The organism is Streptomyces sp. SolWspMP-5a-2 (assembly GCF_900091845.1).
GTDB classification, from domain to species: domain Bacteria; phylum Actinomycetota; class Actinomycetes; order Streptomycetales; family Streptomycetaceae; genus Streptomyces; species Streptomyces doudnae.
In genome coordinates this window covers 1-41,703 of record NZ_FMCI01000160.1, presented here as the reverse complement: position 1 = coordinate 41,703, position 41,703 = coordinate 1, and the positions used below count along the sequence as shown (strand labels likewise).

The window sequence follows — 41,703 nt, the reverse complement described above, 5'->3', positions numbered from 1 at the left end:
TCGGTGAACGGAGCGAGCGCGGCAGCACACTCGGCGATCCGGGACGCGAACTCCGGCGAGGTGGCGAGGAGTTCGACTGCCATACCGGTCCACTGGGAGCCCTGGCCCGGGAAGACGAAGACGGTTCCCGCGGTGCCCTCCCCCACGGTGGCGGTCACCGTGGCGGGTGAGGACTCGCCCGCGGCGAGCGCGTCGAGGCCGGTGAGCAGGTCGGCGGTGGCTCGTCCGACGACGACCGCGCGGTGGTCCATGGCGACCCGGGTGGCGGCCAGGGCGTGGGCCACGTCGAGCGCGCCCGCGTCCGAGGAGCGGACGGCGTCGGCGAGGCGGGCGGCCTGCTCGCGGACCGCGGTGCGGGTCTTGCCGGAGATCACCCAGGGCAGCCAGCGGCCGTCGGCGTCGGCGGGCTCCGCCTTCTCCTCCGCGCGGTCCTCGGCGGGCGCCTGCTCCAGGACCAGGTGCGCGTTGGTGCCGCTGACGCCGAACGACGACACGGCGGCCCGGCGCGGACGGCCGGTCTCGGGCCAGACGGTGTGGTCGGTGAGGAGTTCGACACCGCCGTCCGCCCAGTCGGCGTGCGGGGTCGGCGCGTCGATGTGGAGGCTCTTGGGGAGGATGCCGTGCCGCATGGCCTGCACCATCTTGATGACGCCCGCGACACCCGAAGCGGCCTGCGTGTGGCCGGTGTTGGACTTGAGGGAGCCGAGCAGCAGCGGCTGGGAGTCGCCCCGGTCCTGGCCGTAGGTGGCGAGGAGCGCCTGCGCCTCGATGGGGTCGCCGAGGGTGGTGCCGGTGCCGTGCGCCTCGACGACGTCGACCTCGCCCGCGGTGAGCCCCGAGTCGATGAGGGCCTGGCGGATCAGACGCTGCTGGGAGGGGCCGTTGGGGGCGGTGAGGCCGTTGGAGGCGCCGTCCTGGTTGATGGCCGAGCCGCGGACCACGGCGAGGACCTGGTGGCCGTTGCGGCGGGCGTCGGAGAGGCGCTCCAGGAGGATCAGGCCGACGCCCTCGGACCAGGCGGTGCCGTCGGCGCCCTCGGCGAACGCCTTGCAGCGGCCGTCGGCGGCGAGGCCGCGCTGCCGGGAGAACTCGGTGAACATCTTCGGCGTCGACATCACGGTGGCGCCGCCCGCGAGGGCGAGGGAGCACTCGCCCTGGCGCAGGGACCTGACCGCGAGGTGGAGCGCGACCAGGGAGGAGGAGCAGGCGGTGTCGACGGTGACCGCGGGGCCCTCGAAGCCGTACGTGTAGGAGAGGCGGCCGGAGGCGACGGCGACGGTGTTGCCGGTCAGCAGGTGTCCCGCGACCTCTTCCTGACGGCCCCGGGAGGCGCCGTCGTAGTCGCCGTGGCCGGTGCCGACGAAGACGCCGGTGCTGCTGCCGGTGAGGGTGTCGGGGACGATCCCGGCGCGCTCCAGGGCCTCCCAGGACGTCTCCAGGAGCAGGCGCTGCTGGGGGTCCATGGCGAGGGCCTCGCGCGGCGAGATACCGAAGAAGGCCGGGTCGAACTCGCCCGCGGTGTGCAGGAATCCGCCCTCGCGCGCGTAGGTGGTGCCGTGGTGCGCGGGGTCCGGGTGGAACAGCCGGTCCAGGTCCCAGCCGCGGTTGGCGGGGAAGGGGGAGATGGCGTCGACGCCGTCGGCGGCCAGGTCCCACAGGTCGTCGGGGGTGCGGACGCCGCCGGGGTAGCGGCAGGCCATGCCGACGACGGCGATGGGCTCGCGGTCGCGGTCCTCGGCCTCGCTGAGCTGCTGCCTGGCCTCCTGAAGGTCGGCGACGGCCCGCTTGAGGTACGCGCGGAGCTTGTCCTCGTTCGACATCAGGTAGCCCACCTCTCCATGAGATTCCGGAAAACGCGAAGTTCGGTGAACGGCGATTTCCGAATTCCACGACCCGACCGTTCCGAAGGCCAGTTTGGCGATCTCGGACTGCGTGTTTCCCTAGAGCATGGGGACGTCGCGGGCGTGCGGGAGCTCGGCGGCGGCGGGGCGGGGCGCGAAGGACTGGTGGATTCCCTCGACTGTCTTCGCTATTCACGGACGCGTTCGGGGGCGGCCCCGGGAATATTTCCGCGCACGCGTCCGGGGGTACTCCGAAGTCCCGGGACCGGTGGCGGTGCGACCGGTCCTGGGCCTTCGGAGGGGTACGGGGTGCTCAGCCCGCGGGCACCGCCTCCGGCTCCGCCGCGGCCCGATCCTCCAGGGCGGTGAGCCACTCGTGGACGAGGTCGGCGGCGGGTCCCGAGTCCTCACGGATGAGGGACAGGTGGTCGGAGTCGAGGGGCAGCACGTCGGCGCCGGGCACGACCGGGATGTGCAGCCGCTCCGGGTCGGGCGCGGGGACGCCCTCGATGAGCGCCCGGGTGCACTTGATCTCCAGGACGGGCGCGGTGGTGGGGGTCACGTCCAGGGCGTTGAGGAGCACCATCCAGCGGCCCATCGCGGAGAGGCGCGAGTTGGTGAGGCGCACCGGGGAGTCGTCGACGGCGGTGAAGTTGAACTTCATCATGCCGTTGTAGTCGACGCCCTCGTCGCTGTTGTGCTGGATGCTGAGGGTGTCGAGGAGGACGACGGCGGTCGGGCGGATGCCCCAGGTGCTCTCCAGGACCCCGGCCGCCGCGTAGGCGAGGGAGCCGCCGGAGGAGTGGCCGACGAGGACGAAGGGCTTGCCGTCGGCGGCCTGGAGGGCGCTCTCGGCGATGACCCGGGCGGCCGCGGCGGGGTGGGCGGGCAGCGCCTCACCGGTGTTGAAGCCGACCAGGGGCAGGGCGGAGACGTCGCGGCGGCCCCTGAAGTGCCCGGAGAGGGTGGCGTACTGGTGGACGCCGCCGTTGGCGGTGGGCGCGCTGACGCAGACCAGCCGGGTGGCGGCGGGTCCCTCGGCGAGCGTCACCGGCCAGGGCAGGTCCTCCAGTTCGGCGGTGACCTCGAAGGACGGGCGGAGCGCGGCGACGGTGGCGAGCATCCGCTGGGCCTCGCGCAGCTTGCCCTGGGCGAGTCCGTCGAGGAAGAGGCGCTCCATGGAGTCGTTCTCGGTGGGGCCGCCGGCCGCGCCGGTCTGCGGGGCGGCGCCGCCCTGGGCGCCGAGTTCGGTGCGCAGCCAGGCGGTGAGGCCGTTCGGGGAGCCGCTGTCGTAGACGATGCTGGCGGGCAGCTGGAGGCCGGTGACCTCGCTGAGCTTGCGGCGCAGCTCGATGCCGATCAGGGAGTCGAAGCCGAGTTCGAGGAAGTCGCGCTCGGGGTCGATCTCGGTCGGGTCGGTGTGGCCGAGGAGTTCGGCGGAACAGGCGGTGACCAGGTCCCGCAGGGCGCTCTCCTGGTCGGCGGCGGAGAGGGAGGCGAAGCTCTCGCGGAAGGAGGCCGCGTCGAGGACCCGGGCCGGGCCCGCGGCCGCGGCGGTCCTGCGGGGTGCGGTGACCAGGCCGCGCATCAGCGGCGGCACCTCGTCGGCGTGGACGGCGGCCGGGGGCGTGCCCAGGGTGGTGGCCACGACGAACGGGAGCCTGCGGGCCAGGGCCGCGTCGAGCAGGTCGAGGGCGCGGTCGCTGGGCAGGGTGTCGATGCCGCGGGAGCGGATGCGCTGGCGTCCGGCGTCGGTGAGCAGGTCGCCCGCCATGCCGTCGTCGAGGTCCCAGGCGCCCCAGGCGACGGACAGGGCGGGCAGGCCCTGGGCGGCGCGGTGCTGCGCGAGGGTGTCGAGGACGAGGTTGGCGGCGACGTAGTTGGCCTGTCCGGCGCGCGCGGTGACACCGGAGATGGAGGAGTAGAGGACGAACGCGTCGAGGTCGAGGTGGCGGGTGAGGTCGTGCAGGTGCCAGGCGGCGTCGGCCTTGGGGCGCAGCACTCCGGCGAGGCGCTCGGGGGTGAGGGAGGTGACGACGGCATCGTCGAGGATGCCGGCGGCGTGGACGACGCCGGTGAGCGGGTGGGCGTCGTCCAGGCCGTCCAGGAGGGCGGCCAGGGCGTCCCGGTCGGTGACGTCGCAGGCGGCGACGGTGACGTCGGCGCCCGACTCACGCAGTTCGGCGGCGAGTTCGGCGGCGCCGGGGGCGTCGGGTCCGCGCCGTCCGACCAGCAGCAGCCGGGTGACGTCGTGGTGGGCGACGAGGTGGCGGGCCGTGAGCGCGCCGAGGGTGCCGGTGCCGCCGGTGATGAGGACGGTGCCGCCGCGGGCGCCGCCGAAGAGGTCGGGGCGCTCGGGTCCGTCCTGGTCCCCCGCGGGCGGGGGGAGCTGGGCGAGGCGGCCGACGAGGAGCTGTCCGGAGCGGACGGCGTTCTGCGGTTCGTCGGCGGCGAGGATCTCGTCCAGGGGCAGCGGGGTGCCGGGTTCGAGGTCGACGAGGGTGAGGCTGCCGGGGTGTTCGCCCTGGGCGGTGCGGACCATGCCCCAGACGGCGGCGCCAGCGAGGTTCTCCGCCGGGTCGCCGGGGACGGCGCCGACGACGCCGCGGGCGACGAAGACGAGGCGGGCGCCCGCGGGCCGGGGCGCGGCCAGCCACTCCTGGAGCAGGGCGAGGGTGGCGCGGGTCGCCTCGTGGGTGGCGGCGACCGGGTCGTCGCCGTTGTCGGGGACGGGCACGAGGACGACGGTGCCGTCCTCGGTGACCTCGTCGAGGGAGGTGAGGGTGGTGCCGGTGCCGAAGGGGTCGGTGCCCAGGCCCGCGCGGGGGCCGGGGGCGGTCGTGCCGCCGGGGTCGGCGGGCACCCAGTCCAGGCGCAGCAGGCAGGCCCGGTCGGTGGCGCCGGGGCCGAGCAGCCGGGCGGCGGACGAGGGGCGCAGGGCGAGCGCGGCGACGGACAGCACGGGGCGTCCGGCGGTGTCGACGGCGGCGAGGGAGACGGTGTCCTCGCCGCCCTTGCCGATGCGTACCCGCAGCCGGGTGGCGCCGGAGGCGTGCAGGGTGACGTCGGACCAGGAGAACGGCAGCAGGCCCTGGTCGGCGTCCTTGAGGTCGACGTACTCCACCGCGTGGAGGGCGGCGGTGAGCAGGGCGGGGTGCATGCCGAAGAGGGCGGCGTCGTCGGCGCGGGCGGGCAGTTCCAGCTCGGCGAAGACGTCGTCGCCGCGGGTCCAGGCGGCGCGCAGGCCCTGGAAGACGGGGCCGTACTCGGTGCGCTCGTAGAAGCCGGTGAGGTCGACGGGGGTGGCGTCGACGGGCGGCCAGGCGGTCTCCTCGAAGGGCACCCGGTGCTCGCCGGGGACGAGGACGCCGTCGGCGTGCTGGGTCCACGGCTCGTCGGCGGGCGCGTCGGCGGGCCTGGAGTGGATGCCCAGGGGGCGTCCGCCGGAGGCGTCGGGGGTGCCGACGGTGACCTGGACGGCGACGGCGGCCTTCGGGTCGAGGGCGAGGGGGGTGGTGAGGACGAGTTCCTGGACCCGGCCGCAGCCGACCTGGTCACCGGCGCGGACGGCCAGTTCGAGGAAGCCGGTGGCGGGGAAGAGGATGTGGCCGCCCATGGTGTGGTCGGCGAGCCAGGGGTGGGTGCGCAGTCCGACCCGTCCGGTGAGCAGGACGCCCTCGGACCCGGCGAGGGAGACGGCGGCGCCGAGCAGCGGGTGCTGGGCCGGGGTGAGTCCCGCGCCGGGGATGTCGGCCGCGTGGGCGAGCGGGCGGGGCCAGTAGCGGCGGTGCTGCCAGGCGTAGGTGGGCAGCTCGGTGCGGTGGGCGCCGGTGCCCTCGAACCAGGCGGGCCAGTCGATCCGGACGCCGGACACGTGCAGCTGGGCGAGGCCGGTGAGGAGGGCGTCCTGTTCGGGCCGCTGGGCGCGCAGCGCGGGGACGGCCACGCTGTCGGCGGCGTCGGTGGCGTCGAGGGTCTGCCGGGTGAGGGCGGTCAGGACACCGCCGGGGCCGACCTCCAGGTAGGCGTCGGCGCCCGCTTCGGCGAGGGCGCGGACGCCGTCGGCGAACCGGACGGTGGAGCGGACGTGCTCCACCCAGTAATCAGCGGTGGAGAGTTGGCCGGGGGTGGCGAGCGCGCCGGTGACGTTGGACACGACCGGGATCGTCGGCTCGGCGTAGGTGAGGCCCTCGGCGACGACGCGGAAGGCGTCCAGCATCGGGTCCATGAGGGCCGAGTGGAAGGCGTGGCTGACCGAGAGCCGGGAGGTCTTGCGGCCCTCGGCGGTGAACTCGGCCGCGAGCGCCAGGACTTCGGCCTCGTCACCGGCGACGACCACGGAGTCGGGCCCGTTGACGGCGGCGAGCGCGACCCCGCCGGTGAGCCGGTCGGCGATCTCCGCCTCGGTCGCCTGGACGGCCACCATGGCACCGCCGGACGGCAGTTCCTGCATCAGACGGGCACGGGCCGAGACCAGCGCGCACGCGTCCTCCAGGGAGAACACCCCGGCGACGTGCGCGGCCGCGATCTCACCGATCGAGTGACCGGCCACGAACTCCGGGCGCACACCCCACGATTCGACCAGGCGGTAGAGGGCGACCTCGACGGCGAACAGCGCGGGCTGCGTGTACCCGGTCGTGTGCAGACGGTCGTCGGCCTCCGCGAACAGCACCTCCCGCAGCTCCGGGACGTCAAGAGCGGCCAGGACCGCGTCCAGCGTCTGGGCGAACACCGGGAAGCGGCCGTGCAGTTCACGGCCCATCCCGGCCCGCTGCGAACCCTGACCGGAGAACAGCACCGCGAGGGAGCGCTCCGCGGCACGGCCCCTGGCCGCCTCCACGGGAGCGCCCTCCGCACCGGCCAGCAGCACCGCGCGGTGCTCGAAGGAGGACCGTCCGGTGGCCAGCGAGTACCCGAGGTCCAGCGGCGAGGCGCCGGTGACGGACGTGATCCTGGCGAGCTGGGCGTCCAGGGCGTCCCGCGTCTTGGCGGAGACCGTCCAGGGGACGACGGTGGGGGTGGCGGTCGGCTTCCCGGGCTCGTCGTCGGCGGGTTCCGCGTCCGGCGCCTGCTCGATGAGGACGTGCGCGTTGGTGCCGCTGATGCCGAAGGACGACACACCGGCCCGGCGCGGGCGGCCCGTCTCGGGCCAGGCGCGGCGCTCGGTGAGCAGCGCGACGTTGCCCGCGCTCCAGTCGACGTGCGTGGACGCCTCGCCGATGTGCAGCGACTTGGGCAGGACGCCGTGCCGGATGGCGAGGATCGTCTTGATGACCCCGGCGACACCGGCGGCGGCCTGCGAGTGGCCGATGTTGGACTTCACCGAGCCGAGCAGCAGCGGCCGGTCCTCCGGGCGGTCCTGGCCGTAGGTGGCCAGCAGCGCCTGCGCCTCGATCGGGTCGCCGAGCGGGGTGCCGGTGCCGTGCGCCTCGACGGCGTCGACGTCGGCGGAGGAGAGTCCGGCACCGGCCAGCGCCTGCCGGATCACCCGCTGCTGCGAGGGGCCGTTGGGGGCGGTGAGGCCGTTGGAGGCGCCGTCCTGGTTGATGGCGGAGCCGCGCAGCACCGCGAGGACCTGGTGGCCGTTGCGGCGGGCGTCGGAGAGCCGCTCCAGGACGAGGACGCCCGCGCCCTCCGACCAGCCGGTGCCGTCGGCGTCGTCGGCGAAGGCCTTGCAGCGGCCGCTGGTGGAGATGCCGCCCTGGCGGGTGAAGCCGGAGAAGCCCATGGGCGTCGACATGACGGTGACGCCGCCCGCGAGGGCGAGGCCGCACTCGCCGTTGCGCAGGGCCTGCGCGGCCAGGTGGATGGCGACCAGGGACGCCGAGCAGGCGGTGTCGACGGTGACCGCAGGGCCCGCGAGGTCGAAGGCGTAGGAGAGGCGCCCGGAGACGACGCTCGCGGTGAGGCCGGTGGTGGCGTGCCCCTCGGCGTCCTCGCGGGAGTTCATGACGACGCCGACGTAGTCGACGCCCGCGGTGCCGACGAAGACGCCGGTGCGGCTGCCGCGCAGCGAGACCGGGTCGATACCGGCCCGCTCCACGGCCTCCCAGGACGTCTCCAGCAGGATGCGCTGCTGCGGGTCCATCGCGACGGCCTCGCGGGGCGAGATCCCGAAGAAGCCAGCATCGAAGGCGGCCGCGTCGACGAACCCGCCCTCGCCCGCGGCGCTGCTCCCGGGGCCCTCGCCGTTGAGGGCGTCGAGGTCCCAGCCGCGGTCGGCGGGGAAGGGCGTGATGCCGTCGCGGCCCTCGTCGAGGAGGTTCCAGTACTCCTCGGGCGAGTTCACCCCGCCGGGCAGCCGACAGGCCATGCCGACGACGGCGATGGGTTCGCGCCGGTGGGCCTCGGCCTCCTCCAGCCGCCTGCGGGTCTTGTGCAGATCGGCCGTGACCCACTTGAGGTAGTCGACGAGCTTCTTGTCATCGGGCATGACGGGGGGAACCTTCCTGTGGTGGATCAAGCTCGTCTCAGCGGTCGCCCAGCCGGCCCAGCTCGTTGTCGATGAACGCGAAGACGTCGTCGGCGCTGGCCGATTCGAAGTCGTCGTCGACGGACGAGTGGGTCGGTTCCGGGGCGGCGCCGCGTACCTTGTCCAGCATCTGGCCGAGGCGCAGGGCGAGGCCCGCGCGGGTGATCTCGTCCGGGTCGCCCGCCGCGAACAGCGCTTCGAGCCGGTCGAGTTCGGTGAGGAGCGACGGCCCCTGCGGGGTGTCGTCGCCCACCAGCTCGGAGACGAAGTGCTCGGCGAGCGACGTCGGGGTCGGGTAGTCGAAGACCAGCGTCGCCGGCAGGCGCAGTCCGGTCGCGGTGGAGAGGTGGTTGCGCAGTTCCAGCGCGGTCAGGGAGTCGAAGCCGAGGTCGCGGAACTCCTGGGTGATGTCGACGGACTTCGGGGAGGCGTGGCCGAGGACCCGGGCGGCCTGCTCGCGGACCAGGTCGGTGACGTGCCGGACGCGGTCGGCCGCGCCGAGTTCGGCGAGCCGGGCGCCGAGCGCGGCGGAGGCTCCGGCCGCGTCGGTGGCGGCGGCGGTGCGCCGGCCGCTGCGGACCATGGAGCGGAACAGCGGCGGCAGGTCCTCGATGGCGGCGCCGCGCATGGCGCCCGCGGCGAGACCGACCAGGACGAGGAACGTCTCGTCGGAGCCGCGCGCGATGTCGAACAGTTCGAGACCCTGCTCGACGGGCAGCGGCGGGAGGCCGCCCGACTGCATGCGGCGCATGTCGGTGTCGGAGAGGGTGCTGGTCATGCCGCCGTCGTGGGCCCACGGTCCCCAGGCCAGCGAGGTGCCGGTGAGGCCGAGTTCGCGGCGGTGGCGGGTGAGGGCGTCCAGGAAGGAGTTGGCGGCGGCGTAGTTGCCCTGGCCGGGGCTGCCCATGACGCCCGCGATGGACGAGAAGGGCAGGAACGCGGCGAGGTCCAGGTCCCGGGTCAGCTCGTGCAGGTGCCAGGCGGCGTCCACCTTGGGCCGCAGGACGTCGGCGAGCCGCTCCGGGGAGAGCGAGGCGATGATGCCGTCGTCCAGGATGCCCGCGGTGTGCACGATCGCGGTGAGCGGGTGGGCCCCGGGCACCGCGGCGATCATGGCGGCGGTGGCGTCCCGGTCGCTGGTGTCGCAGGCGACGACGGTGGCCTCGGCGCCCAGCTCCCGCAGTTCGGCGGTGAGTTCGGCGGCGCCGGGGGCGTCGGCGCCGCGCCTGCTGGTGAGCAGCAGGTGGCGCATCCCGGCGGCGGCGAAGCGGCGGGCGAGGTGTCCGCCGAGCGCGCCGGTGCCGCCGGTGATGAGGACGGTGCCGTCCGGGTTCCAGCGCGGCGGCATGGTCAGGACGATCTTGCCGATGTGCTTGGCCTGGCTCATGAAGCGGAACGCCTCACGGGCCCGCCGCACGTCCCACACCTTCACCGGCAGCGGCGACAGCGCGCCCTCGGCGAAGAGTTCGAGGAGTTCCCCGAGGAGTGCCTTGTTGCGCTCGGGTCCGGCCTCGCCGAGGTCGAAGGCGCGGTAGCGGACGTCGCCCGTGGAGCGCGGGTCGCGGATGTCGGTCTTGCCCATCTCCAGGAACCGGCCGCCGGGGGCGGTGATCCGCAGGGAGGCGTCCACGAACTCGCCCGCGAGGGCGTTCAGGACCACGTCCATGGCCGGGAACTTGTCCGCGAAGCCGAGGTCGCGGGAGGACGCGATGTGGTCGTCGTCCAGGCCCATGGACCGCAGGGCGTCCCACTTGCCCTCGCTGGCCGTCGCGTACACCTCGGCGCCCAGGTGGCGGGCGAGCTGGATGGCGGCCATGCCGACACCACCCGCACCGGCGTGGATCAGCACCTTCTCCCCCGCCGACAGACCGGCCAGGTCGCGGAAGGCGTACAGGGCGGTGAGGAACACCAGCGGCACGGAGGCCGCCTCGCGCTGGGTCCAGCCGTCGGGCACGCGGGCCAGGTAGTGCTGGTCGGCGACGACGACGGGGCCGAAGCCGCCGCCGACGGTGCCCAGGACGCGGTCGCCGACGGCGAGCCCGGTGACGGCCTCGCCGATCCCGGTGACCACGCCCGCGGCCTCGGTGCCCATCGGGCCCGACTCGCCCGGGTACATGCCGAGCGCGTTGAGGACGTCGCGGAAGTTGACGCCGGTGGCGTCCACGGCGACCCGGACCTCGTCCGCGCCGAGCGGTGCGAGGACCTCGGGGCACGGGGCGAGGACCAGGTTGTCGAGGCTGCCCTTGCCCGTGGTGTCCAGGCGCCACGGCACATGGGCCGGGGCGAGCAGGCCGGGCGCGGTGGTGAGCCGTTCCAGGCGGCCGACGAGCGGGGCGCCGTCCCGGACGGCGAACTGGGCGTCCCCGGTGGCGAGGAGTCCCGGCAGGTCGGGCAGCAGGGCGCGCAGCGCGTCCTGGGTGTCCGGGGTGCCGGTGGTGTCCAGGTCGAGCAGGACGAACCGGTCGGGGTTCTCGGACTGCGCGGAGCGCACCAGGCCCCAGGCAGCGGCAGCGGCGAGGTCGCGGACGGTCTCGGTGTCGGTGGCGGCGATCGCGCCGCGGGTGACGAAGACCATCCGGGCGTGGTCGATCCGGTCGGTCGCCAGCCACCCCTGGAGCAGGTCCAGGGTGCGGGTGGTCAGCGCGTGGACCGCGCCCGGGACGTCCTGGCCGGGCCCGTACAGGTCGTCGGCGCCCGCTCCGGTGAGCGGGACGAGGACGAAGTCGGGGGCGCCGGAGGTGTCCCCGTCGGGGCCGGTGAGGTCGGCGAGGGAGGCCAGGGTGGTGCCGAGGAGGTCGCCGCCGAGGGTGCCGGCGGTCAGGCCCTCGGTGGGCTTGACCTCGGGCACGGCCGTCCAGTCGAGGCGGAAGACCGGCTCCTGGCCGCCGGTGGCGACCGGGGCGCTGGGCACGGTGGGCGCGCGCAGCACCAGCGACTCGGCGGAGAGCACCGGGGCGCCCTCTGCGTCGGCCGCGGTCACCCGCACCGACTCGTCGCCGAGCCGCTGGATGCGCACCCGGAGCGTGGTGGCGCCCCGGGCGTGCAGGGAGACGCCGTTCCAGGCGAACGGCAGCAGCGGGTTCTCGGCGCTGCCGACGCCGAGGTAGCCGTTGGCGTGCTGGACGGCGTCGAGGAGCGCCGGGTGCATCCCGAAGTACTGGGCGTCACCGGCGACGTCGTCGGGCAGGGAGACCTCGGCGAAGGCTTCCTCGCCGCGGATCCACACCTGGCGCAGGCCGTGGAAGGAGGGCCCGTACTCGGTGCGGCTGTAGTCGCCGTCGAACTGGACGGAGACGGCGTCGGCGGGCGGCCAGACGGGCGCCTCGAAGGTGTCGGTGCGCTCCTCGACGGCGAGGAGGCCGTCGGCGTGCCGGGACCAGGGGCCTTCGACGACGTCGGAGGGCCGGGAGTAGAAGGTGATGGTGCGGGAGCCGTCGTCGCCGGGGGCGCCGATGACGACCTGGACGGAGGTGGGGACCTTCGCGTCGAGGACCATCGGGGCGGCGAGGACCAGTTCCTCGACCCGGCCGCAGCCGACCTGGTCGGCGGCGCGGACCGCCATCTCCAGGTAGCCGGTGCCGGGCATGATGACCGTGCCGCCGACCTTGTGGTCGAGCAGCCAGGGGTGCACCTGGAGGGAGATCTGGCTGGTGAAGAGGGCGGCCTCGGAGTCGGCGAGCGGTACGGCCGCGCCGAGCAGCGGGTGTTCGGCGGAGATCAGTCCTGCCGTGCTGATGTCGCCGGTGAGGGCGGCCGGGCGGGGCCAGTACCGCTCGCGCTGGAAGGCGTAGGTGGGCAGGTCGGTGCGGTGGGCGCCGGTGCCCTCGAACCAGTCGCTCCAGCGGACGCGGACGCCGCTGACGTGGAGTCCGGCGAGCGCGGTGAGCAGCGCGGTCTCCTCGTCGCGGTCCTTGCGCAGGGCCGGGAGGACGACGGCCTCGTCGTGTCCCCCGTCGTCCAGGACGCGCTGGGTGAGGGCGGTGAGGACACCGCCGGGACCGATCTCCAGGAAGGCGTTGGCGCCGGTCCCGGTGAGGGCGCGGACGCCGTCGGCGAAGCGGACGGTGGAGCGGACGTGGCCGACCCAGTACCCGGGGTCGGTGAGCTGCCCGGCTTCGGCGAGGGCGCCGGTGACGTTGGAGACGACCGGGATCTTCGGCTCGGCGTAGGTGAGGCTCTCGGCGACGGCGCGGAAGGCGTCGAGCATCGGGTCCATCAGCGGCGAGTGGAAGGCGTGGCTGACCGAGAGGCGCTGCGTCTTGCGGCCCTCGGCCGTGAACTCGGCCGCGAGCGCGAGGACTTCGGCCTCGTCACCGGCGACGACCACGGAGTCGGGCCCGTTGACGGCGGCGAGCGCGATCCCGTCGGTCAGGCGACCGGCGATCTCCGCCTCGGTCGCCTGGACGGCCACCATGGCACCGCCGGACGGCAGTTCCTGCATGAGGCGGGCACGGGCCGAGACCAGCGCGCACGCGTCGTCGAGGGAGAACACCCCGGCGACGTGCGCGGCCGCGATCTCGCCGATGGAGTGTCCGGCCACGAACTCCGGGCGCACGCCCCACGATTCGACCAGGCGGTAGAGGGCGACCTCGACGGCGAACAGCGCGGGCTGCGTGTACCCGGTCGTGTCCAGCCGCTCGTCGGCCTCGGCGAACAGCACCTCCCGCAGCTCGGGGACGTCCAGACGGGCCAGCGCCGCGTCCAGCGCCTCCGCGAACACCGGGAAGCGGGCGTGCAGTTCACGGCCCATCCCGGCCCGCTGCGAACCCTGGCCGGAGAAGAGGACGGCGAGGGAGCGGATGGCTGCGCGGCCCCGGGCGGCCTCGACGGGCGCGCCGCCGGGTCCGGCGAGGAGCACCGCGCGGTGGTCGAACAGGGCCCGTCCGGTGGCGAGCGAGAAGCCCAGGTCGAGCGGGTCCGCGGTGGTGAGGGCGGTGACGGCCGACGCCTGCGCGTCCAGGGCCTGTTCCGACTTGGCGGAGACCGGCCACGGCACGACGGTCGGGGTGACCGTGGGGGCGGCGGGCGTCGCGGGCTCCTCCGGTGCCTCGGGCGCCTGCTCGATGATGGTGTGCGCGTTGGTGCCGCTGATGCCGAAGGACGAGATGCCCGCGCGCCAGGGGCGCCCGGTCTCGGGCCACGCGGACTCCTCGGTGAGCAGCCGGATCGCCCCGGCCTCCCAGTCGACGTGCGTGGAGGGCCGGTCGACGTGCAGGGTGCGCGGCAGGACGCCGTTGCGCATCGCCATGACCGTCTTGATGATGCCGGCGACACCGGCGGCGGCCTGGGTGTGGCCGATGTTGGACTTGATGGAGCCCAGCAGCAGCGGCCGGTCCTCCGGGCGGTCCTGGCCGTAGGTGGCCAGCAGCGCCTGCGCCTCGATCGGGTCACCGAGCGGGGTGCCGGTGCCGTGGCCCTCGACGGCGTCGATGTCGGAGGTGGTGAGTCCGGCGCTGGCCAGGGCCTGGCGGATCACCCGCTGCTGGGACGGGCCGTTGGGGGCGGTGAGGCCGTTGGAGGCGCCGTCCTGGTTGATGGCCGAGCCGCGGACCACGGCGAGGACCTCGTGGCCGTTGCGGCGCGCGTCGGAGAGCCGTTCGACGACGATCAGGCCGACGCCCTCGGACCAGCCGGTGCCGTCGGCGGCGTCGGCGTACGCCTTGCAGCGGCCGTCGGTGGACAGGCCGTTCTGGAGGGTGAAGCCGGAGAAGCTGGACGGCGTGCTCATCATCGTGATGCCGCCCGCGACGGCGAGGTCGCACTCGCCCGCGCGCAGCGCCTGCATCGCCCAGTGCAGGGCGACCAGCGAGGACGAGCAGGCGGTGTCGACGGTGACCGCCGGGCCTTCGAGCCCGAAGGTGTAGGCGAGCCGCCCGGAGACGACGCTCGCGGCGAGGCCGGTACCGGCGTGGCCCTCCAGGTCCTCGCGGGAGTTCATGACGAGGGTGGAGTAGTCCTGGCCGTTGGTGCCGACGAAGACACCGGTGCGGCTGCCGCGCAGCCCGTCGGCGTCGATGCCGGAGCGCTCGAACGCCTCCCAGGTGGTCTCCAGGAGGAGGCGCTGCTGCGGGTCCATGGCGAGCGCCTCGCGCGGGGAGATCCCGAAGAACGCGGCGTCGAAGTCGGCGGCGCCCGAGAGGAATCCACCGCGCAGGGTGGCGCTGCGGCCGCGGCCGTCGGCGCCGCCGCTGGTCAGGGTCGCGAGGTCCCAGCCGCGGTCCTCGGGGAACGCCTCGACGCCGTCGCGGCCCTCGCTGAGCATCGCCCACAGGTCCTGCGGGGAGCGGACCCCGCCGGGCAGCCGGCAGGCCATCCCGACGATGACGACCGGGTCCTCGGCCAGCGCCGCGGCGGTCGCCGGGTCGGCGCCCCGGGTGTCGGGTTCGCCGAGCAGCGCGGTGACGAGGTGCTGGGCGAGCGCCTTGGCGGTCGGGTAGTCGTAGACCGTGGTGGCGGGCATCCGCAGGCCGGTGGCGAGGGCGAGCCTGTTGGGCAGTTCGATCGCGGTGAGCGAGTCGAAGCCGAGGTCGCGGAAGTTCCTGTCGGGGGCGACGGCCTCCGGTCCCGGGTGGCCGAGGACGGCCGCCGCGTGGGTGCGCACCAGGTCCGTGAGGAGTCCGGCGCGCTCGTCGGCGGGCAGCGGGCGCAGCCGTTCGGCGAGCCCGGACGCGGCGGTCCTGGTCCGGTCACGGGTGTTCTCGGCGTCGGCCAGGGCCTGCCTGGCCTCCGGCAGGTCGCGCAGCAGGGCGTTGCCGCGCATCCCGATCAGCCCGTCCAGGACCTGCGGCTGGCGCGGGTCGAAGAGGACCGGGGCCGCCTCGGGCCTGGTGACGGCCTGGCGGAGCGCGGCGAGCGCCAGATCGGGGTGGACGGCGGGGTGTCCCGCGCCCGTCTGCTGGGGGCGCTGTGCCGGGGCGTCGTCGCCGATCCAGGCGCCCCAGCCGATGGCGGTGGCGGGCAGTCCGGCGGCGCGGCGGCGCCGGGCGAGCGCGTCGAGGACGGCGGTGGCGGCGGCGAGGTTGGCGCGGCCGGCCGTGCCGATGGTCCCGGCGACGGACGAGCAGAGGACGAACGCGTCCAGGTCGAGGTCGCGGGTCAGCTCGTCCAGGTGGAGGGCGGGCGCGGTCCTGGCGTGGTGCAGGGCGGCGAACCGGTCGGGGGTGAGGTCGTCCAGGACGCCGTCGTCGACGACACCGGCCGCGTGCACGACCGCGGTGAGCGGGGTGGTGTCCGGGACGGCGGCGAGGACGGCGGCGAGGGCGTCGCGGTCGGCGGCGTCGCAGGCGACCAGGGTGACGTGGGCGCCCAGGTCGGTGAGTTCGGCGCGCAGGGCGTCGGCGCCGGGGGCGTCAGGGCCGCGGCGGCCGAGGAGCACCAGGCGTTCGGCGCCCGCTCCGGCCAGCCAGCGCGCCACGTGGGCGCCCCGGCCGCCGGTGCCGCCGGTGACGAGGACGGTGCCGCGCGGCTGCCAGCCCGCGTCGGGCGCGGTCTCGGTCGCCGGGACGAGCCTGCGGCCGAAGACGGCGGAGGCGCGGACGGCGACCTGGTCCTCGCCGTCGTGTCCGGCGAGGACGGCGGCGAACCGGCGGGCGGCCCGCTCGTCCAGGTCGGCGGGGAGGTCGACGAGACCGCCCCACACGGCGGGGTGTTCGAGCGCGGCGACCCGGCCGAGGCCCCAGACGGCGGCCTGTGCGGGGGCGGTGACGGCCTCGGTGCCCGCGACCGTGACGGCGCCCCTGGTCAGGGCCCAGAGCGGGGCGCCGACCTCGGCGTCCAGCAGTGCCTGCACCAGTACGGCGGTCGGGACCGCGGCGGTGTCGGGGTTCTCGGTGGAGTCGGCGACGGCGAGCAGGGAGACCACGCCGGCGAGAGCGGTGCCGTCGGCGGCGAGGGCGCGCAGCCTGGCCGCGAGGGCGTCGCGTTCGACGGTGTCCACGGTGAGGCGGACGAGGTCGGCGCCGCCGGTGCCGACGGCGTCGAGGACGGCGGACGTCCACGGGTCGTCGGCGTGCGCGGCGGGCACCACGGCGAGCCAGGTGCCGGTGGGCGCGGGCGCGGTGGCGGGCAGGGAGAGCGGCTTCCACGTCTCGTGGTGCCGGTTGGAGTCGACCATGGCCTGGTCGCGGCGCCTGCGCCGCCAGGTGGAGAGGGCGGGCAGGACGGCGCCGAGGGCGTCGGTGTCCACGGCCAGGTCGGCGGCGAGGCTGGTGAGGTCCTCGCCCTCGACGGCGGTCCAGAAGGCGCCGTCGAGGGGGTCGGCGGTGCCGCCGGTGGCGTGGCGCCGGGTGTCGGGCCAGTAGCGGGAGCGCTGGAAGGCGTACGTGGGCAGTTCCACGCGGCGGGCGCCGGTGCCGTCGAGGGCGGCGGCCCAGTCGACGCGGACGCCGGTGACGTGGAGTCCGGCGAGCGCGGTGAGCAGCGCGGCCTCCTCGCCGCGGTCCTTGCGCAGCGCGGGCACGGCGACCGGGGCGTCAGTGTCGGCGGGGTCGAGGGCGTCGAGGGTCTGCCGGGTGAGGGCGGTGAGGACGCCGCCGGGGCCGACCTCCAGGAAGGCGTTGGCACCCGCGTCGGCGAGGGCGCGGACGCCGTCGGCGAACCGGACGGTGGAGCGGACGTGCTCCACCCAGTAGGCGGCGGTGCTCAGTTGGCCGGGGGTGGCGAGAGCGCCGGTGACGTTGGAGACGACCGGGATCGTCGGCTCGCCGTAGGTCAGACCCTCGGCGACCTCACGGAACGCGTCCAGCATCGGGTCCATGAGCGCCGAGTGGAAGGCGTGGCTGACCGAGAGGCGCTGCGTCTTGCGGCCCTCGGCGACGAACTCGGCCGCGAGCGCGGTGACGTCGTTCTCCGGACCGGCGACGACCACGGACTCCGGGCCGTTGACGGCGGCCACGGACAGCCCGCCCGTCAGCCGCTCCGCGACCTCGGCCTCGGTCGCCTGCACGGCCACCATGGCACCACCGGACGGCAGTTCCTGCATCAGACGGGCACGGGCCGAGACCAACGCGCACGCGTCCTCCAGCGAGAACACCCCGGCGACATGCGCGGCCGCGATCTCACCGATCGAGTGACCGGCCACGAACTCCGGCGTCACACCCAGGGATTCGAGGAGCCGGTAGAGGGCGACCTCGACGGCGAAGAGAGCGGGCTGCGTGTACCCGGTGGTGTCGAGGAGGGCGGCCTGCTCGGAGCCCTCCTCGGCGAACAGCACCTCGCGCAGTCCGGTGACGTCCAGACCGTCGAGGACGGCGTCCAGCGCCTGGGCGAACACCGGGTAGCGGGCGTGCAGTTCACGGCCCATCCCGGCCCGCTGCGAACCCTGACCGGAGAAGAGGACGGCGAGGGAGCGCTCGACGGCGCGGCCCCTGGCCACCTCGGCGGGCTCCGCGTCGGCCGTCGCGAGCAGCACCGCGCGGTACTCGAAGGAGGACCGGCCGGTGGCGAGCGAGAGGCCGATGTCCAGCGGGGTGACCCCGGTGACGGACGTGACCCGGGCGAGCTGGGCGTCCAGGGCCTCGGGGGACTTCGCCGAGACCGGCCACGCGGCGGCCGGGGCCGTGCCGGGCGCGGTGGCGGGAGCGGGCTCCTGGGGTGCGTCGGGTGCCTGCTCGATGATGGTGTGCGCGTTGGTGCCGCTGATGCCGAAGGAGGACACGGCGGCCCGGCGCGGGCGCCCGGTCTCGGGCCACTCGGTGGTCTCGGTCAGCAGGCGCACCTCGCCCTCGGTCCAGTCGACGTGGGTCGAGGGCCGGTCGATGTGCAGGGACTTGGGCAGGACGCCGTGCCGGATCGCCATGACGGTCTTGATGACGCCCGCGACACCGGCGGCGGCCTGCGCGTGGCCGATGTTGGACTTGATGGAGCCCAGCAGCAGCGGCCGGTCCTCGGGCCGGTCCTGGCCGTAGGTGGCCAGGAGCGCCTGCGCCTCGATCGGGTCACCCAGGGTGGTGCCCGTGCCGTGCGCCTCGACGGCGTCGACGTCGGCCGTGGTGAGCCCGGCACTGGCCAGCGCCTGCCGGATCACCCGCTGCTGGGACGGGCCGTTGGGGGCGGTGAGCCCGTTGGAGGCGCCGTCCTGGTTGACGGCGGAGCCGCGCAGCACCGCGAGCACCGGGTGCCCCTTGCGGCGGGCGTCGGAGAGCCGCTCGACGACCAGCATGCCGACGCCCTCGGACCAGCCGGTGCCGTCGGCCGCGTCGGCGAACGCCTTGCAGCGGCCGTCGCCCGCGAGACCGCCCTGCCGGGTGAATCCGGCGTAGCCCATGGCGGTGGACATCACGGTGACGCCGCCCGCGAGCGCCAGGTCGGCCTCGCCGGAGCGCAGCGCGTGCGCGGCCCAGTGCAGGGCGACCAGCGAGGAGGAGCAGGCGGTGTCGATGGTGACCGCCGGGCCCTCCAGGCCGAACGTGTAGGAGAGGCGCCCGGAGATGACGCTGGTGGCGAGGCCGGTGGGGGCGTGGCCCTCGGCGTCCTCGCGGGAGTTCATGACCAGGGTGGTGTAGTCCTGGCCGCTGGTGCCGACGAAGACACCGGTCCGGCTGCCGCGCATGGTGGCCGGGTCGATCCCGGCCCGCTCGAACGCCTCCCAGGACGTCTCCAGGAGCAGCCGCTGCTGCGGGTCCATGGCGAGCGCCTCGCGGGGCGAGATGCCGAAGAACCCGGCGTCGAAGTCGGCGACGTCGTAGAGGAATCCGCCCTCGGAGGTGGCGCTGCGGCCGTGGCCGCTCTCGCCGCCGCGCTGGAGGGTGTCGAGGTCCCAGCCGCGGTCGGTCGGGAAGGCGGATATGCCCTCCTCGCCGTCCAGGACGAGCTGCCACAGCTCCTCGGGAGAGCTGACGCCGCCGGGCATCCGGCAGGCCATGCCGACGATGACGATCGGGTCCTCGGCGACGGCCGTGGCGACCACGGCGGGCCCGGCCGCGCCGGTCTTGCGCTCCTCGTCGAGGAGCGCGGAGACCAGGTGTTCGGCGAGGACCGTGGGGGTCGGGTAGTCGAAGACGAGGGTGGCGGGCAGCCGCAGTCCGGTGGCGGCGGTGAGCCGGTTGCGCAGTTCGACGGCGGTGAGCGAGTCGAAGCCGAGGTCGTGGAAGTCGCGGTCGGCGTCGATGGCCTTGGTCGAGGAGTGGCCGAGGACCGGTGCGGCCTCGCCGCGGACCAGGTTGACGGCGAAGCGCAGCCGCTCCTCCTCGCGCAGGTCGAGGAGTTGGCGGGTGACGGCGGCGGCGGTGCTCGCGCCGCCGACGGCGGTCGCGGCGGCGCGGCGGGTGCCGCGCACCAGGTTGCGCAGCAGCGGCGGGACCTCGCCGGGCATCCGGCTGTCGCCCGAGGCGCCGATCGGCACCAGGTACGGCTCGGCGGAGACGGTGGCCGCGTCCCACAGGGCGAGGCCCTGCGCGACGGTGAGGGGCGGCGCGGCGGAGGCCGTCATGCGGCGCATCCCGGCGTCGGAGAGGGTGCCGGTCATGCCGGCGGTCTGCTCCCAGGCGCCCCAGCCCAGCGAGAGGCCGGGCAGGCCCTCGTCGGCGCGGTGCTGGGCGAGGGTGTCGAGGACGACGTTGGCGGCCGCGTAGTTGGCCTGCCCGGCGCTGCCCATGACGCCGGAGACGGAGGAGAACATCACGAACGCGGCGAGGTCGAGACCCCGGGTCAGCTCGTGCAGGTGCCAGGCGGCGTCGACCTTCGGACGCAGCACCGTCGCCAGCCGCTCGGGGGTGAGCGCGGTGACCACACCGTCGTCCAGAACACCCGCGGTGTGCACCACGGCCGTCAGCGGGTGCTCAGCGGGCACGGACGCCAGCAGCTCGACGACGTCCTGACGGTTCGTCACATCACACGCGGTGACGTCGACATGGGCGCCGAGTCCGGCCAGTTCGGCGCGGAACTCGTCGACACCCGCGGCGGCCGGACCGCTGCGCGAGACCAGCAGCAGACGGCGGGCACCGCGCTCCTGGACCAGGTGGCGGGCCAGCTCACGGCCGAGACCACCGGTACCGCCGGTGATCAGGACCGTGCCGTCGGGGTTCCAGCGGGTCGGGAGCCGCAGCACGATCTTGCCGATGTGCTTGGCCTGGCTCATGAAGCGGAACGCCTCACGCGCCCGCCGCACGTCCCACACCTTCACCGGCAGCGGCGACAGCGCACCGGAGTCGAACAACTCGACCAGTTCGGCCAGGAGTTCGCGCGTCCGGTCGGGTCCTGCCTCTCCGAGGTCGAAGGCGCGGTAGCGGACGTCACCGACCGATCGGGGGTCGCGGATGTCGGTCTTGCCCATCTCCAGGAACCGGCCGCCGGGCGCGGTGATCCGCAGGGAGGCGTCCACGAACTCGCCCGCGAGGGCGTTCAGGACGACGTCCATGGCCGGGAACCTGTCCGCGAAGGACACGTCACGCGAGGAGGCGATGTGGTCGTCGTCCAGGCCGAGCCCGCGCAGGGTGTCCCACTTGGGCTCGCTGGCCGTCGCGTACACCTCGGCGCCCAGGTGGCGGGCGAGCTGGATGGCGGCCATGCCGACACCACCCGCACCGGCGTGGATCAGCACCTTCTCCCCCGCCGACAGACCGGCGAGTTCGGTGAGGCCGTAGAGGGCGGTGAGGAACACCAGCGGCACGGAGGCCGCCTCCTCGTCCGTCCAGGATCCGGGGACACGGGTCAGGAAGCGCTCGTCGATGAGGGTGTCGGTGGCGAGGCCGCCCGGCACCATGCCCATCACACGGTCGCCGACGGCGAGTTCCGTGACGCCGGGGCCGACCGCGGTGACGACACCGGCGGCCTCGGCGCCGAGCAGCCCCGCCTCGCCCGGGTACATGCCGAGCGCGTTGAGGACGTCGCGGAAGTTGAGACCGGCGGCGCGGACCTCGACGCGGACCTCGCGGTCGGCGGGGTCCTCGGACACCTCGGGGCTCGGGCGCAGGGTGAGCGCGTCCAGGCTGCCCCGGGAGGTGCTGTCCAGGCGCCACGGCCCGTCGGCGGGCGGCAGCAGGGTCGGCGCGGTCACCGCGCGGTCCAGCCGTCCGACGAGGAGCGCGCCGTCACGGACGACGAACTGGGCGTCGCCGCCCGCCAGCAGGGCGGGGAGCTGCGGCAGGACGTCCTCGGCGCGGGCGTCGGCGTCCAGGTCGAGCAGGGCGAAGCGGGTGGGGTTCTCGGACTGGGCGGCGCGGACCAGGCCCCAGACCACGGCGGCGGCCAGATCACCGATCCGGTCGTCCGCACCGGCCCGCACGGCCCGGCGGGTGACGAACACCAGGCGGGAGTCGGCGAACCGCTCCCCGGCCAGCCACTCCTGGACCAGGCCGAGGGCGTGCGCGGCGAGGTGCTGGGTGGCGGCGGGCAGGTCGGTGTCGTCGAGGTCACCGGAGACCGGCACGCAGACCAGCGTCTCGTCGCCGGTGAGCCCGGCGAGGGCGGTGACGGGAGCGGACCCGGCGGGGGCGGCGACGGTGGCGTACCGGGCGGCCTCGGTGGCCTGGCCGGCCGGGGTCTCCGGGGCGGCCGTCCAGTCGAGGCGCAGCAGCGAGTCCAGTTCGGTGCGGCGGGCCGCGGGCGCCGCGATCCCGGCGGGCACCCGCAGGACCAGCGACTCCGCCGACAGGACGGGGGCGCCCTCGACGTCGACGGCGGCGATGGACACCGAGTCCTCGCCGGTGCGGGCGACGCGGAAGCGGACCACGGAGGCGCCGCCCGCGTGCAGCGACACCCCGGCCCACAGGAACGGCAGCAGCTTGTGCTCGTCGTCGAGTCCGGCGAAGCCGACGGACTGGACGGCGGCGTCGAGCAGCGCCGGGTGCATGCCGTAGTAGCCGGCGTCGTCGGCCTGGGACGGCAGGGCCGCCTCCACGAACGCCTCGTCGCCGCGCTTCCAGACGGCGCGGATGGTGCGGAAGACGGGACCGTACTCGGTGCGGTCGTAGAAGCCCTCCAGGTCGACGGCGACCGCGCCCTTCGGCGGCCAGACCGACGCGTCGAGGACGGCGGTGACGGCACCGCCGGTCAGGACGCCCGCCGCGTGCTCGGTCCAGGGGGCGTCGGGGGCGTCGGCGGGCCGGGAGTACAGGCTGACGGTGCGGGCGCCGCTCTCGTCGGGGGCACCGGCCCACACCTGGACGACCACGGCGGCGTCCTCGGGCAGCAGCAGCGGGGTGGCGAGGGTGAACTCCTCCACCCGGTCGCAGCCGACCTCGTCGGCGGCGCGGACGGCCAGTTCGAGGAAGCCGGTGGCGGGGAAGAGGACGAGGCCGCCGCCGACGGTGTGGTCGGCGAGCCACGGGTGGGTGGTGAGGGAGAGGCGGCCGGTGAACAGGACGCCCTCGGAGGTGGCGAGCGCGGTGGCGGCGCCGAGCAGCGGGTGCTCGGCGGGGCGGAGTCCGGCGCCGGTGACGTCACCGGTGTGGGTGGCCGGGCGCGGCCAGTAGCGCTCGTGGTGGAAGGCGTAGGTGGGCAGGGCGACGCGGCGGGCGCCGGTGCCGTCGAAGCAGCGCGCCCAGTCGATGTCGACGCCGGAGGTGTGGAGCTGGGCCAGCGCGGTGAGCAGCGCGGTCTCCTCCGCCCGGTCCTTGCGCAGCAGCGGCACGGAGAGGCCCGTGTCGAGGGTCTGCTGGGCGAGGGCGGTGAGGACGCCGCCGGGGCCGACCTCCAGGTAGGCGTTGGCACCGGCGTCGGCGAGGGCGCGGACACCGTCGGCGAACCGGACGGTGGAGCGGACGTGCTCCACCCAGTAGGCGGCGGTGGAGAGTTGGCCGGGAGTGGCGAGAGCGCCGGTGACGTTGGAGACGACCGGGATCGTCGGCTCGCCGTAGGTCAGACCCTCGGCGACCTCACGGAACGCGTCCAGCATCGGGTCCATGAGGGCCGAGTGGAAGGCGTGACTGACCGAGAGGCGCTGCGTCTTACGGCCCTCGGCGACGAACTCGGCCGCGAGCGCGGTGACGTCGTTCTCCGGACCGGCGACCACGACGGAGTCGGGACCGTTGACGGCGGCCACGGACAGCCCGTCCGTCAGCCGCTCCGCGACCTCGGCCTCGGTCGCCTGCACGGCCACCATCGCACCACCGGACGGCAGTTCCTGCATCAGACGGGCACGGGCCGAGACCAGCGCGCACGCGTCCTCCAGCGAGAACACCCCCGCGACATGCGCGGCGGCGATCTCACCGATCGAGTGACCGGCCACGAACTCCGGTGTCACACCCAGGGATTCGACCAGGCGGTACAGCGCGACCTCGACGGCGAACAGCGCAGGCTGCGTGTACCCGGTCGTGTCCAGCCGCTCGTCGTCCTCCGCGAACAGCACCTCCCGCAGCTCCGGGACGTCAAGACCGGCCAGGACCGCGTCCAGCGCCTGGGCGAACACCGGGAAACGGCCGTACAGTTCACGGCCCATCCCGGCCCGCTGCGAACCCTGGCCCGAGAACAGCACCGCGAGCGAGCGCTCGACGGCGCGGCCCGTGGCCACCTCGGCGGGCTCCGCGTCGGCCGTCGCCAGGAGCACCGTGCGGTGCTCGAAGGAGGTGCGGCCGGTGGCCAGCGAGTACCCGAGGTCGAGCGGGGAGGCGTCGAGCGCGGTGAGGCGCTCCAGCTGACCCGGCAGGGCCTCCTCGGTGCGGGCGGAGACCGGCCACGGCACGACGGCCGGGGTGATGTCCGGCTCGGCCTCGGCCGGGGCCTCGGCGGTGTCCGGCTCCGGCTGCTCCAGGATCACGTGGGCGTTGGTGCCGCTGAGGCCGAAGGAGGAGACACCGGCCCGCCAGGGGCGCCCGGTGTCGGGCCAGTCGGTGTGCTCGGCGAGCAGCCTGACCGCCCCGGCCTCCCAGTCGACGTGGGTGGAGGGCCGGTCGATGTGCAGGGACTTGGGCAGCGTGCCGTGGCGCATGGCGAGGACCATCTTGATGACGCCCGCGACACCGGCGGCGGCCTGGGTGTGCCCGATGTTCGACTTGATGGAGCCCAGCAGCAGAGGCTGCTCCGGGTTCCGGTCCCGGCCGTAGGTGGCCAGCAGCGCCTGCGCCTCGATCGGGTCACCCAGGGTGGTGCCCGTGCCGTGCGCCTCGACGGCGTCGACGTCGGCCGTGGTGAGCCCGGCGCCGGCCAGGGCCTGCCGGATCACCCGCTGCTGGGACGGGCCGTTGGGGGCGGTGAGCCCGTTGGAGGCACCGTCCTGGTTGATGGCCGAGCCGCGGACCACGGCGAGGACCTCGTGGCCGTTGCGGCGCGCGTCGGAGAGGCGCTCCAGGACGAGCATGCCGACGCCCTCGGACCAGCCGGTGCCGTCGGCGGCGTCCGCGAACGCCTTGCAGAGTCCGTCGCCCGCGAGGCCGCCCTGCCGGGTGAAGCCGGAGAAGTTCATCGGCGTCGACAGGACGGTGACACCGCCCGCGAGCGCGAGGGAGCTCTCCCCGCTGCGCAGGGACTGGGCGGCGAGGTGGAGCGCGACGAGGGAGGAGGAGCAGGCGGTGTCGACCGTCAGGGCGGGGCCTTCGAGACCGAGGGCGTAGCTGACGCGGCCGGAGATGACACTGGTGGCAAGCCCCGTGCTCGCGTGCCCCTCGACGTCCTCGCGTGAGGTCATGACGAGGTTGGCGTAGTCCTGCCCGGTGGTGCCGACGAAGACGCCGGTCGCGGAGCCGCGCAGGCCCGCCGGGTCGATCCCGGACCGCTCGAACGCCTCCCAGGACGTCTCCAGGAGCAGGCGCTGCTGCGGGTCCATGGCGAGCGCCTCGCGGGGCGAGATGCCGAAGAACCCGGCGTCGAAGCCGCCGACGTCGTGCAGGAAGCCGCCGCGCCGGGTGGCGCTGACGCCCCGGTTGTCGTGGCCGCCGCCGAAGAGGGCGTCGAGGTCCCAGCCGCGGTCGGTCGGGAAGCCGGTGATGCGGTCCTCGCCGTCGGCGAGCATCTGCCAGAGCGCGTCGGGGGTGTCGACGCCGCCGGGCATCCGGCAGGACATGCCGACGATGACGACCGGGTCGTCGGCGATGTCGGCGGCCACCAGCGGGGCGCCCGACTCGCCGTGCTCGTCGAGGAGTTCGGCCACCAGGTGCTCGGCGAGGCCGTGCGGGGTGGGGTAGTCGAAGACCAGGGTGGCGGTGAGGCGCAGCCCGGTGACGGTGGTCAGGCGGTTGCGCAGTTCGACGGCGGTGAGCGAGTCGAAGCCGAGTTCGCGGAACTCGCGGCCGGGCTCGACGGACTTGGCCGAGGAGTGGCCGAGGACGGCGGCGGCCTCGGCGCGCACCAGCTCGACGGCGTGCCTGACCCGGTCGTCGGCGGGGAGTTCGAGGAGGCGGCGGGCGAGGTCGGCGGCGGTGCTCGCGCCGCCGACGGCGGTCGCGGCGGCGCGGCGGGTGCCGCGCACCAGGTTGCGCAGCAGCGGCGGGACGAAGCCGAGGACGCGGCTGTCGCCCGAGGTGGAGCCGATGGGGACGACGAGGGGTTCGTCGGAGCCGGTGGCGGTGTCGAAGAGGGCGAGGCCGCGTTCGACGGGCAGGGGGGCGGCGCCGGACGCGGCGATGCGCTGCATGTCGGCGTCGGAGAGGGTGCCGGTCATGCCGGCGCTCTGCGCCCAGGCGCCCCAGGCCAGCGACTGGCCGGGCAGGCCCTCTGCGGCGCGGTGCTGGGCGAGCGCGTCCATGAAGGTGTTGGCGGCCGCGTAGTTGGCCTGTCCCGGGCTGCCCATGACGCCGGAGACGGAGGAGAACATCACGAACGCGGCGAGGTCGAGGTCGCGCGTCAGCTCATGGAGGTGCCAGGCGGCGTCGACCTTCGGACGCAGCACCGTCGCCAGCCGCTCGGGGGTGAGCGCGGTGACCACACCGTCGTCGAGGACACCCGCGGTGTGCACGACGGCCGTCAGCGGGTGCTCAGCGGGCACGGAGGCGAGCAGCTCGACAACGTCCTGACGGTTCGTCACATCGTATGCGGAGACGTCGACATGGGCGCCGAGTCCGGCCAGTTCGGCGCGGAACTCGTCGACACCCGCGGCGGCCGGACCGCTGCGCGAGACCAGCACCAGACGACGGGCACCGCGCTCCTGGACCAGGTGGCGGGCCAGCTCACGGCCGAGACCACCGGTACCGCCGGTGATCAGGACCGTGCCGTCCGGGTTCCACCGGGTCGGCATGGTCAGCACGATCTTGCCGATGTGCTTGGCCTGGCTCATGAAGCGGAACGCCTCACGGGCCCGCCGCACGTCCCACACCTTCACCGGCAGCGGCTTCAGGGCCCCCGCGGCGAACAACGCCGTCAGCTCGGACAGGAGTTCACCCGTCCGGTCGGGTCCGGCCTCGCCCAGGTCGAAGGCGCGGTAGCGGACGTCACCGACGGACGCCGGGTCGCGGACGTCGGTCTTGCCCATCTCCAGGAACCGGCCGCCGGGCGCGGTGATCCGCAGGGAGGCGTCCACGAACTCGCCCGCGAGCGCGTTCAGGACCACGTCCATCGCCGGGAACTTGTCCGCGAAGCCGAGGTCGCGCGAGGACGCGATGTGGTCGTCGTCCAGGCCCATGGACCGCAGCGTGTCCCACTTGGACTCGCCGGCCGTCGCGTACACCTCGGCGCCCACGTGGCGGGCGAGCTGGATCGCGGCCATGCCGACACCACCCGCACCGGCGTGGATCAGCACCTTCTCCCCCGCCGACAGACCGGCCAGGTCACGGAAGGCGTACAGGGCGGTCAGGAAGACCAGCGGCATCGAGGCCGCCTCGTCGTCGGACCAGGACGCGGGGACGTGCGTGAGGTAGCGCTCGTCGATCAGGACGGTGTCGGCGAGGCCGCCGGGCACCATGCCGAGGACGCGGTCGCCGACGGCGAGGCCGGTGACGTCGGGGCCGACCGCGGTGACGACACCGGTGGCCTCCGAGCCGAGGAGTCCCGCCTCGCCCGGGTACATGCCGAGGGCGCTGAGGACGTCGCGGAAGTTGAGACCGGCGGCGCGGACCTCGACGCGGACGCTGCGGCCCTCCGGCTCGTCGAGCGCCTCGGGGGCGGGGACGAGGGCGAGGGCGTCGATGCTGCCGGGGGCGGTGCTGTCCAGGCGCCACGGGAGTCCGGGCACCGGGAGCAGTCCCGCGCCGGTGGTGAGCCGGGCCAGGCGGGCGACCAGCAGGGTCTCGTCGCGTACCGCGAACTGGGCGTCGCCGCCCGCCAGCAGGGCGTTGAGCTGCGGCAGGACGTCCTGGGGGCGCGCGTCGGCGTCCAGGTCGAGGAGGGCGAAGCGGCCGGGGTTCTCGGCCTCGGCGCTGCGGACGAGGCCGTGCGCGGCGGCGGCCGGGAGGTCCCGGACGGTGGTGTCGGACCCGGCGGCGACGGCTCCCCGGGTCACGAACACCAGGCGGGCGGTGCCGGACGGGTCGTGCTCCAGCCACTCCCTGACCAGGTCGAGGGTGCGGGCGGTGAGGGCGTGGACGGCGGCCGGGGTGTCGCCCTCGGGGGCGGTGAGGGGGACGAGGACCAGGTCGGGGGTGTGGGTCGCGGCCTCGGTGAGGTCGGCCACCGGGGCGGGCCAGGCGAAGTCGCCCGCGCCCAGGGTGACCGCGCGGACGTCGGCGGCGGGGCCGTCGGGGGCGGGGACCCACTCCAGGCGCAGCAGCCCGTCCTGCTCGCTGCTGTGCAGGGTGGGGGCCTGGAGGGCGGAGGGGACGCGCAGGATCAGCGACTCGGCGGAGAGCACCGGGGCACCCTCGACGTCGACGGCGGCGATGGAGACGGTGTCCTCGCCGGTGCGGGCGACCCGGACGCGGACCACGGAGGCGCCGCCCGCGTGCAGGGAGACCCCGGACCAGGAGAACGGGACGAGCTTCTTGCCGTCGCCGAGCCCGGCGAAGCCGACGGACTGGACGGCGGCGTCGAGCAGCGCCGGGTGCATGCCGTAGTACTCGGCGTCGTCGACCTGGGCGGGCAGGGCGACCTCGACGAAGGCCTCGTCGCCGCGGGTCCAGACGGCGCGCAGGCCCTGGAAGACGGGCCCGTACTCGGTGCGCTCGTAGAAGCCCTCCAGGTCGGCGGCGACCGCGCCGCGCGGCGGCCAGACCAGGGCGTCGAACCCGGCGGTGCGCTCCCCGGTGGTGAGGAGGCCGGTGGCGTGCTCGGTCCAGCGCTGCTCGGGGTCGTCGACGGTCTGCGAGTAGACGGTGACGGGGCGGGCGCCGGACTTGTCGGGGGCGCCGACCCAGACCTGGACGAGGGCGGCGGAGGTGTCGGTGAGGATGAGGGGCTTGGCGAGGGTGAGTTCCTCGACCCGGTCGCAGCCGACCTGGTCGCCCGCGCGGACGGCGAGTTCGAGGAAGCCGGTGGCGGGGAAGGCCGCCATCCCGCCGACCGTGTGGTCCATCAGCCAGGGGTGGGTCTGCGCGGAGAGGCGTCCGGTGAACAGCACGCCGTCGGTCCCGGCGAGGGAGACGGCGGCACCGAGCAGCGGGTGTTCGGCGGAGACCAGGCCCGCGGCGCTGACGTCCCCGGCGGCGGCCATCAGGACGGGCCAGTACCGCTCGTGCTGCCAGCTGTAGGTGGGCAGGTCGGTGCGGCGGGCGCCGGTGCCGTCGAAGCAGGTCGCCCAGTCCACGGAGACCCCGGCGACGTGCAGCCGGGCGAGGCCGGTGAGCAGGGCGCGCTCCTCGGCGCGGTCCTTGCGCAGCACCGGCACCACGACGGTGTCGGCGCTCTCCAGGGTCTGCTGGGCGAGCGCGGTGAGGACACCGTCGGGGCCCAGCTCGACGAAGGCGTTCGCACCGGCGTCGGCGAGGGCGCGGACGCCGTCGGCGAAGCGGACGGTGGCGCGGACGTGCTCGACCCAGTAGTCGGGGCTCGCGAGGAGGCGCTCGTCGGCGAGGGCGCCGGTGACGTTGGAGACGATCGGCAGGAGCGGCTCGTGGTAGGTGAGGCTCTCGGCGACGCGGCGGAACTCCGCGAGCATCGGGTCCATCAGCGGCGAGTGGAAGGCGTGGCTGACGGCCAGGCGCTGCGTCTTGCGGCCGGCGGCGGCGAACTCGGCGGCGAGGGCGAGGACTTCGCCCTCCTCACCGGCGAGGACGACGGAGTCGGGTCCGTTGACGGCGGCCAGCGAGACGCCCGCGGTGAGGCGCGGCGCGGTCTCGGCCTCGGTCGCCTGGACGGCCACCATGGCGCCGCCGGACGGCAGTTGCTGCATCAGGCGGGCGCGGGCGGCGACCAGGGTGCAGGCGTCGGCGAGGGAGAGGACCCCGGCGACGTGCGCGGCGACGATCTCGCCGATGGAGTGTCCGGCCACCGACTCCGGTGCGACGCCCAGGGATTCGAGGAGCCGGTACAGGGCGACCTCGACGGCGAACAGGGCGGGCTGGGTGTAGCCGGTGGAGTCGAGGAGGGCGGCCTCGGGGGTGCGCCGGTCGGCGAACATGATGTCGCGCAGCGGGCGGTCGAGGTGCGGGTCGAGGAGGGCGAGGACCTCGTCGAGGGCGGCGGCGAAGACCGGGAAGCGGGCGTACAGCTCGCGTCCCATGCCGGGGCGCTGGGAGCCCTGGCCGGAGAACAGCACGGCGAGGGAGCGCTCGGTGGCGTGGCCGCGGGCCGCCTCGGCGGGGACGCCGTCGAGCCCGGCGAGCAGGACGGCGCGGTGCTCGAAGAGGGAGCGTCCGGTGGCCAGGGAGTGGCCGACGTCGAGGGGGGTGCCGGAGACGGCGGCGAGGCGGGTCAGCTGGTCGGCGAGGGCGGCCTCGGTGCGGGCGGAGACCGGCCACGGGATGACGGCGGGCTTGGTCACCGGCTCCGCGGGGGTCTCGGTGACCGCGGCGGGCTCGGCCTGTTCGAGCAGGACGTGGGCGTTGGTGCCGCTGATGCCGAAGGAGGAGACACCGGCGCGGCGCGGGCGGCCGGTCTCCGGCCAGTCCTGGGCGTCGGTGAGCAGGCGCACGGCGCCCGCGGTCCAGTCGACGTGCCGGGAGGGCGTGTCGGCGTGCAGGGTCCTGGGCAGGACGCCGTGGCGCATCGCCATGACCATCTTGATGACGCCCGCGACGCCCGCGGCGGCCTGGGCGTGCCCGATGTTCGACTTGATGGAGCCGAGCAGCAGCGGCTGGTCGCCCGGCCGGTCCTGGCCGTAGGTGGCGAGCAGGGCCTGCGCCTCGATGGGGTCGCCGAGGGGCGTGCCGGTGCCGTGCGCCTCGACGGCGTCGACGTCGGAGGTGGTGAGTCCGGCGGCGCCGAGGGCCTGCCGGATGACGCGCTGCTGGGCGGGCCCGTTGGGCGCGGTGAAGCCGTTGGATGCGCCGTCCTGGTTGACGGCGGAGCCGCGGATCACGGCGAGGACGGGGTGGCCGTTGCGGCGCGCGTCGGAGAGGCGCTCCAGGAGGAGCACGCCGACGCCCTCGGACCAGCCGGTGCCGTCGGCCTCGTCGGCGAACGCCTTGCAGCGGCCGTCGCCCGCGAGGCCGCCCTGGCGGGAGAACTCCATGAGCGAGCCGGGCGCGGACATCACGTTGACGCCGCCCGCGAGGGCGAGGGTGCACTCGCCCGCGCGCAGGGCGTGGGTGGCGGCGTGCAGGGCGACGAGGGAGGAGGAGCAGGCGGTGTCGACGGTGACGGCGGGGCCTTCGAGGCCCAGGGTGTAGGAGAGGCGCCCGGAGGTGGCGCTGGCGGCGATGCCGGTGCCGATGTCGCCGGTGGCGTCGGACAGGGACCTGATCATCAGGTAGGCGTAGTCCTGGCCGTTGGTGCCGACGAAGACACCGGTGCGGCTGCCGCGCAGGGCGCGCGGGTCGATGCCCGCGCGCTCGACGACCTCCCAGGACGTCTCCAGGAGGAGGCGCTGCTGCGGGTCCATGGAGACGGCCTCGCGGGGCGACACCCCGAAGAAGGCGGCGTCGAAGTCGGCGACCCCGTCGAGGAACCCGCCCTGCTGGCTGACGGCGTGGCCGCGGGCGTCGACGCCCGCGTCACGCAGCGCGTCCAGGTCCCAGCCGCGGTCGGTGGGGAAGCCGGAGACGGCGTCGGTGCCGGTGGCGACGAGGTTCCAGAGGTCTTCCGGGGAGTTGACGCCCCCGGGGTAGCGGCAGCTCATCGCGACGACGGCGATGGGCTCCGAGGCCGCGGCGGCGAGTTCGCGGTTCTGCCGCCGCAGGCGCTCGGTCTCCTTGAGCGAGGCCCGGAGAGCTTCGACAACTTTTTCGCTGGGCGTGGTCATGTTGGCTCCGTCAGTCCCGCTCATGGTCAGGGTTGCCGTTGAGTGCCGCTTGCACCAGGTCGTCGATCTCCATGGCGTCGATCGACGCGTCGGACGCGTCGTCGTCGCCGTCGGTGGCCGCGGTGTCCTGGTCGCCGGAGGCCGGGTGCTGCCCGGCGAGTTCCAGCAGTCGGTCCAGGAGCCCGCTCTCCCGCAGCCGGTCCATCGGGACGGCTGCGAGGGCGGCGCGCACGGCCCGCTCCTCGTCGCCGCCGGCGGGGGCGCCGGCGCCGTCGGGGAGGAGCTGTCCGAGGATGTGCCCGGCGAGCGCGGCGGGGGTGGGGTGGTCGAAGACGAGGGTCGCGGACAGGGTGAGTCCGGTGGCGGCGCCGAGCTGGTTGCGCAGCTCGACGGCGCCGAGTGAGTCGAATCCGAGGTCGCGGAAGGCCTTGTCGGGGCCGACCTGGTCGGTTCCGGTGTGGCCGAGGACCTCGGCGGCGCGTTCGCGCACCAGGGTGAGGACGCTGGGGGCGCGGCGGCCCTCGGGGAGGCGGGCGAGCCGCTCCCGCAGGCCGGTCGCCGACGGCCCGGTGTCGCCGGTGGGGGCGGCGGTGAGGGCGGCGTGGGCGGGCATCTCGGCGAGCAGGCTGCTGGGCCGGACGCTGGTGAAGGCGCGGACGAACCGCTCGGGGTCGACGTCGGCGACGACGGCGACCGGGTCGGTGCCGGTGACGACCTGGCGCAGGGCCAGGACGGCGAGGTCCGGGTCGAGCGGCCGGATGCCGGTGCGGCGGGCGAGCGCGGCGGCGCGGACGCCGTCGGCCATGCCCTCCCCGCCCCAGGCGCCGTAGGCGACGGAGGTCGCCGGGAGGCCCTCGGCGCGGCGCCGTTCGGCGAGCGCGTCCAGGACCGCGTTGGCGGCGGCGTAGGTGCCCTGGCCGGGGTTGCCGACGGCGGCCGACGCGGACGAGAAGAGGGCGAAGACCTCCAGGTCGTGGCCGCGGGTCAGTTCGTCGAGGAGCAGCGCCGAGGCGACCTTGGCGCGGAACACGGTGGCGAACCGGTCGGGGGTGAGGCCGTCGACGACGCCGTCGTCGAGGACGCCCGCGGTGTGGATGACACCGGTGAGGGGAGCGTCGTCGGGGATCGCGGCGAGGACGGCGGCGAGCTGGTCGCGGTCCGCGGTGTCGCAGGCGGCGACGACGGGTTCGGCGCCCAGCGCGCGCAGGTCGGCGGCGAGTTCGGCGGCGCCCTCGGCGTCGGGTCCGCTGCGGCTGAGGAGCAGCAGGCGGCGGGCGCCCGCTCCGGCGAGCCTGCGGGCGGTGCGGGCGCCGAGGGCGCCGGTGCCGCCGGTGATCAGGACGGTGCCGGTGGGCTGCCAGTCCTGCGGGGTGCCGGGCCGGACGGCGGCGAGGCGGCGGCCGAAGACCGCGCCGGGCCGGACGGCGAGCTGGTCCTCGCCCTCGGGGTCGGCGAGGACGGCGGCGAGGCGCTCCGCGGTCCGCTCGTCGAGGGCGCGGGGCAGGTCGATGGTGCCGCCCCAGCGCTGCGGGTACTCCAGCGCGGCGACCCGGCCGAGTCCGTGGACGGCGGCCTGCAGGGGCGCGTCGACGGTGTCGGCGGGCGACACGGCGGCCGCGGCGCGGGTGAGGCACCACAGCGGGGCGTCGGTGCGGGCGTCGCCGAGCGCCTGGAGCAGGGTGGCGGTGAGGGCGGCGCCGGTGGGCACTCCCCCGGTGAGCCCGGCGGCGGCTCCCGCGGTGGGCCCGTCCTGTCCGGCGAGGGCGAGCAGGGAGACCACGCCGGTCAGCGGGCCCGCCTGGGCGAGGTGTTCGCGGATCTCGGCGGCGAGCGCCGCGCGGTCCTGCCCGGTCACGGTGAGGACGCGGGCGCCGGTGCCGAGGGCGCTCAGCACGGAGCCGGTCCAGGGGTGGTCGGCGTGGTCGGCGGGGACCACGGCGAGCCAACTGCCAGCGGGGGTGCCGGTGGTGGCCCGGTTCAGCGGCCGCCAGGCGATGCGCTGGCGCCAGCCGTCGACGGTGGACTGGTCGCCGTGCTTGCGCCGCCAGTCCCGCAGGGCGGGCAGGACCCGCTCCAACGCGTCGCCGTCGACGCCGAGTTCACCGGCGAGCGAGTCGAACTTCTCGTCCTGGACGGCGGCCCAGAAGGCGGCGTCGCCCGCGTCGGACGTGGTCTGCGCCGCCGACGCGGCGGGTGCCTCGTCGGGCCAGAACCGCTGGGTGCGGAAGGGGTAGGTGGGCAGGTCGACGCGGCGGGCGCCGGTGCCGTCCAGGAGCGCGGGCCAGTCGACGGACTGTCCGGCCGCGTGCAGCCGGGCGACGGCGGCGATCAGGGAGCGCTCCTCGTCGCGTCCGGTGCGCAGGGCCGGGACGACGGCGGGGGCGGGCCGGTTCTCGTCGGCGAGGACGTCCAGGGTGTCCTGGGCGAGGCTGCACAGGACGCCGTCGGGGCCGAGTTCGAGGTAGCGCGTCGCGCCGCGGCCCGCGAGGGTGCGGACCCCGTCGCCGAAGCGGACCGCCCGGCGGACGTGCTCGACCCAGTACCCGGGGTCGCACACCTGGTCGTCGGTGGCCGGTTCCCCGGTGAGGTTCGACACCAGGGGCAGCTTCGGCGAGGTGTACGACACGCTCCGGGTGACCTGTTCGAAGTCCTTGAGCATGGCGTCCATGTGCAGTGAGTGAAACGCATGGCTCACCCGCAAACGCCTAGTCTTCCTGCCGAGTGCGGCGAACTCGTCGGCGAGCGCGGTCACCGCGTCCTCGTCCCCGGAGACCACGACGGCCTCGGGGCCGTTGACGGCGGCCAGCGAGACGCGGTCGGTGAGGCGCGGGGCGACCTCGTCCTCGGCGGCGCGGACGGCGAGCATGGCGCCGCCGGCCGGGAGTGCCTGCATGAGGCGGGCGCGGGCGGCGACGATCCGGCAGGCGTCCTCCAGGGTGAACACCCCGGCGACGTGGGCCGCGGCGATCTCGCCGACCGAGTGTCCGGCGAGCAGGTCGGGCCGCACACCCCAGGACTCGACGAGCCGGTGCAGGGCCACGCCGAGCGCGAACAGGGCGGGCTGGGTCCAGCCGGTGGAGTCGAGGAGGTCGGCCTCGGGGGTGCCCTCGGACGCGAACATGACGTCGCGCAGCGGGCGTTCGAGGTGCCGGTCGAAGTGGGCGAGCACCTCGTCGAGGGCGGTGGCGAAGACCGGGAAGCGGGCGTAGAGGGCGCGGCCCGCACCGGCCCGCTGGGAGCCCTGGCCGGGGAAGAGGAACGCGGTCCGGCCGCCGGGCGCGCTGCGGCCGCGCAGGACGTTCGCGTCGGAGCGGCCCTCGGCGAGCGCGGTGAGCGCGTCGAGGAGTTCGTCGCGTCCCTGGACGGCGAGGACCGCGCGGTGTTCGAACGCGGAGCGCGTGGTGCCCAGGGAGAGCGCCAGGTCGGCGGGGTCGGCTGGTCCGCGGGGGCGGCGGCGACCCGGTCGCGGAGCCGGGCGGCCTGGTCGGCGAGGGCGTCGGCGGTCGCGGCGGAGAGCGGTACGGGCAGCGGCCGGTCGGCGCCGCCGGTGGCGTCCGGCGCGGGCGCGGCGGACGGGGCGGGGGCCTGTTCGAGGATGACGTGGGCGTTGGTGCCGCTGGCGCCGAAGGAGGAGACGGCGGCCCGGCGCGGGCGGCCGGTCTCGGGCCAGTCGGCGGTCTCGGTCAGCAGCCGCACCGCGTCCGGGTCCCACGCGATGTGCCGGGAGGGCGTGTCGGCGTGCAGGGTGCGGGGCAGGGTGCCGTGGCGCATGGCGAGGACCATCTTGATGATCCCGGCGACGCCCGAAGCGGCCTGCGTGTGGCCGATGTTGGACTTCACCGAGCCGAGCAGCAGCGGCCGTTCGGCGGGCCGGTCCTGGCCGTAGGTGGCGAGCAGGGCCTGTGCCTCGATCGGGTCGCCGAGGGTGGTGCCGGTGCCGTGCGCCTCGACGGCGTCGACGTCGCGGGCGGTGAGCCCGGCGGCGGCCAGCGCCTTGCGGATGACGCGCTGCTGGGAGGGGCCGTTGGGGGCGGTGAGCCCGTTGGAGGCGCCGTCCTGGTTGATGGCGGAACCGCGCAGCACCGCGAGGACCTCGTGGCCCCGGCTGCGGGCGTCGGAGAGCCGCTCCACGACCAGCATGCCCACGCCCTCGGCCCAGGCGGTGCCGTCGGCGTCGTCGGAGAAGGGCTTGCAGCGGCCGTCCGGGGAGAGCGCGCCCATCTCGCCGAACTCGACGAAGCCGACCGGGGTCGACATCACGGTGACGCCGCCCGCGAGGGCCAGGGAGCACTCGCCGGAGCGGATCGCCTGGGCGGCGAGGTGCAGGGCGGTCAGGGAGGAGGAGCAGGCGGTGTCGACGCTGACGGACGGTCCTTCGAGGCCGAGCGTGTAGGAGAGGCGGCCGGAGAGGAGGCTCGCCGACTGGGCGGTCTCGACGTGTCCGGCCTGGCCGATGGCGGGGCGGTAGTCGCCGCTGCCGCCGCCGACGAAGACGCCGGTGTCGCCGCCGCGCAGCTCCGCCGGGTCGATCCCGGACCGCTCCAGGGCCTCCCAGGCGGCCTGGAGGACGATCCGCTGCTGCGGGTCGATCACCAGGGCCTCGCGGGGCGAGATCCCGAAGAAGGCGGGGTCGAAGTCGGCGACGTCGTAGAGGAATCCGCCCTCGCGGGTGACGCTGCGGCCGCGGCCCTCGCGGTCGCCGTGCAGGAGCCGTTCGAGGTCCCAGCCGCGGTCGGTGGGGAAGCCGCCGATGGCGTCGGTACCGGCGCCGAGCAGCGCCCACAGGTCCTCGGGCGAGCGGACGTCGCCGGGGTAGCGGCAGCTCATGCCGACGATGACGATCGGGTCGTCGGCGTCGGCGCCCGCGCGGGTCGTGACGGCGGCGGACTCGGCCTGTGCGCCGAGGAGTTCGGCGAGCAGGTGGTCGGCGAGGACGGCGGGCGTCGGGTAGTCGAACACCAGGGTCGCGGGCAGGGTGAGCCCGGTGCTGGCGGCGAGGCGGTTGCGCAGGTCGACGGCGGTGAGCGAGTCGAAGCCGAGGTCCTTGAAGGCGAGTTCGGCGGGGACGGTGCCCGCGTCGGCGTGGCCGAGGACGGTGGCGACGTCGGTGACGACCACGTCGAGCAGCGCCCGGGTGCGGTCGGCGGGGTCGGCCTGGCGCAGCCGGTCGCGCAGCAGGGCGGCGGTCCCGGCGTCGCCGCCGTCGCCCTCGGCGCCGCGCAGGGCGTCGCGGGCCTCGGGCAGCCCGGTGAACAGGGCGCCGGGGCGGGTGCGGGTGAAGGCGGGCGCGAAGCGGTCCCAGGCGACGTCCGCGACGGTCACGGAGGCGTCGGCCGCCGGGTCCTCGGCCGCCTCGCCGGTCACCGCGGCGAGCGCGGCCAGGGCGCGGGCGGGCGCCAGGGCGGGCAGGCCGTTGGCGCGCAGGTGGGCGGCGAGCCCGTCGGGCCCGGCGCCGTCCCAGGCGCCCCAGGAGACGGAGACGGCGTTGGTGCCGCGGGCCCGGTGCTGCTGGACGAGGGTGTCGAGGCAGGCGCCCGCGGCGGCGCCGGTGCCCTGCCCGCTGACGCCCCAGACGGCGGAGATGGAGCCGAAGACGACGAACGCGTCGAGGACGGACGTGCCGACGGCGGCCGTCAGCGCGTCGTAGGCGGCGCGGACGCCGGCCACCGCGGTCGCCGGGTCGGACGCCTCGGCCGCGCCGGTGTCGCCGGTGTGGACGACGGCGGTGAGCGGGCGGTCGGCGGGCAGCGCGGCGACGGCGTCGGTGAGCGGACCCGGCTCGGCCGGGTCGTCGTGGCGGACGACGGTGAGGGCGGCGCCCGCCGTCTCGACGTCGGCGCGGAGCGCGTCGAAGGCGTCCCGCGGGGCGTCGGGTCCGGCGAGGAGCACCTCGGCGGCACCGTGCGCGGCGAGCCAGCGGGCGACCTGCCCGCCGAAGCCCTCGGGGCCGCCGGTGACCAGGACGGCCCCGGTGGGCCGCCAGTCGGCGCGCTGCTGCCGGGCGGCCGCCCGGGTGAGGCGGCGGCCGTAGAGCCCGGAGGCGCGCAGCGCGACCTGGTCCTCGGCGGGGGTGTCGGCCCGCGCGGGATCGAGGACGGCGCGCAGCCGTTCGGCGGCGCGGGCGTCGGCGATCAGGTCGACGTCGACGAGTCCGCCCCAGCGCTCGGGCTCCTCCAGGGCGAGGACCCGGCCGAGGCCCCAGACGGCGGCCTGCTCGGGGTCGGCGGCCCGGTCGGCGCGGCCCACGGTGACGGCGCCCCGGGTGACGCACCACAGGGGGGCGTCGAGCGCGGCGTCGGCGAGGAGCCGCAGCAGGGTGTCGGGAGCGGCGGCGCGCAGAGAGAGGACTCCGGCGAAGGCGGTGCCGGTGGCCGCGTCGCGCAGGGCGGCGACGGCGTCGGCGGTGTCGTCGGGGAGGGTGAGGCGGGTGGCGTCGGTGCCGAGCGCGGTGGCGAGGGCCTCGGTCCACGGGTCGCCGTCGAGCGCGGCGGTGGTGAGGACGAGCCACGGTCCGCTCGCGCCCCCGGCGGCGGCCGGGGTGACGGGCTGCCAGGTCACCCGGTAGCGCCAGCCGTCGAGCAGGGAGCGCTCGGACAGGCCGCGCCGCCAGGTCGACAGGGCGGGCAGGACGCTCGACAGGAGCGCGTCGTCGAGGTCGAGGGTGCTGGAGAGTGCCTCCAGGTCCTCGCGTTCGACGGCGGCCCAGAACGCGGCGTCCACCGGGTCCTGTCCGGCGTCGGCGCCGGGCCCGGTGGCGGGCTCGGGCCAGTACAGCTCACGCTGGAAGGCGTAGGTGGGCAGGTCGGTGCGGCGGGCGCCGGTGCCCTCGAACCAGGCGGCCCAGTCGACGGCGACACCTGCCGCGTGCAGCCGGGCGACCGCGGTGAGCAGGGCGGTCTCCTCGTCGCGGTCCTTGCGCAGGGCGGGGACGGCGACGGCGTCGTCGTCCAGGACGCGGGCGGCCATGCCGGTCAGCACGCCGTGCGGGCCGACCTCCAGGAAGGCGTCGGCACCCGCGTCGGCGAGGGCGCGGACCCCGTCGGCGAACCGGACGGTCTCCCGGACGTGCGTCACCCAGTAGGCGGGATCGGTGAGTTGGCCGGGGGTGGCGAGCGTGCCGGTGACGTTGGAGACGACCGGGATCGTCGGCTCGGCGTAGGTGAGGCTCTCGGCGACCTCGCGGAAGGCGTCGAGCATCGGGTCCATCAGCGGCGAGTGGAAGGCGTGGCTGACCGAGAGGCGCTGCGTCTTGCGGCCCTCGGCCGTGAACTCGGCCGCCAGCGCCAGGACTTCGGCCTCGTCACCGGCGACGACCACGGAGTCGGGTCCGTTGACGGCGGCGAGCGCGATCCGGTCGGTCAGGCGACCGGCGATCTCCGCCTCGGTCGCCTGGACGGCCACCATGGCACCGCCGGACGGCAGTTCCTGCATCAGGCGGGCACGGGCCGAGACCAGCGTGCACGCGTCGTCGAGGGAGAAGACCCCGGCGACGTGCGCGGCGGCGATCTCACCGATGGAGTGTCCGGCCACGAACTCCGGTGTCACGCCGAAGGATTCGAGGAGCCGGTGGAGGGCGACCTCGACGGCGAACAGCGCGGGCTGCGTGTACCCGGTCGTGTCCAGCCGCTCGTCGGCCTCGGCGAACAGCACCTCCCGCAGCTCCGGGACGTCCAGACGGGCCAGGACCGCGTCCAGCGCCTGGGCGAACACCGGGAAACGGCCGTACAGGTCACGGCCCGTCCCGGCCCGCTGCGAACCCTGGCCCGAGAAGAGGACGGCGGGGCGGCGGTCGGTGGCACGGTCGCGGACGGTCTCCACGGGCTCGCCGCCGGGCGTGACCAGCAGGACCGCGCGGTGCGCGAAGGCGCTGCGGCCGACGGCCAGGCTGTAGGCGGTGTCGAGGGCCGGGACCTCCGGGCGGGTCGCGGTGAAGGCGTCCAGCCGGGCCGCCTGCGCCGTGAGCGCCTGCTCGGAGCGGGCCGAGAGCAGCCACGGCAGGACGGCCGGGGCGGGCCCGGTCGCCTCCGGGGCCTGCTCCTCGGTGACCGGCGCGGGCTGTTCGAGGATGACGTGGGCGTTGGTGCCGCTCACGCCGAACGCGGAGACACCGGCCCGGCGCGGGCGGCCCGTCTCGGGCCAGTCGCGCCGCTCGCGCAGCAGTTCCACGGTGCCCGCGGACCAGTCGACGTGCGAGGACGGGGCGTCCACGTGCAGGGTGCGCGGGAGGTGCGCGCGGCCCAGGGCGAGGACGGTCTTGATGACACCGGCGGCACCGGCCGCGGCCTGGGTGTGGCCCAGGTTGGACTTGACGGTGCCGAGCAGCAGCGGCCTGGACGGGTCGCGTCCGTCGCCGTAGGCGGCGATCAGGGCGTGCGCCTCGATCGGGTCGCCGAGGGTGGTGCCGGTGCCGTGCGCCTCGACGGCGTCGACGTCGGCGGGGGTGAGGCGGGCGTCGGCCAGGGCCTGGCGGATGACGCGCTGCTGGGCGCGGCCGTTGGGGGCGGTGAGCCCGTTGGAGGCGCCGTCCTGGTTGACGGCGGAGCCGCTGAGGACCGCGAGGACCGGGTGGCCGTTGCGGCGGGCGTCGGAGAGCCGCTCCAGGACGAGGACGCCGGCGCCCTCGGACCAGGCGGTGCCGTCGGCGGAGTCGGCGAACGCCTTGCAGCGGCCGTCGCCCGCGAGGCCGCCCTGCGCGGTGAACTCCACGAAGGCGTCGGGGCTGGCCATCACGGAGACGCCGCCCGCGAGAACCAGGGAGCACTCGCCGGAGCGCAGCGCGCCCGCGCCCATGTGGAGGGCGACCAGGGCGGAGGAGCAGGCGGTGTCGACGGTGACCGCGGGGCCTTCGAGGCCGAGGGTGTAGGAGAGGCGGCCCGACATGACGCTCGCGGTGGTGCCGGTGGCGGCGTGGCCGCGGACGTCGGTGGTGCCCCGGCGCAGCATCGTCGCGTAGTCCTGGCCGTTGGTGCCGACGAAGACACCGGTGGCCGAGCCGCGCAGTCGCTGCGGGTCGATGCCGGAGCGCTCCAGGGCCTCCCAGGACGTCTCCAGGAGGAGGCGCTGCTGCGGGTCCATGGCGAGGGCCTCGCGCGGGGAGATCCCGAAGAAGGCGGCGTCGAAGCGTCCGGCGCCGTCGAGGAAGCCGCCCTCCAGGGTGGCGGAGCCGCCGCGGGCGAGGGCGTCGAGGTCCCAGCCGCGGTCGGTGGGGAAGCCGGAGACGGCGTCGCGGCCCTCGTCGAGGAGGCGCCACAGGTCCTCGGGCGACTCGACGCCGCCGGGGAAGCGGCAGCCCATGCCGACCACGACGACCGGGTCGTCGTCGGTGGCGCGGCCGGCGCCCGCGGGGGCGCCCGCGGTGGTGTCGGGCAGGGTGCCGAGGATCTCGGTGAGGAGGTGGGCGGCGAGGTCGCGGGCGGTCGGGAAGTCGTAGACGAGGGTGGCGGGCAGCCGCAGGCCGGTGGTGGCGCCGAGGGTGTTGCGGAGTTCGACGGTGGTCAGCGAGTCGAAGCCGAGGTCGGTGAAGGCCCGGTCGGGTTCGACGGCGTCGGGGTCGGGGTGGCCGAGCACGGCGGCGACCTGGGCGCGCAGGAAGTCGAGCACGTACCGCTCGCGGGCGGCGCCGGTGCGGGCGGCGACCTCGCGGCGCAGGGCCGGTTCGGTGTCGCCCGGGGTGGTGGCGGTGACGGCGGCGCGCAGTTCGGGCAGGTCGCCGACGAGGGCCCGGTTGGGGGCGAAGACGGTGGCGTAGCGCTGCCAGTCGATGTCGGCGACGACGAGCGCGGTGTCGCCGTGTCCGACGGCGGTGTCGAGGGCGGCGAGGGCGTCCTCGGGGCTCATCGGGGTGTAGCCGCCGCGGCGGACCCGGTCCTCGATGCCGGTGCCGTCACCGGCCATGCCGGTGCCCGCCCAGGGGCCCCAGGCCACCGAGGTGGCGGGCAGGCCGTCCTCGCGGCGGTGCTCGGCGAGGGCGTCGAGGTAGGCGTTGGCGGCGGCGTAGTTGCCCTGTCCGGCGGCGCCGAGGGCACCGGCGGTGGAGGAGAACAGCACGAAGTCGGTGAGGCCGAGGTCGCGCGTCAGCTCGTGCAGGTGGGCGGCGGAGCGGGCCTTGGCGTCCAGGACGGTGGCGAACCGCTCGGGGGTAAGGGTGTCCAGGAGTCCGTCGTCGAGGACCCCGGCCGCGTGCACGACCGCGGTGAGCGGGTGGGCGGCGGGGACGGCGGCCAGCAGCGCGGCGAGGGCGTCCCGGTCGG

At 75.5% G+C, this 41,703-nt stretch carries 3 protein-coding genes and 1 pseudogene; all 4 read right to left on the bottom strand.

Annotated elements, in window-relative coordinates:
- The coding region (locus GA0115242_RS16715) for a type I polyketide synthase (RefSeq protein WP_141721615.1) at positions 1-1,820 on the bottom strand (1,820 nt) is incomplete at its 3' end.
- A gap of 334 nt (positions 1,821-2,154) precedes the next feature.
- Positions 2,155-8,304, bottom strand: a complete 6,150-nt coding sequence (locus tag GA0115242_RS16710) for an SDR family NAD(P)-dependent oxidoreductase (protein ID WP_370672292.1) — start codon at positions 8,302-8,304, stop codon at positions 2,155-2,157.
- 7 nt (positions 8,305-8,311) lie between these two features.
- A complete protein-coding gene (locus tag GA0115242_RS16705; RefSeq protein ID WP_093829180.1) occupies positions 8,312-31,453 on the bottom strand; it encodes a type I polyketide synthase in 23,142 nt (7,713 codons plus the stop codon).
- A 10-nt stretch (positions 31,454-31,463) separates the two neighbouring features.
- Positions 31,464-41,703 (bottom strand): annotated as a pseudogene (locus tag GA0115242_RS42485) (type I polyketide synthase); the annotation flags it as partial.

Bases quoted from the DNA above. Each gene is read 5' to 3' on its own strand.
- GA0115242_RS16705 (WP_093829180.1), bottom strand. From the start codon at position 31,453: ATGACCACGCCCAGCGAAAAAGTTGTCGAAGCTCTCCGGGCCTCGCTC.